Annotated in this window: 66 protein-coding genes; 13 read left to right on the top strand and 53 right to left on the bottom strand. The window is 27.6% G+C overall.

What is annotated here, in order from left to right; all coding sequences use genetic code 11:
- Positions 1–112: 112 nt before the first annotated feature.
- From cysK to ACY1IQ_RS03160, 4 genes are all read left to right on the top strand, one after another.
- Positions 113–1,024: a cysteine synthase A gene (gene cysK, locus ACY1IQ_RS03145; RefSeq protein WP_461612598.1), complete on the top strand. Its 912-nt coding sequence runs from the start codon at positions 113–115 to the stop codon at positions 1,022–1,024.
- A 29-nt stretch (positions 1,025–1,053) separates the two neighbouring features.
- Entirely contained in the window at positions 1,054–1,599 is a 546-nt protein-coding gene (gene epsC, locus ACY1IQ_RS03150) for a serine O-acetyltransferase EpsC (RefSeq protein ID WP_461612599.1), read from the top strand.
- A 185-nt stretch (positions 1,600–1,784) separates the two neighbouring features.
- Complete coding sequence (locus ACY1IQ_RS03155) at positions 1,785–3,212, top strand: DEAD/DEAH box helicase (protein WP_461612600.1); 1,428 nt, start codon at positions 1,785–1,787, stop codon at positions 3,210–3,212.
- Positions 3,213–3,510: 298 nt separating this feature from the next.
- Positions 3,511–4,221, top strand: coding sequence for a hypothetical protein (locus ACY1IQ_RS03160; RefSeq protein WP_461612601.1), 711 nt, complete (start codon positions 3,511–3,513; stop codon positions 4,219–4,221).
- A gap of 172 nt (positions 4,222–4,393) precedes the next feature.
- On the opposite strand, the gene ACY1IQ_RS03165 is transcribed toward ACY1IQ_RS03160, so the two are convergent.
- Both ACY1IQ_RS03165 and ACY1IQ_RS03170 read right to left on the bottom strand, forming a co-directional pair.
- On the bottom strand, positions 4,394–5,059 hold the full coding sequence (locus ACY1IQ_RS03165) for a Type 1 glutamine amidotransferase-like domain-containing protein (RefSeq protein WP_461612602.1): 666 nt from the start codon (positions 5,057–5,059) through the stop codon (positions 4,394–4,396).
- A gap of 683 nt (positions 5,060–5,742) precedes the next feature.
- Positions 5,743–5,919, bottom strand: coding sequence for a hypothetical protein (locus ACY1IQ_RS03170; protein WP_461612603.1), 177 nt, complete (start codon positions 5,917–5,919; stop codon positions 5,743–5,745).
- A gap of 278 nt (positions 5,920–6,197) precedes the next feature.
- On the opposite strand from ACY1IQ_RS03170, the gene ACY1IQ_RS03175 reads away from it, so the two are divergent.
- Entirely contained in the window at positions 6,198–6,647 is a 450-nt protein-coding gene (locus tag ACY1IQ_RS03175) for a GNAT family N-acetyltransferase (protein ID WP_461612604.1), read from the top strand.
- 75 nt (positions 6,648–6,722) lie between these two features.
- On the opposite strand, the gene ACY1IQ_RS03180 is transcribed toward ACY1IQ_RS03175, so the two are convergent.
- The 4 genes from ACY1IQ_RS03180 to ACY1IQ_RS03195 are packed head-to-tail and all read right to left on the bottom strand — an operon-like array spanning position 6,723 to position 11,343.
- Entirely contained in the window at positions 6,723–7,727 is a 1,005-nt protein-coding gene (locus tag ACY1IQ_RS03180) for a glycoside hydrolase family 73 protein (RefSeq protein WP_461612605.1), read from the bottom strand.
- Positions 7,728–7,739: 12 nt separating this feature from the next.
- Positions 7,740–10,154, bottom strand: coding sequence for a VirB4 family type IV secretion system protein (locus ACY1IQ_RS03185; RefSeq protein ID WP_461612606.1), 2,415 nt, complete (start codon positions 10,152–10,154; stop codon positions 7,740–7,742).
- Complete coding sequence (locus tag ACY1IQ_RS03190; protein ID WP_461612607.1) at positions 10,105–10,440, bottom strand: hypothetical protein; 336 nt, start codon at positions 10,438–10,440, stop codon at positions 10,105–10,107. The genes ACY1IQ_RS03185 and ACY1IQ_RS03190 overlap by 50 nt, the downstream gene beginning before the upstream one ends.
- A 15-nt stretch (positions 10,441–10,455) precedes the next feature.
- Positions 10,456–11,343, bottom strand: a complete 888-nt coding sequence (locus tag ACY1IQ_RS03195) for a conjugal transfer protein TrbL family protein (RefSeq protein WP_461612608.1) — start codon at positions 11,341–11,343, stop codon at positions 10,456–10,458.
- A gap of 363 nt (positions 11,344–11,706) precedes the next feature.
- On the opposite strand from ACY1IQ_RS03195, the gene ACY1IQ_RS03200 reads away from it, so the two are divergent.
- Complete coding sequence (locus tag ACY1IQ_RS03200; protein ID WP_461612609.1) at positions 11,707–11,862, top strand: hypothetical protein; 156 nt, start codon at positions 11,707–11,709, stop codon at positions 11,860–11,862.
- 223 nt (positions 11,863–12,085) lie between these two features.
- Positions 12,086–12,430, top strand: a complete 345-nt coding sequence (locus tag ACY1IQ_RS03205) for a transposase (protein ID WP_461612842.1) — start codon at positions 12,086–12,088, stop codon at positions 12,428–12,430.
- A gap of 459 nt (positions 12,431–12,889) precedes the next feature.
- On the opposite strand, the gene ACY1IQ_RS03210 is transcribed toward ACY1IQ_RS03205, so the two are convergent.
- Entirely contained in the window at positions 12,890–13,153 is a 264-nt protein-coding gene (locus ACY1IQ_RS03210) for a hypothetical protein (protein WP_039637097.1), read from the bottom strand.
- Between the two features lie 339 nt (positions 13,154–13,492).
- Between ACY1IQ_RS03210 and ACY1IQ_RS03215 the strand changes: the two genes are divergently transcribed.
- Positions 13,493–13,927, top strand: coding sequence for a hypothetical protein (locus tag ACY1IQ_RS03215; RefSeq protein WP_461612610.1), 435 nt, complete (start codon positions 13,493–13,495; stop codon positions 13,925–13,927).
- Positions 13,928–14,426: 499 nt separating this feature from the next.
- Here the strand turns inward: ACY1IQ_RS03215 and helD are convergent, their stop codons facing one another.
- From helD to ACY1IQ_RS03340, 25 genes are all read right to left on the bottom strand, one after another.
- Positions 14,427–16,676: an RNA polymerase recycling motor HelD gene (helD, locus tag ACY1IQ_RS03220; protein WP_461612611.1), complete on the bottom strand. Its 2,250-nt coding sequence runs from the start codon at positions 16,674–16,676 to the stop codon at positions 14,427–14,429.
- Between the two features lie 422 nt (positions 16,677–17,098).
- Positions 17,099–17,866 (bottom strand): N-acetylmuramoyl-L-alanine amidase, encoded by a 768-nt coding sequence (locus tag ACY1IQ_RS03225; RefSeq protein ID WP_461612612.1) that lies wholly within the window; start codon positions 17,864–17,866, stop codon positions 17,099–17,101.
- Complete coding sequence (locus ACY1IQ_RS03230) at positions 17,850–18,281, bottom strand: phage holin family protein (protein ID WP_461612613.1); 432 nt, start codon at positions 18,279–18,281, stop codon at positions 17,850–17,852. The genes ACY1IQ_RS03225 and ACY1IQ_RS03230 overlap by 17 nt, the downstream gene beginning before the upstream one ends.
- Positions 18,282–18,687: 406 nt before the next feature.
- Positions 18,688–19,620, bottom strand: a complete 933-nt coding sequence (gene bla, locus ACY1IQ_RS03235; RefSeq protein ID WP_461612614.1) for a class A beta-lactamase — start codon at positions 19,618–19,620, stop codon at positions 18,688–18,690.
- A 291-nt stretch (positions 19,621–19,911) separates the two neighbouring features.
- Positions 19,912–20,040, bottom strand: coding sequence for a hypothetical protein (locus tag ACY1IQ_RS03240; protein WP_461612615.1), 129 nt, complete (start codon positions 20,038–20,040; stop codon positions 19,912–19,914).
- A 144-nt stretch (positions 20,041–20,184) separates the two neighbouring features.
- On the bottom strand, positions 20,185–20,319 hold the full coding sequence (locus ACY1IQ_RS03245) for an XkdX family protein (protein WP_461612616.1): 135 nt from the start codon (positions 20,317–20,319) through the stop codon (positions 20,185–20,187).
- Positions 20,312–20,653, bottom strand: coding sequence for a hypothetical protein (locus ACY1IQ_RS03250; RefSeq protein ID WP_461612617.1), 342 nt, complete (start codon positions 20,651–20,653; stop codon positions 20,312–20,314). The genes ACY1IQ_RS03245 and ACY1IQ_RS03250 overlap by 8 nt, the downstream gene beginning before the upstream one ends.
- 13 nt (positions 20,654–20,666) lie before the next feature.
- Positions 20,667–22,478: a type II toxin-antitoxin system RelE/ParE family toxin gene (locus ACY1IQ_RS03255; protein WP_461612618.1), complete on the bottom strand. Its 1,812-nt coding sequence runs from the start codon at positions 22,476–22,478 to the stop codon at positions 20,667–20,669.
- Positions 22,479–22,569: 91 nt separating this feature from the next.
- Entirely contained in the window at positions 22,570–22,785 is a 216-nt protein-coding gene (locus ACY1IQ_RS03260; RefSeq protein WP_461612619.1) for a hypothetical protein, read from the bottom strand.
- Entirely contained in the window at positions 22,786–23,142 is a 357-nt protein-coding gene (locus ACY1IQ_RS03265) for a hypothetical protein (RefSeq protein WP_461612620.1), read from the bottom strand.
- 17 nt (positions 23,143–23,159) lie between these two features.
- Positions 23,160–23,915, bottom strand: coding sequence for a hypothetical protein (locus tag ACY1IQ_RS03270; protein ID WP_461612621.1), 756 nt, complete (start codon positions 23,913–23,915; stop codon positions 23,160–23,162).
- 11 nt (positions 23,916–23,926) lie between these two features.
- Positions 23,927–24,472 carry a YmfQ family protein gene (locus tag ACY1IQ_RS03275; RefSeq protein ID WP_461612622.1) on the bottom strand — a complete coding sequence of 182 codons (546 nt, stop codon included), beginning with the start codon at positions 24,470–24,472 and terminating at the stop codon, positions 23,927–23,929.
- A complete protein-coding gene (locus tag ACY1IQ_RS03280; protein WP_461612623.1) occupies positions 24,462–25,526 on the bottom strand; it encodes a baseplate J/gp47 family protein in 1,065 nt (354 codons plus the stop codon). The genes ACY1IQ_RS03275 and ACY1IQ_RS03280 overlap by 11 nt, the downstream gene beginning before the upstream one ends.
- Positions 25,519–25,959 (bottom strand): DUF2634 domain-containing protein, encoded by a 441-nt coding sequence (locus tag ACY1IQ_RS03285; RefSeq protein ID WP_461612624.1) that lies wholly within the window; start codon positions 25,957–25,959, stop codon positions 25,519–25,521. The genes ACY1IQ_RS03280 and ACY1IQ_RS03285 overlap by 8 nt, the downstream gene beginning before the upstream one ends.
- Positions 25,956–26,303, bottom strand: a complete 348-nt coding sequence (locus ACY1IQ_RS03290) for a DUF2577 domain-containing protein (protein ID WP_461612625.1) — start codon at positions 26,301–26,303, stop codon at positions 25,956–25,958. Before ACY1IQ_RS03290 ends, ACY1IQ_RS03285 begins: the two co-directional genes overlap by 4 nt.
- Position 26,304: 1 nt before the next feature.
- Positions 26,305–27,282, bottom strand: coding sequence for an XkdQ/YqbQ family protein (locus ACY1IQ_RS03295; protein ID WP_461612626.1), 978 nt, complete (start codon positions 27,280–27,282; stop codon positions 26,305–26,307).
- Complete coding sequence (locus tag ACY1IQ_RS03300) at positions 27,279–27,926, bottom strand: LysM peptidoglycan-binding domain-containing protein (protein ID WP_461612627.1); 648 nt, start codon at positions 27,924–27,926, stop codon at positions 27,279–27,281. The genes ACY1IQ_RS03295 and ACY1IQ_RS03300 overlap by 4 nt, the downstream gene beginning before the upstream one ends.
- Positions 27,927–27,936: 10 nt before the next feature.
- Positions 27,937–29,928 (bottom strand): hypothetical protein, encoded by a 1,992-nt coding sequence (locus ACY1IQ_RS03305; RefSeq protein WP_461612628.1) that lies wholly within the window; start codon positions 29,926–29,928, stop codon positions 27,937–27,939.
- A 190-nt stretch (positions 29,929–30,118) separates the two neighbouring features.
- The gene (locus ACY1IQ_RS03310; protein ID WP_454054574.1) at positions 30,119–30,289 is read right to left on the bottom strand and encodes a hypothetical protein; all 171 of its coding nucleotides are present in this window, start codon (positions 30,287–30,289) and stop codon (positions 30,119–30,121) included.
- An 11-nt stretch (positions 30,290–30,300) separates the two neighbouring features.
- On the bottom strand, positions 30,301–30,708 hold the full coding sequence (locus tag ACY1IQ_RS03315) for a phage tail assembly chaperone (RefSeq protein ID WP_039637069.1): 408 nt from the start codon (positions 30,706–30,708) through the stop codon (positions 30,301–30,303).
- Between the two features lie 12 nt (positions 30,709–30,720).
- Positions 30,721–31,143, bottom strand: a complete 423-nt coding sequence (locus ACY1IQ_RS03320; RefSeq protein WP_461612629.1) for a phage tail tube protein — start codon at positions 31,141–31,143, stop codon at positions 30,721–30,723.
- A 12-nt stretch (positions 31,144–31,155) separates the two neighbouring features.
- Entirely contained in the window at positions 31,156–32,223 is a 1,068-nt protein-coding gene (locus ACY1IQ_RS03325) for a phage tail sheath subtilisin-like domain-containing protein (RefSeq protein ID WP_461612630.1), read from the bottom strand.
- Positions 32,224–32,225: 2 nt separating this feature from the next.
- Entirely contained in the window at positions 32,226–32,738 is a 513-nt protein-coding gene (locus tag ACY1IQ_RS03330; protein ID WP_461612631.1) for a phage tail terminator family protein, read from the bottom strand.
- 130 nt (positions 32,739–32,868) lie between these two features.
- Positions 32,869–33,339: an IS200/IS605 family transposase gene (gene tnpA, locus ACY1IQ_RS03335; RefSeq protein WP_461612632.1), complete on the bottom strand. Its 471-nt coding sequence runs from the start codon at positions 33,337–33,339 to the stop codon at positions 32,869–32,871.
- A gap of 1,132 nt (positions 33,340–34,471) precedes the next feature.
- Positions 34,472–35,020 carry a sigma factor-like helix-turn-helix DNA-binding protein gene (locus tag ACY1IQ_RS03340; protein WP_461612633.1) on the bottom strand — a complete coding sequence of 183 codons (549 nt, stop codon included), beginning with the start codon at positions 35,018–35,020 and terminating at the stop codon, positions 34,472–34,474.
- A gap of 257 nt (positions 35,021–35,277) precedes the next feature.
- On the opposite strand from ACY1IQ_RS03340, the gene ACY1IQ_RS03345 reads away from it, so the two are divergent.
- Together ACY1IQ_RS03345 and ACY1IQ_RS03350 are read left to right on the top strand one after the other, a co-directional pair.
- The gene (locus ACY1IQ_RS03345) at positions 35,278–35,685 is read left to right on the top strand and encodes a helix-turn-helix domain-containing protein (protein ID WP_461612843.1); all 408 of its coding nucleotides are present in this window, start codon (positions 35,278–35,280) and stop codon (positions 35,683–35,685) included.
- A 162-nt stretch (positions 35,686–35,847) separates the two neighbouring features.
- A complete protein-coding gene (locus ACY1IQ_RS03350) occupies positions 35,848–36,294 on the top strand; it encodes an ImmA/IrrE family metallo-endopeptidase (protein WP_291559423.1) in 447 nt (148 codons plus the stop codon).
- A 148-nt stretch (positions 36,295–36,442) separates the two neighbouring features.
- On the opposite strand, the gene ACY1IQ_RS03355 is transcribed toward ACY1IQ_RS03350, so the two are convergent.
- The 3 genes from ACY1IQ_RS03355 to uppP all read right to left on the bottom strand — a co-directional run bounded on the left by ACY1IQ_RS03355 (position 36,443) and on the right by uppP (position 38,478).
- Positions 36,443–36,850: a hypothetical protein gene (locus ACY1IQ_RS03355; RefSeq protein WP_461612634.1), complete on the bottom strand. Its 408-nt coding sequence runs from the start codon at positions 36,848–36,850 to the stop codon at positions 36,443–36,445.
- Between the two features lie 241 nt (positions 36,851–37,091).
- Positions 37,092–37,475 carry a YbaN family protein gene (locus ACY1IQ_RS03360; protein ID WP_461612635.1) on the bottom strand — a complete coding sequence of 128 codons (384 nt, stop codon included), beginning with the start codon at positions 37,473–37,475 and terminating at the stop codon, positions 37,092–37,094.
- A 175-nt stretch (positions 37,476–37,650) separates the two neighbouring features.
- Positions 37,651–38,478 carry an undecaprenyl-diphosphatase UppP gene (gene uppP, locus ACY1IQ_RS03365; RefSeq protein ID WP_461612636.1) on the bottom strand — a complete coding sequence of 276 codons (828 nt, stop codon included), beginning with the start codon at positions 38,476–38,478 and terminating at the stop codon, positions 37,651–37,653.
- A 269-nt stretch (positions 38,479–38,747) separates the two neighbouring features.
- Between uppP and ACY1IQ_RS03370 the strand changes: the two genes are divergently transcribed.
- Complete coding sequence (locus ACY1IQ_RS03370) at positions 38,748–39,383, top strand: CatA-like O-acetyltransferase (protein WP_461612637.1); 636 nt, start codon at positions 38,748–38,750, stop codon at positions 39,381–39,383.
- 231 nt (positions 39,384–39,614) lie between these two features.
- Here the strand turns inward: ACY1IQ_RS03370 and ACY1IQ_RS03375 are convergent, their stop codons facing one another.
- Positions 39,615–40,316 (bottom strand): metallophosphoesterase family protein, encoded by a 702-nt coding sequence (locus tag ACY1IQ_RS03375; RefSeq protein WP_461612638.1) that lies wholly within the window; start codon positions 40,314–40,316, stop codon positions 39,615–39,617.
- A gap of 232 nt (positions 40,317–40,548) precedes the next feature.
- A complete protein-coding gene (locus ACY1IQ_RS03380; protein ID WP_461612639.1) occupies positions 40,549–41,190 on the bottom strand; it encodes an undecaprenyl diphosphate synthase family protein in 642 nt (213 codons plus the stop codon).
- Positions 41,191–41,401: 211 nt separating this feature from the next.
- On the opposite strand from ACY1IQ_RS03380, the gene ACY1IQ_RS03385 reads away from it, so the two are divergent.
- Positions 41,402–42,016, top strand: coding sequence for an MORN repeat-containing protein (locus tag ACY1IQ_RS03385; protein ID WP_461612640.1), 615 nt, complete (start codon positions 41,402–41,404; stop codon positions 42,014–42,016).
- 58 nt (positions 42,017–42,074) lie between these two features.
- Here ACY1IQ_RS03385 and ACY1IQ_RS03390 read toward each other — a convergent pair whose 3' ends face one another.
- From ACY1IQ_RS03390 to ACY1IQ_RS03460, 15 genes are all read right to left on the bottom strand, one after another.
- Complete coding sequence (locus ACY1IQ_RS03390) at positions 42,075–42,542, bottom strand: YdeI/OmpD-associated family protein (protein WP_461612641.1); 468 nt, start codon at positions 42,540–42,542, stop codon at positions 42,075–42,077.
- Positions 42,543–42,583: 41 nt separating this feature from the next.
- Entirely contained in the window at positions 42,584–42,922 is a 339-nt protein-coding gene (locus ACY1IQ_RS03395) for an arsenate reductase family protein (protein ID WP_461612642.1), read from the bottom strand.
- 334 nt (positions 42,923–43,256) lie between these two features.
- Positions 43,257–43,955 carry a transglutaminase-like domain-containing protein gene (locus tag ACY1IQ_RS03400; protein ID WP_461612643.1) on the bottom strand — a complete coding sequence of 233 codons (699 nt, stop codon included), beginning with the start codon at positions 43,953–43,955 and terminating at the stop codon, positions 43,257–43,259.
- A 39-nt stretch (positions 43,956–43,994) separates the two neighbouring features.
- On the bottom strand, positions 43,995–44,771 hold the full coding sequence (locus ACY1IQ_RS03405) for a helix-turn-helix domain-containing protein (protein WP_461612644.1): 777 nt from the start codon (positions 44,769–44,771) through the stop codon (positions 43,995–43,997).
- Positions 44,772–45,156: 385 nt separating this feature from the next.
- Positions 45,157–46,536, bottom strand: a complete 1,380-nt coding sequence (locus ACY1IQ_RS03410; protein WP_461612645.1) for an MATE family efflux transporter — start codon at positions 46,534–46,536, stop codon at positions 45,157–45,159.
- Positions 46,537–46,845: 309 nt separating this feature from the next.
- A complete protein-coding gene (locus tag ACY1IQ_RS03415) occupies positions 46,846–49,026 on the bottom strand; it encodes a sensor histidine kinase (RefSeq protein ID WP_461612646.1) in 2,181 nt (726 codons plus the stop codon).
- Entirely contained in the window at positions 49,004–49,696 is a 693-nt protein-coding gene (locus ACY1IQ_RS03420) for a response regulator transcription factor (protein ID WP_461612647.1), read from the bottom strand. The genes ACY1IQ_RS03415 and ACY1IQ_RS03420 overlap by 23 nt, the downstream gene beginning before the upstream one ends.
- A gap of 715 nt (positions 49,697–50,411) precedes the next feature.
- The gene (locus ACY1IQ_RS03425) at positions 50,412–50,762 is read right to left on the bottom strand and encodes a NifB/NifX family molybdenum-iron cluster-binding protein (RefSeq protein WP_461612648.1); all 351 of its coding nucleotides are present in this window, start codon (positions 50,760–50,762) and stop codon (positions 50,412–50,414) included.
- Between the two features lie 128 nt (positions 50,763–50,890).
- Positions 50,891–51,661, bottom strand: a complete 771-nt coding sequence (locus ACY1IQ_RS03430; protein WP_461612649.1) for an SDR family NAD(P)-dependent oxidoreductase — start codon at positions 51,659–51,661, stop codon at positions 50,891–50,893.
- Between the two features lie 167 nt (positions 51,662–51,828).
- Complete coding sequence (locus ACY1IQ_RS03435; RefSeq protein ID WP_461612650.1) at positions 51,829–52,245, bottom strand: YjdF family protein; 417 nt, start codon at positions 52,243–52,245, stop codon at positions 51,829–51,831.
- Between the two features lie 179 nt (positions 52,246–52,424).
- Positions 52,425–52,853 carry a GNAT family N-acetyltransferase gene (locus tag ACY1IQ_RS03440; protein ID WP_461612651.1) on the bottom strand — a complete coding sequence of 143 codons (429 nt, stop codon included), beginning with the start codon at positions 52,851–52,853 and terminating at the stop codon, positions 52,425–52,427.
- A 164-nt stretch (positions 52,854–53,017) separates the two neighbouring features.
- Positions 53,018–53,467 carry a DMT family transporter gene (locus ACY1IQ_RS03445; protein WP_461612652.1) on the bottom strand — a complete coding sequence of 150 codons (450 nt, stop codon included), beginning with the start codon at positions 53,465–53,467 and terminating at the stop codon, positions 53,018–53,020.
- Between the two features lie 11 nt (positions 53,468–53,478).
- A complete protein-coding gene (locus ACY1IQ_RS03450; RefSeq protein WP_461612653.1) occupies positions 53,479–53,901 on the bottom strand; it encodes a DMT family transporter in 423 nt (140 codons plus the stop codon).
- 448 nt (positions 53,902–54,349) lie between these two features.
- On the bottom strand, positions 54,350–55,033 hold the full coding sequence (locus ACY1IQ_RS03455) for a flavodoxin (protein ID WP_461612654.1): 684 nt from the start codon (positions 55,031–55,033) through the stop codon (positions 54,350–54,352).
- Positions 55,033–55,608: an NAD(P)H-dependent oxidoreductase gene (locus ACY1IQ_RS03460; RefSeq protein WP_461612655.1), complete on the bottom strand. Its 576-nt coding sequence runs from the start codon at positions 55,606–55,608 to the stop codon at positions 55,033–55,035. Before ACY1IQ_RS03460 ends, ACY1IQ_RS03455 begins: the two co-directional genes overlap by 1 nt.
- Positions 55,609–55,753: 145 nt before the next feature.
- Here ACY1IQ_RS03460 and ACY1IQ_RS03465 point away from each other — a divergent pair, with 145 nt between their 5' ends.
- Complete coding sequence (locus ACY1IQ_RS03465; protein ID WP_461612656.1) at positions 55,754–56,347, top strand: TetR/AcrR family transcriptional regulator; 594 nt, start codon at positions 55,754–55,756, stop codon at positions 56,345–56,347.
- Positions 56,348–56,490: 143 nt separating this feature from the next.
- Here the strand turns inward: ACY1IQ_RS03465 and ACY1IQ_RS03470 are convergent, their stop codons facing one another.
- The gene (locus tag ACY1IQ_RS03470; RefSeq protein ID WP_461612657.1) at positions 56,491–57,390 is read right to left on the bottom strand and encodes a metallophosphoesterase; all 900 of its coding nucleotides are present in this window, start codon (positions 57,388–57,390) and stop codon (positions 56,491–56,493) included.
- Positions 57,391–57,671: the final 281 nt, after the last annotated feature.

Raw genomic sequence — 57,671 nt, forward strand, 5'->3', positions numbered from 1 at the left:
AGCTCAAATAATTCAATGGCATAATTATATAAGTTCATAAAATTAAATTTGAAATTAGTACATCTATAAGTATCTAATATGAAAATTTAAAATATATTAAGGAGGATTTATTATGATATTCAATAATTTAATAGATATGATAGGACAAACACCAATAATAAAACTTAATAAACTAGTAAGTAAGGATATGGCAGAGGTATATGTAAAACTTGAAAGATATAACCCTGGTGGAAGTGTTAAGGATAGAGCCGCACTAGGAATGATAGAAAAAGCTGAGAAAATGGGACTTTTAAAGAGTGGTGATGTTATTGTAGAACCTACTAGTGGTAATACTGGAATAGCATTAGCTATGATTGGAAGATCCAAAGGATATAAAGTTATAATAGTTATGCCTGACACTATGAGTGTTGAAAGAAGAAATATTATAAAAGCTTATGGTGCTGAGTTAGTATTAACTGAAGGTACTAAAGGTATGAAAGGTGCAATAGAAATGGCCTTAGATCTTGCTAAAAATAATGAGAACTACTTTGTACCTCAGCAATTTGAAAATATTGCTAATGTAGAAAAACATTACGAAAGCACTGCAGAGGAAATATTAAATGACATACCTGATTTAGATGCTTTCATAGCAGGTGTAGGTACTGGAGGAACTATTTCTGGTGTAGGTAAAAAACTTAAAGAAAAAATTTCTAATATAGAAATAATAGCTGTTGAACCTTTTAACTCCCCTGTTTTATCAGGTGGTTCACCTTCTCCTCATAAAATTCAAGGAATAGGTGCAGGTTTTGTTCCTAAAATATATGCTGGCGAAATAATTGATTCAATAATGACTGTGAAAGATGAAGATGCTTTTAATACTGCAAAACTTATGGCTAGCGAAGAAGGTTTCTTAGTGGGTATATCTTCTGGGGCTAATATATATGCTGCTTTAGAAATAGCTAAAAAATTAGGACCAGATTACAAAATTTTAACTATTGCACCAGACGGCGGAGAAAAATATTTCTCAATGGGGCTGTATGATTAATTCTACTTTTATAATTTGGGTGTGATTTTATGTTTAGATATATAGTAGAAGATTTAAAGACAATTAAAAGTAAGGACCCTGCAGCTAAAAGTTTATTGGAAGGCTTTTTATATCCATCTTTTTATGCACTATTGCTTTATAGATGGGCTAATAGATTATATAAAATACGTTTTTATTTCTTAGCTAGATTTATTTCTCAGCTTGGAAGATTTTTAACAGGTATTGAAATTCATCCAGGAGCTACTATAGGAAGAAGACTTTTTATAGATCATGGTATGGGTATTGTAATTGGAGAAACTGCTGAAATTGGCAATGATGTAACTATTTATCATGGTGTTACCTTAGGTGGTACAGGACATGATCAAGGTAAAAGACATCCTACTTTAGAAGATAATGTGTTAGTTGGCGCTGGGGCAAAAGTTCTCGGTCCTATAACTCTAGGAAAAAATTCAAAAATTGGTGCCAATGCAGTAGTTTTAACTTCCATTCCTGAAAACTGTACTGCTACTGGAATACCAGCAAAAGTAGTAAAGCCGAAGATAGAGCATTTAAGGCTAATAGAATATGTTATATAAAAAATTAACATTAGTATGATAATTATTGTTATGAATTTTAACTCTACCCCTTGGGAATACTAAAGAATCTACATTATTCCCAAGGGGTACTTTAGTATTCCAATTAAAACTATTGAATTGACAACTTACAATGAAGAATTTATGATATGATAGTACTTTAAGAATTATATATAAGAGGTAAGGTAATGAACGATTTTAAAAATTTTAATATAAGCCATAATATGATAAAATCTATAACTTCAGTAGGTTATGAATCACCATCTGAAGTTCAAAAAAAAGTTATTCCTTTGGCACTTAAAGGAGAAGATTTAATTGTAAAGTCTCAAACTGGCAGTGGTAAAACTGCTTCTTTTGGTATACCACTTTGCGAAAGACTAGAGACAGAGAAAAATGCAGTTCAAGCTTTGATTTTAACTCCTACTAGGGAATTATCTATACAAGTAAAAAATGAAATTTCTAAATTAGGTCTTTATAAAAAAATTAAGGCAGTATCTCTATATGGTAAAGAGCCTTTTTCTCTTCAAAGGAAAGAATTATCCCAAAGAGTCCATGTAGTAGTAGGTACTCCTGGAAGAGTTTTGGACCATATTACTAGAAAAACTCTTAATGTTGAGAATATCAAGTATCTTATAATAGATGAAGCAGACGAAATGCTTAATATGGGTTTTATTTCTCAAGTTGAAAGTATTATAAAATCTCTTCCACATAAAAGGCAAACTATGATGTTTTCTGCTACCATTTCTGAGGAAATTAAAGCTTTAAGTAAAAAATATATGAATTCTTCTCACACTACAATTGAAGTATCTCCTGAAAAATTAACCTTAGATAATATATCTCAAGGTCTTTATATAGTAGAAGATAATAAAAAATTAAAACTACTTATGGATTTAATTAAAACAGAAAATATAACTCAAGCTATTATTTTTTGTAGAACAAAAGATAGAGTTAGTGATGTGTACCAAAAATTAGGAAAACACAATCTTCCTCTTTGTGAGATTCATGGAAACATGCTTCAAAAAGATAGGTTAAGTACCATAAAAGGTTTTAAAGAAGGTAAATATTTATTTATGATTGCCACTGATGTCGCTGCAAGAGGTATTGATATTTCTACAGTAAGCCATGTTATAAATTATGACCTCCCATTAGAGGTAGAAGCATATGTACATAGAATAGGAAGAACTGGTCGTGCTGGTGAAAGTGGTACTTCACTAACTTTTGTAACGCCTTATGAAGATAAGTTCTTAAAAGCTATTGAAGAATTTATCTCTATGAAAATCCCTGTAAAAACACCACCTTCTGAAGAAGAAGTTAAATCTTCTATCAATAAAGAGTTTAAAGTAAAAATTAAAACTCCATCTAGTAATGATAATGTTGTTAAAATATATATTAATGGTGGTAAAAAGAAAAAGATAAGACGTGGAGACATAGTAGGTGCTTTAACTAATAGTGGAAATATTCCAGCTGATTCCATAGGAATTATAGACATTTATGATACCTATAGTCATGTAGATATATTAAATGGTTATGGCAAGACTTTACTTAAATCTCAAAGTGAAATAAATATTAAAGGAAAACCTACTAAAATTAAAAAGGCAAAAAGCTTGATTAATTGAGAATTTAAATATAACTTAAAAATCGTGATTTTATCACGGTTTTCTTTTTTTCTCGCAATTTTGCATTATTAGGAATTATATATTATAATAACTTTGTTCTAAATATTGCATTTATGTTAATATTTTCATATTTATATTATTAACATAATTTTATATTAACTTTAAAGATAATAATATTTAGCTAATTATTTTAATATTTTAATGGGGTTAAATTGTTTAAGACGTCTTCAGAAAATGATCAGTTACTATACTAATCGACTTTAGGCGACTAATATAAAATTATAAGGGGGATTTGTAAATGAACAAATCAATAAAAAAAATTATTACTTTTTGTACAGTTATGGTATTATCTTTAACTGTAGTGGGATGTTCTAAAAAAGATCCATCTCAAGAAGGAAATTCATCTAAAAAAGAAACGGTGGAAAAAAAAGAGGCTATGACACCAGAACAAGTTTTAGATGAATATTTTAAAGATGTAAAAAAAGCTGAAAATTTAAAATCACCTAAGGATGTTAATACAGTTTTAGCTAAAGCTTTTAATAATGGTGATTCTAATGTAGATTTTGTTAAAGAAATGGGAAAAGAAAATACAGATAAATTTATCAAGGATTTTATGATTCCAATAGCAAATAACATAGAGTATAAAATAGTTGAAACTAATATTAATGACAACAAAGCTACAGCAAAAGTAAATATAACTGCTATAGATATTAGTGAAAAAATTGAAGATATATTTGGTGGACTTATAAGAGAAGGTATGAAATTAGCTCTTGATGGAAAAGAACCTACAGATCAAGAGATGGCTGGAATTCTTATAAATGAGTTGATAAATGCATCAAAAGGAGAAAATGTAAAGAAATCAAGTTCTAATATAGAAATGACTCTAGAGAAAAAAAATAATGAATGGATTATTAATGAAAATACTCAGCTTGAAGATATATTAGCTGGAAATCTAAATAAGATAGGAGAAAAATTCAAATCCTTTGATATGGGAACTCCAAGCAATTAATAAATTTTATTTTTTAGTATCAATTAAATATTTTAATCTATTATAAGGTACTTCTTTTAAGAGGTACCTTTATTTTATTAGCTTAAAAAAATTATGCTAATTACTTCATTTAGCATAGTTTTTTTACATTTAATTGTATAAATCTTAATGAAAACCATAAGAAAAGTACGAACTATTCTCTATTAAATATCTCCATATCTCCTAGTAGTGTAATTTCATTATTATCAACAATTATTCCACCAGTATCTTTAATTGCATATACCTTATCTTTCTTTTCAGTTAATACCTTGTTGATATAACTTTTTTGCATTTCTGTCTCCTCATAATGAACTTCAATACCAAAATCTTTTATCAAATTTAATCCTTTATTATATGAAAATTTATCATAGTCTTTATCAGGAGTAATATGATACTCTGATATCTGAATCATTGCTCCAGCACTACTGCCTATAATAACATCAGTAAAATTTTCAATGTCATTTATTAAGTCAAATTCCTTTAAACGACACATCATTTTATCAGGTAAACCTCCAGTGAAAAATATTATATCGCTATTTTTCACCTTTTCTTTTGCATTTTCCTTAGTATCTTTAAAATAATTTATCCAGTTTATATTTTCTTCTGCAACTCCATAGCTCAAAAATGGTAGAATAACACTGTTGTAATACTTTTCACTATTTTTACTGTAAGCATATTGCCATTCCATATCATTACTTATCTTTTCATTAAAAGAAAATGGTATTATCAAAACCTTATCATTACAATTTATGTATTTTTCTATTATATCTTTTGCCCATCTTTCATGGAAATTATATTCACTAAATAGTATATTAACCATTAATATCCCCCCTATTAATTCGCCATAACGTTATATTATATAATGGCTCTCTACAAATATTAATATATTAAAGAATATTTTATATCATTAAAAAAGAAACTTTTATTCATTGTTTCCTTTTTAATATAGATGATGCGATACTATATGCTGAATATCAGAAAGGAAATATACCTAGAGTAATATATTTGCCATCCTTACTTTTAAGTGCTGAAAGTGTTAATAAAATTGATATTATAAAAAGAATTACATTAATAATAACTCTAGCAAACATGAATATACCTCCAAGATTTAACTTAGAGGTATATTCACTGCAAAGCATTTAAAATCCTTTTAACTTTTAATATATTAAAATAAACGTAATTAATTGAAAACTTCTTATAATACACTAAAAGTTCCCTTTAACTCTTAATTTTTTTCTCTTAATTTTTCATTCCCACAGAAAAGTTTTTATTATAGAAATTCAACTTATTATTATAAAACATATATAAGAATTCTTAATGAAAATCTAACTTATACATAATTAAAACAAGAAAAATTCTTTTCTATGAATGAAAAATAAAGAATTATAGTTAAAACTCCACTGTCCAATCCTGCAGAGTTTTTTATAAAAAATTTTATTTTAACTTTTCACTTATATCACTATAATATTTACCCTACTTTTACCCTAACGCTGATTAAAATCTTTATAGCTCTCTCTCTTCTACTTTGCAATTACTGTTAATAACTTTTTTAGCTATACTTAAAGATACTAACACTACTAAAGCTGTAATTCCCCATTTTTTTATCTTACTATTTTTTTCTATGTTAATATCCCTTGTATCACTAACCTCATTTTCCATGCTTCTTCTAATAATATTCATAAAGTATACATCCTTTCATCATTAAATTTATAATGTAACTAAGAATAATTATTTTTCATCTTAGCTTTCTATAATCATATACTAAGTTATTTAAATTAAAAGAATAGTAATAATAGCTTAAAACAACATTAGATACAAATTAGAAATTCTAATCTTATCATTTAAATCCTACTTTTTCATAATTTTATATTCTCTACCTTTAAGTTAATGGTATAATTTGCATATAAAATTGTAATCTCGATAATTAAAAAATTAAAGAGTAATGGAGGAACTTATATATGATAAAGCAGCTTAATTTAAAGGATGAAAAAGTTCTAGAAAAAATATTAGATGTACAAATAGCATCTTATAAGATTGAAGCAGAAATTATTGGATTTGATGAAATACCACCATTAAAAGACACAATTAATACTTTAAAACAATGCAATGAAACTTTTTACGGATATTTTATTGATGATATTCTAGCTGGCATTATCTCCTATAAAATTGAAGATGATACTTTAGATATCTATAGAGTTGCAGTACATCCTTCTTTCTTTAAAAGAGGTATTGCAAAGGAGCTTATTAACTTTATAGAAAAAATTAATAATATAAAAAATATAATAGTATGTACAGGAAAAGAAAACATGCCTGCTGTAAATCTATATATGAAAAATGGCTATAAGAAAATTAAAGACATTAAAATTAAGGAAGGATTTTATTTAACATCCTTTAAAAAAACATTATAATGTAAAACTATAATAAATTAATTCATAATATTAATGAATTATATAAAAAAATAACTAGCCAGTATTCTTGTCTAGTTATTTTTTATCATATTGATGTAAATTATATTGCTCAATTAAGCTTATAAGCGTAACTGCATAGTTAGGATCTGTGGCATATCCTGCTCTTTGCAATGCAAAAGCTTGCCCAATATGATCCTTTGCATTAAAAAATCCTGCCTCAGAATAAATACTATTTTCAACTAAAAATTTTCCGTGATCTTCAAGAGAATGATCCCAGGAATCATAAGCTCTAAAAGCTGCTTTAACCTCAACCTTCACTCCTCCATACCATTCATAGGTTAGCATTTCAACATATTTTCCACTCCAGTAAAAGGCCTTTATACCAAATAAATTATTTGCTTTAGCTGTAAGTCCAGAGCTCCCCCAACCAGATTCTAATATTGCCTGTGATATACTTATTGACGGCAATACTCTATATTTTTTGTAAGTACTCACAGCTCCCGGTATTACTTTATTAATGAATTCTTCTTGTGTTAAGTTAAGAGGTACGCCTTCTCCATCTATTAGAATTCCTCCTCCAAACTGTTCATTTAACAGATTTAGCCCTATATCTCTATATAGTTTAATATCTCTCTTTTCTTCTTCTGAAAATCCCATCTCATCCATTACTTGATCTAGGTTTTTTCTTCTATAGACTGTTACCTTTTCTACTCTTTCTATTTCTTCCCCTTTACTATTTGTAGTAATAACTTTTCTTTCTTCTGTATATTTTTCTATAAAAAGTTCTCCTAAGGATAAAACATCACCAGATTTTACATCTTTAAAATTTTGTTTATATCTAACTGCATCAATTGCCATTAAATCACGCCAATCAACTTTAACATTTTCCTTGCTAGCACTTTGAGCTCCACTTATATACATTCTAATAATCTCCTCATCTGCTGCTGGCACCGTTTTAATTACTACGAATGAGGTGGCAAACATAATAGGTATCATAAGTAATGCAATAAAAAAAAGTAATATCTGCTTCCAGTATTTTTTTAATAGTGATGCACCCTTTATGACCACATATGGATTCATATAATCACCAGCCTAACCTAAGTTTAAATATCTTGATTTAACTCCATATATTTCTTCAAATTGAACAGGATCTATAACTTCTAATTCAAATTTCGATGCTCTAGTTTGTATAACTACCCTTTGAGAACCAACAATAAATATACCTTTGCCTTTGCTCCCTTTTTTCTTACCGCCTGTACCTTTTAATATTTTTATCTCACTATCACTAAATGAGTATAGTTTTTTAGCTACAGGAATATCACTTTCTCCTAGTCGCATAAATAATTTAAAATATGAATTATCTATAATCGCTTGTCCAAATCGAGGAATACTTAAAAAGTCCGGTAAGTTTTGAGTTGCAGTGATAAGTCTTATTCCAAATCCCCTCCCCTGTTTACTTAACTTAGTAGATAAAAACATAAGTGTCTGTGGATTTTGAGGATCTGCAAACTCATGACATTCATCTACATATATATCTTTTCTTGTAGGATTTATAGTTCCATCCTTCTTAGCAAATTGCCAGGTATCTTTAAGTAAAATATCATATAATGGTTTTTTAACAGCCTCAGGAATATTAGATATATCAAATACAGTAAACTTGTCAAAATTCCAATTTGTTTGACCATTAAATATTTTAGAGTAAGTACCTTTTGAATATGGTTTAATACAGGCTTTTAAATATTTTCTTCTTTCCAATTCCATCTCTGTATCAGAGTTTTTTATTTTTTCTTCCATTACTTCATCTAAAGTTGACATAGTACAAAATTCTTTAGGTAGTTCTATGCTTTGAAAATTCAGACCACATTTTTTATATGAATCTCTTATGTCTTCTTCTAACAAACTTTCATCATAGGGTGTAAGCTCCGGAATTATCCATTTAAAAAATACTATAAGATCCATTATTTTTTGAGATAAATATATTCCAATATCACTTTTCACTTCTTGTTGTTCTATAGAATTATCTGATACGGTATTTCTAATATGAAATGGATTAACTATGGTTCCTGAAGTTGCAGAAAATATATACCTTTTCCCCCAAGGGAAATTTAAATCTCCTTTAATATCGAACATGATTGTATAATCAACATAGGGTATATTTCTTATAGCATCAGTTTTTATAAAAAATGTTTTTCCTGAGCCTGAATCTGCTAATATACACATATGAGCATTGTTATATAATTTATTTCTATAGTTTGCTATTACTAGTCCTCTACTTATTTCATTTTCTCCAATAAGAGTTCCGCTTTGTTCCATGAATTCTGAAGAATCGAAGGGTATTATTGATGCTACATCCTTTGTGCTCAAATTCCAAATATAATTTTCAGTAATTTTATTATCTGCAAGAATGGGCATTATCGTATAAAAAGATTCAAAACCCTTTCTTTTAATTTCTGTGCTTTGAAGATAAGAGCTTGATATCTTAGATCTTACTATGTTTGAAAGAGTATCAAGTTCTTGAATATCCTTTGCACTTATTCCTATGGTTATATTGGTATCATAAAGATTGACGTTATCATTTCCTAACTCTTCTATCATGCTTTTAGCACTTTCTTCTTGTTTAAAGTATTTTTGTCTTGAGGCCTCATCCTTTGCTGATATTGCCCTGGCATTTAGTTCATCAACGGCTTTAGACAATTCTTTTATTATAGTAGCTTTATTTTTGGGATTTAATATTATTGCAATATTTACATCTCCTCTTATGTTTAATAGCTTTTTAAGCCATCTATATTCATCTACATTTTGAGGGTATTTTGATATAGCATAAAATCTATATAATCTATTTTCTATTTCTAAATGTCTACCATCTTTAAATCTTACAGCGTTTTGTGGATATATATTCTCTAGTAACCAGTCCTCTTTATAGGGTTCTACCTGACTTTGTTCTGGATTCATCTTTTCGTATAATAACTGCTTTATTTCTTTTTCTTTTAATTGCTCTACATACATTTCCTGTGATTCTAGTTCATTTTTCACACTTATATAAGCATCTTCTAAAACTTGTCTTGCAGTGTCACTATTTTTATCTTTAATTTCTAAAACCATGTAAAAATTTAATACGGTTCTGCTTTTATTAGCTATACTTTCTAAATACTTCTTTTGTTCTTCTAAAAGTTCTATTCTAAATTCATCAGATAATTCTTCTTTTTGTTTTTCTATATTTTTAATATTAAGTGATATATCGACCCTTTCACTTTGTATATAAATGCCTTGCCTTCCTTCAAATGAATTTAGCGCTCCTTGAATAGCATTAGATACATCTCTTAACATATCTTCTGGTGCAAGTTCTCCATTGATGGGAGTAACTTTAGCAACTAATTTATATTTATGATCATTTCCTATAATAATGTCTTTCACATCTTTTATGGGTAAGTTAAAAGTTTCTTCTTTATTTTTTATATTATTTTTCTTTGATATCTTGGATTTTGTTCCAAATAACTTTGTTAACATCTTTTAACTCACATCCCCTCTCATAAATTATGTCGCCTTCTAATTCATATCTTATGATATCCTTCAAAATATCTAATCCTGTTTCTCTATTGTTGAATTCAGCAAATAAAATAGTAGTTAGCCCTATTGATAATACCCCCAAAAATAAAGTTATAGGACTAAAATTACTTAATATTGCGAAAACTTCTATAATAAAAATGGGAAAAAATTTAATAAAATTTCTTGCAGTCATTGGTCCTATTTTAACTCTACCATCCACATGTCGTGGAATACTTCTTTTATTCATGATTACACTCCTTAATTAAACTAATGGTCCAATAGGGGACGAAGATTTTACCATACGTTTCATGGCTCTCATTTTTCCATAGCCTCTTGCAGCAGTTCCCGCTGTTTTAACTGAAATGGAACCTGCGCCAGAAGTATATAAAAAATTCCTTAAAACTTGAGGGCCTTTAAGCATTATAGAAATAGATGCTATACATAATATTGCCATCATAATTCCATCTACAGTAGTCATTATTGTAATTAATATTTGAAGCAAAAACATGTGTATTGATTGAGTGAATACAATACATATGGTCTCTTTAAACCATACCTCAGCACCTTCTCCATCGTTTACAATAGATACAGCTGCAATTGGAGCAAATAAAATACATATAAGTAATTCAATATATCTTATGCTTCCTGCAATAGCTAATATAAGAAACCCTATTCCTAGGATTAATAGTACTAAAATCATAAGCTGCCCTAAATCAGAAAGATTACCTACTAAAGTTTTTGTCTTACTAAAATGTTCTTCAGTTATTTCAAATCCTATAGCTTGAATAAACCTCATTAATGCATTATTAATCGGTAACAAAACATCTATCACTAAATAAGGTAATACATAAATAGCAGCACCTGACTGCAAAACTTTAATCATAAGTGCTGAAATTGATCCATTATTTCCTCCTAATATACCGCCGCTTTGATATTTTAAAGCTTCCCAGGCTATTCTAACTAATAGAAATGAAGCAGCAATTATTTGAATATACACTAAGTATTTATTAATATTTACATATTTATTTATGTCAGTTATATTAATAATAGTTTCCGTTATAAATTTAAATGCCTCATTTATTATGTTAGAACATAACTTAGCAAAAAAACCCCAGATTCCTTCTGTAATATTATTAATAATCCAATCCATATTGCATCTCCTTATTTACTAAGAGTGACTTCTAACTGATTATCAATAAAGAATTTTTCAAACTTATCCTATAAAGAAAAGACTCTAAATCAATTTTTCAGTTAAAAGCTAATAATAGAATTACTAACTTAAATTCTAAACTTTATTAATTTCTATCTACATACTTTTACTATATATACATACAGCTCTAAAATTAATTTACTTTTGAAGTAACATACTCATTTCTTAATAGTTAAATAATGATATGTTAATTAACTCGTTGTGCTAGTTAATCATTAGCAATATTTACAAATAGAAAAACTCTAGCATTTTTGCTAATCTATCATCAAAAGAACCAACAATCAATGATAGGAGGAAAGCAATATGCTAGAGCTTAATAAAAATTCTACCATAACAATAAACAACTTAAAAGATTTTATTACTGTCATTTATGTTATAATTGATGATATTTACCAAAAAGTAACTCCAGCATACATAAAGTATCGCCGCAACATTGATAAAAGCAATAATGTCAGATAGTGAAATTATAACTCTATCCTTAGTGGGTGTAGAACTTTTAACTATTGATTCTGAAAAAGCATGGTTTGGATTTCTCGAAAAATCTAAGAGATTTATTTCCTAAATTTTGTACTAGAACAAGATTTCATAGAACTAGAAAATCTCTTTTTAAAGTAGTTGAAGTTATTCTATGAACTAACAAGTTTCCTTAACTATCAACATGACGTTTAGAATCATAGATAGTATGCCTATACCAGTATGCGCTTTGTGCTACACTTTCACAGATCTTTTAAGCCGGAGGCTGCTCACGGTAAATGTGCTTCCAAGAAACAAACTACTATGGTTTAAATTACATGCTATCATAGCTCTAGATGGATATATATCAGATTTCATCTTAACTTCAGCTGATACAGACGATAGAGTCGCAATATGGGACTTAACAGCTACCGCTCCATTTACAACAGTTATTGGAGATAAAGGTATTGGAGAAAGCCTAGCTTTACATTTGAAATCTGAAAATCACATAAACCTATTAACTATAAAACGTACTAATTCTAAAGTTAAAGTTTCAAAACAGTCAGAAGAATGATTTTTAAAGCTCGTCGGAGAGTTGAAACTTCTTTTTCTCAGCTTTCTGGACAATTAAATATCCAAAGAGTTTTAGCAAATCTATAGGACTCAATTTCTAGAATAACAAATAAAATTTTAGCCCATAATTTGAGCTTTTTCATAAATAAAATCTTAAATATTAATTCTAATATTGCAAAAATCAAGGATTTAATATTTGGATAAAACTTTTTAAAAGAACATTTTAAATTCTTAGGATTACTATGCCAATGTACTATGGAATAATAATCCTATTAATGAAAAATTATCTTTTAGCACAACAGGTTAATTAGTAAAAATTAATTTTAATCATAATTGTGAATTCAAACACCTAAAGATGTAACTATATTGGCTTATACTGAACTTTGCAACTAGTATGTTTATACATATGAAAGCTTGTCCTACTTACTAAAAGCTTCAGCAATAATCTGAAGCTTTTAGTTTATACTTTCATCTTGTCCACTACATAAGTTGCAAACCAAATTAAAAAGAAAACACCTCCACCCATGTAAACAGTCTTTTTAATGTTTGATATAGCTTCCGCTTTCTCTGATCCATCCCCTTGGAAATATTTAAATGAGTGAATAAGAATTACTACTACTGTAACCACTGCCACTAAAGCTAAAAACCATCCCTTAATATCATTTAGTATTGCTGTTATCTTAGGTACAAATGGATTACTTGAAGCCATTATTAAAAAATTCATAATTAATATACCCCCTTCCTTTTTCTATTTAATTATACTAAATATTTACTTTAATATAAAGATTTTTACAAATATTTATTTAAAAAGTTATATTGTCCATAAATATCCTATATTTTACAATGCATATTTTAATAAATTCTACAATGATTTAGTTTCTCCTACCATAAATCTACATATTTATATTTTAAATTTATATACACACTAAACTTTTATATATTTTTTCGACATATAAAGGAAAAATAAAACTCTATTGAATTATGTTTTGTAACATACTAAATAGCTACTTTTAATATCTTGCATGTATTGATTTTTATAAGATATACTCTAGGAGGTGAAATTGTGAAAAGAATATTAGTCATTATATTTCTTGTAATCTTATCAAATATTTCATTTATAAGTTGCAGCAATGAAAACCAAATTAAAAATGAACCAAAATTTGCAATATACCTTGTAAAGGAAGAGCATAAAAGTGGCGCTTTAAGTTACGGAAGAAATGAAAAAGGCGAATATATAAAATCTGAGTTAACCCTTGAGGAATTACTTATAGATGAAATACCATTAATTACAGAGGAAGATATAAAAAAATATCATTGGAATACTCATGAAGTAGAGCTAACTAAAAATTATTTAAAAAAACATAAGATTAAAGTGAGTTATAATGCAAATTCTGATAATACAGGAAGTAATTTATTAGGAACAAAAGAATGGGATGCGGTTGTTATAACAGAGCAAAAGGTAAAAGAATCTATTGTGCAGGATTTCCCCTTAGCCTAAGAAGATCAAATTTTTTACCTGAAATTTTAATTAGAGATGTAGAAAGTAGGCTTTATTGATAAACTTGGTAATAAAAGTTCAGAAGATGTACGAAACAGTAAATATATTTATGAAGCATTAAAAGAAGTTAATATTTTAATAGAAAAATAACTGTAGAATTTAAGGTAATTTTTACTTAACTTTAAGAGGTAAAAATAAAGTATGAAATAGTTTTTTATATAATTAATATATAAAACTACAGCTTAGAAAGACTGAAGCTAGCTTTTATTCCTTTAAGCTGTAGTTTAAAATTTATATATTTGTGCTGATATCTTAATAGTATATAGATTCTCTATAAAAATAGCTTAATTCCTTAAAATTAAGGATTGATAATTAATGTACAAATTTAAGAAGAATTTCATCTTTAGTTAATTTCTAAAATAAAATTTATTCTAATAAATTACTGAGGCTATGCCGGTGAAATTTTAACTATAATTCTTTATTTTTCATTTATGAAGATTTATTTATAAAAAAATTCACTTTTTAAAAGTTCTGTTTTTTCTCCAATATGATATATTTTTAAATTGTGAAGTGGCCTTGTCATAGCTACATATAAAAGCTTCACATCTAGTTGATTTTCTGAGTAATTTTCTTTAGAGGCATTACATATAATTACCATATCAAATTCTAATCCCTTTACAAGATATGAAGGTATTAATACAACTCCTCCAGTAAAATCATTTTCTCCACCTTCAACTAAGTTAACTTTTATATTGTTCTTATCTAATTCTATCTTAAGCCTTTTACATTCTTCTAAGGTTTTACATATCAAAGCAAGAGATTTATATCCCTTATTCTTATTCTCGCTTATATCCTTTTCTAATTGCAATGCAAGACTATAATAATCTTCCACTGAATTTATAGTTATTTCTTCTCCATGTCTTATAACAGGTTTAGCTACTGGCAATTTTTCATCTTTTAATGTTTTTAATACTTCCGTTGCGCCATTCATTATTTCGATGGTTGTTCTATAGCTCTGTTCTAAGCCAAGCATTTGAGCTTCCTCCTCAAAAATATAGTTATTAACTACATCCCAATCCTTGGTTCCTCTATAACTATATATTCCTTGACATATATCTCCTAATATAGTCATTGAGCCAGAGCCTAATATTTCTTTCAATACGTGAAATTGTAGTAAGTTAAAGTCCTGGGCTTCGTCAATTACTATATGCTTTAAATTTAAGCTTTCTTCAATTCCATATACCTTCAACTTTATATACATAAGTGAAGCTAAATCTTCAATTTCTATTAGATTATTTTCTAAATTTTTTAGGGTCTCTTTTGCCAGTTCTCCTATTACACCATCTGGTTTCCATTTGATTAAAGATATGATAAATTCCTTATAATATTCTATTGTAGATAGTGGCTTAATATTTTTAAAATAATCCCTTACTAAGCTGCTTAGTTTATTCTTAACCCTTTTAAAAAGTTCATCTCTTTCATCAGCAACCTCAATAATTTTAGCCCTTCTTTCAGGTGAATCTTTGAAAGCCCATCTAATTTCATTGAGTTTATCCTCATAATCATTTTCTATTTTATCTAATATCTTTTGCTTATCACCTTTTGTTTTATTTATAAAATGCTTTCTTATTTCATTTATTCTCTTTTCAAAAGGCAAATAACTATAATTATTTTTAAACAATTCTACTATTTCCTTATATGAATAAAGGATTGTTTCATTTACTTTAAAGTCTAATTTAGGAATATAATTTACTTCTACATGTTTAAGAAATCTATCTATTAATTTTTTAAATTCTATGGAAGTTTTAAAGGAAGTGATTTTTGAGAGATTTTTATTTCCTTCAATTATATTTCTAAGTTTTATTGATGGATCAATTATTTTTAAATCTTCCCCTATAAATTCAAGGGCAAAATCCTCAAAGGTATTTTGTTTTACATTATCCACACCTAATTCCGGTAAAACATCTGATATATAGCTTAAGAAAAATCTGTTAGGAGCTATTATCATAAAATTATCTGGTGATAGAGTCTTTTCATTGTTGTATAATAGGTATGCTATTCTATGAAGCGCTATGGTAGTCTTTCCTCCACCAGCAGCTCCTTGAACTATTAGAGGTTTCCACATATTAGCCCTTATAACTCTATTTTGTTCCTCTTGAATAGTTGAAACTATATCTTTTAATCTATTATCCTTTAAAGAATTAAGACTTGCTTGAAGAAATTCATCATTAGTGGTTATGTCTATATCATAAATGTCTAAAAGCTTAGATTTTTCAATGGCATATTGCCTTTTTAAGCTTATATTACCATTTATGCCCCCATCTTCACACTCATACTGAGCAGTTCCTAATCTTCCCTCATAGTAAAGAGTAGCAATTGGAGCTCTCCAATCTACTATTAAAAGTTCATTACTTTCATCATCAACTAAAGAAGTTTTTCCTACATAAAGCTTTTGAATATTTTCTTTGCCTTCTTCTTTAAAATCAACTCTAGCAAAATAAGGCTTTTCTATGCTTTTTTCTAATCCTCTCACCTTAGATTGTAGACTCTTTTGTAATGCAGTGTTTATAACTAATTCATTAAACTGTTCCGCGTTATCTGAGTTGTAATGGGAATATCCATAATTAACAGCCTCATCAAGTTCTCTTTTTTCTTCAAAAACTTTTTTGTTATAATTAATTAAGTATTCTAAGATGGTATTTAATCTTAATACCTCTTCATCATAATCAGGATGGTTATTTTTAACCATAGAGATCACCTCACAAATTTATATTTGTGCCACATTGTTCATTGAGACAAATTCTATTCTATATTAGATGTGGTAAAATGGAAAGCTCCCCCATGGTTTATGTAATTGTCTATACTTCAATATTTATGACTTAAATATAAATTTAATAAAAATTTCTCTATTTCTCTTGACAGTTTAGAGTTTTTTGATTATAGTATAAGTATAAATTAGGAAATTAATATTAGGGTATTGCATTTATGTCTAAAATAAATCGCCAATAATTGTAAGTTCATGGAATAGTTCCATGTCTTTTATTTTTTGTATATAAAATATCGTTTACTATTGCCAATTGTTAAGCTTAATCCAATACTTATCTTAACAATTGGCATAATAAAAATTTATTTAAGAAATTAATTTAAGTTTTATTCCTTTTGAAATACTTCCTATTTTATAATAAAATCTAAAACCTTATCACAAGTGTCATATCTATCTTTACCAGCTATTACTATTGAATTAGGAATGTTTATTCCACCACCAATTACATATACTTTTTCTCCAATACCAGGTATAAAATCTTTTGCTTCTATAATGTTACAATTTAAATAATCAGCTAAATATAGTGCTGCTCTTCTATCTACTTCATTGTTAATTACAATTATATTTTTGTTTTTTTGTACATTTACCACAGTTCCATGAATGCCTTCTGCTATAGCTTTTCCTATTATATCTGCTCCAAGCTTTTTATATAATTCCACATCAGCTTTACTATCTACAAAAAAACATTCTATAATCATAGAACTATAGTATATTGAATTTAGTTCTGCTAAATTATTTTGCTCTTTAACCCCTCTATTTTTAAAACCTAAGTTTTCTAAATTTTTAAGTATTCTTTCACCAATAGCCCTTGTTTTCTTATCCCCAGGATAAATTAATACTTCTGCTCCTCTAGCTGCTTCTGTTGGTTCATAACAATTTAAATGAGTGGAGAAAAATATATCTCCTTTAACATTGTTTGCACTATTAATTCCATAGGTAAGTTCCTCATTAACTCCTGATATATTATGAGGAGTACAATCTATAAGAGAATTTTTTGCCATAGATAGATATTTTATTATAGAGCTGTGAATTTTTCTGTTTTCTACTACTTCATCTACATAATATTTACTACCAGGACATGCTTCATTATGACCTGCTCTATGTGTTATTTTCATCCCTTTCTCCCCCTTCTTTATCACCTTTAAGTTGCTTTAAAGCATCAATAATCTGCTTTGGCATAGGTACACCTAACTTTACTGCATTTTCGCAAATACTTATTCCTTCGTTTGATATCATAAAAAAACAAAACAAAGTTCTAAGGGAACCACCGGAACCAATTAGTCTATCTAATAATACTGGTACAATCAAAAGCATTAACACCAATATTTTTTTAACCACTCCCTGTAATCCTTCCTTAGAACTCAACTTTCCACCAATATAAGCACCTATCACTCCTGTAATATAATCTAAAAACATAAAAACAATAAGCACCTGAAGTATTATATCCCATCCACCAAAGAAATAAGTTATTATACTAATCAATCCTCCAATAAATCCTGTTGTTATTCCCCTTTCTTTTACAGAACCCATGCTCTTTAAAGCATTTAATAAAATTTCAATATTATATCACCACCTAAAAAAGCTGTGGAAAATCACAGCTTTTTAATTCAAAATTCACAATGCACAATTCACAATTTTGCTTACTTCGTAACTTTTTTATTAGTTTATTTTAATTTTTAGTAATAATTCAAAAAAGTATATATGAAAAAAGGCTGTTTCAAAATTCATATTTATGCATTTTGCAGCCCCTCTTTCATTAATCCAATTTAAAACTACCACTTTTCTTTCCCTTATGCTTTTTCTTAATCCTTGTATTTTTTATATTATTTTAAAATTATGTCTTAATGTGTACGACTTTTCTAAACAATTTTTTTGCTTTTCTGTAGTATGAATTTACAATACATATAGGCTAATTTATCATATAAACAAATCTACTTTAGTTGTTATTTTTAGTTGTGGTAAAAGAATCAAATACAATCTTAGCAGCTTGAGCAATTAGTTTATCATCATGCTTAGCCTCTTTTGTATCGTGAGTTGACAATATTGCAATAATTATAGGTTTTTTGTTTGGTGGCATTACTACCGCAATATCATTTCTTGTTCCGTAAGAACCAGTTCCGCTTTTGTCAGCAACTCCCCAGCCCTCTGGTGCTCCTGCGCGAATTAGTGTATCGCCTGTTGTATTTCCTGCCATCCAATCAATAAGAATTTTTTTCTTATCATCTGTTAATATATTTCCAATTGCATATGCTTGCAAATCTATTGCTAATTGTCTCGGCGTACTAGTATCTTTAATATCTCCAGGTATAGCTTCATTCAATTCTGGTTCTATGCGTACCGGCTGTGTAACGTTATCCCCTAATTGATTAAGTGCTAATTTAAAACTACTAATCCCACCTATATGATTTAATAAAAGATTTGCAGCTGTATTGTCACTAAAACGTAATGCTGCCTTGCAGATTTCTTCAATTGTCATACCTTTATCAACGTTATCTTCTGTAATTGGAGAATAAGAGACAATATCTTCTTTGCTATATTTAATTACTTGATTAAGTTGCTCTAATGAATCTTGTTTTAAAAGAGCACCAGCAACTAAAGCTTTGAAAGTAGAACAGTAAGCAAACCTATCATCAGCACGATATACAACCTCTTTACCCGTTTCTGTATCAAAAGCATATACACCAAGTTTAACACCATAATTACTTTCAAGTTGTGAAAATGCTGAATTATATTGTGCATCAGACTTCATGTTTACAGGTGACTGAGCTACTGCCTTTCCACAGCTAGTAAGAGAAAAGGCCATAAACAACATAAATATAGCAATTTTAACCTTACTTACCTTGAATTTTAAATTTACTAGTTTCCCCATATGAAATCTCCTTTGTTATTTAATCAGTCTGTTAAGCTATTTTTTCATAACTACTTAACAAAGTATAAAACACAATTTTTTAAAAGTATTGACAATTATAAATGAGTTCGGATTGATCCCCTAATATCGACATTTCTTACAATTATGATTTAAAATTGACTAATATATACATACTATTGAGTTTTAAAGAAATATTCACTTAATGCTTTAAATCTTTTATAAAAACACACCAATTAATTAGTACCCTTTCTAACCTTTGTTTCTTTTCTAATTTCATCAACTTCTTTTTCTTCATCTAATAAACTCTTTCATTTTGATTTCTATCCACCTAGAAATTGAAATACCATATTGGGATGTATGATTACAAAATTCCTCTAAGACCTCAGAATCTAATGTTATATTTAACTTCTTTTTACTCATAGAAAAATCCACCCATTGGAATTATACACCATTATTTTCCTATTGTCCATTTAATAACTGTTTGCACATATTAATACATATACTTTATATGCACTTACAAATATAAATACATATTTACAAGTTAATTTGTGTCGCCTTAATTATCTATTCTGTAATATAATCCATTTCTGTAATGCTCTTAAACTCTTCTACTGTTAAAACACCCCATTTTGTAGCTTCTTTTAAATCATCTAAGCTTAAATATTTTTCATTATAAAATAGATTATAAAAATTAAACATTCGCACTACCTCCTAATTGGGTTAATTTTATGTTTAAATTGTTTATTTGCTCTGCTAAACTAGCAATCAAAATATCCTTTTTCTTATTATCAATAGTAAGATTATTTATCATTTGTATTGTCAATTCTTCTTTTGTAGGTTCATCTTCTGCATGTTCATGGGTTACCTCTCCATGTTTGCCATAAGCTTCTTTTATATAATTAAGCCAGTATTCAAATTCATTATCTTTACATTGGTATTCGTATTGTTTTATTTCTTTTTCATATTCAATTGTGCCATCTTCGTTTTGTATCTCTTTAATTATCTCTTCTATAAAATATTTTATTTTGTACATTCATTGACCTCCTTTAAGGTATTTTAACAACTTTGATTGTACCAGTTGAATCTACATACCAGTAGAAAAACCCTGAATCGGGGTTTGATTCTATAGTTACTGTATAATTTTCTGCAATTAATGGTCCGTTCACACTCGATACATTTTTATTTTTCAACAATTTAACTATATTACCTCTGAATATGCCTCCGAAAGTGTTACCAACACAATCATTACCAAATGTATTACGGGAACTAGAAGCTCCAAAAGTATTATTGTTAAAACTGTTGCCAAAAATATTGTCTGTACAAGCTTCATTAAAACTATTATTGTGACAATAGCTTTCAAAGTTATTTCTACTAAAATATTTTTCAAGGTTATTGTTGAAGCACTTATTGCCAAAACTATTGCTCAAACAATTATTTCCAAAAATATTTTTATAACAACTGCATTCCAAAATATTACTAGAACAAGCATTTCCCATAACATTATCATAACAACTAACACCAAAACTATTTTCAGTACAAGCATTATCAAATCTATTTCTATAACAGTTGTTCACGAAGTCATTTCCATAACAACCATCACCAAAACTATTATCATGGCAACTATTTCCGAAAGTATTATGGAAACAAGTACTAACAAAACTATTGTTATAACAACCATTACCGAAACTATTATAAAAGCAATTAAATCCCAAAGAATTTCCATAACAACCATTGCCAAAGCTATTATAACGACATGATTTTGGTAAGTAATTTCCATAACAATCATTGCCAAAACTATTACTATAAGCGTTTATAAATATATTTTTAAAACATCTACCATTAAGTGTGTTACGGTATGAGTTACTATGGAATGTGTTTCCTGTACAACTAACTAAAAGCAAATTATAAGTAGAAGCTTTGGAAAATACGTTATTATGCAATACTACTTCTTCAACAGCTCCAATGTTATTACCAATACATCCACTTTCAAATGTAGGCACTTCTACTAAGTCACCACGTATTAATTCTATATCTTTGGCTATTTTTGTTTTTTCATCTATAAGCATTGGAGTGTCTAAGTCTGGATATACCTCATTAAAAACGTTGCTATCTGTAGGTGATGTTGGTACATTTGTATTCTTAGCCATCCATAGTTTATTGTCTGCTTTATAAATAAAGTTTAATTTAGCTCCACCGTTTACCCATGTTGAATATATAGTTTCTACTCCATTTTTCATATAATGAGTTTTATTAGGCTTATATCTTGCCCATAACATTGAACGCCAATCTTGTGGAGCATCATTCTTGCTTATAGGGTCATATCTTCTTAATATAAACCCGTTTCTTGGAGTTGCTTTATCTTCACATATATTGTTGTTAAAGTCATAGTATACAAGATCTTCAGGATATTTAAGGCTGCTTACTATCGGTTCAAATGTGCTTTCCGAATTAGCTGTTAATACTAATTCTTCTACCTCCATTTCTTTTAAAGCATTTGTTGTAGGTTGTATATATTTTGTTCTGTAATCTATCAGCACGTATTGTGTCCCTGCTTTTAATTGCTTATTTTCAATCATGTTTTTTAGTTCTTCATATATTTTTCTTTGTTGCGTCATTTCAGCCATTTGCGACTGAACTGTATCTCCACTTTCTGTTTTTATATCCTCAGCTTTTAAGATAACATCACCAATTTTTCCATTTACGCTAGATACTTTTCCGCCATTTTTTATGCTATCTTTTAGTTCTTTATAGGCTTCATCTATTTTTTTATTGTCATCAATAAAATCTGCTCTTTTAGGATATTCGTTACCCTTCCATTGATTTAGTTGTAGATTAGGGGTTTTATTTTCACTTGACATTATCTTCACCTCTATTCCTTATATTTAAAAAAATATCTACTATTTGCTCTAAATAAAAAAACAAAATAATAAAGTCTTTATAAATGACCTATCATTTTGCTTTTTTAAAATGTTTTATTAAGCTGTTATATACTGATTTTATGCTAGTTTTTTTATCTCCTTTATTAGCTGATATATACTTTTTAACTGCACTTTTATATTCAATATCAGTTATATCATCTAGCTTATATATTGCTTTGGTTTTAGGATTTTTACCTTTATTTAATATTCTTTCTCCTATTATTTTTGCTACACTTTCATTTACCATCTATAATAGCCCTCTTGTCTTTTCATCTTGTAATAACAATAGTTGGTTTTCTAATTCCTCTTTTTCTCTTCTAAACCTTTCTTCTTCTGTTTCTTCCTTTTGAATATATTCTGTAATAACTATTAAATCTTTTAATTCTGTTTTATTTTTATCTTTTGCTGTATCTATATAGTAATTTATAGCATCTTTAAAATTATCATCATTATAACTATAAGGAAGGTCTATATAGTCTATCTCTAATGGCCTTACTCGTTTTAGCATTTCTTCTGTTAATCCACTATCAAACCTTTCTTCTAAATAACCGTTTAAAATTAAACCTGTATTTTTATCATAAATTATTCTTTTACCCAATTTCACTTTCTTACTCCCCTTTCTTACTCTAATGCTAAATATGAATATATTGGATTGTGCCATGACCCAGTATTAATTTTAATTGAGAAACTATTTCCCGATACTGTTAAATCATTTGACCCCATCACAGAACTTTCTCCACCAGAACCTATATTTACTTTCCCGCTACTTTTTATACAAAATGGGAAAAAACCATAAAGATATGATTCAATAGAATAATAATTATACTCTGTCTCATTCATATAATATGCTAACACTATATATTTAGGAGAAAATGTTAAATTAATTGTTTGATTCTTCTCAATTCTTCCACTAGCCCATTTCTTTCCTATATTAATATTAGGTATTTTATTTATTAAATTATTTAAAGTATCACTCCCACTGCTACTTTGCCCTTTTGCCGTTAAATTACTAGCAAAAGCGCTTTTCATAGTCTGTATTTTACTTTTCATGCTATCAAAAGTATCACTACTACTTAATGGGGAGCCGATAACAGTAGCTATGTTTTTCTTACCATTATCGGCAAATTGAAAAAGTTCATTTAACTTGTTCTCAACGGTTATACCAGCTACTGTTTTAATATCCTCAGCTTTTAAGATAACATCTCCAATTTTGCTATTTACACTGGATACTTTTCCACCATCTTTTATACTGTCTTTTAGTTCTTTATAGGCTTCATCTATTTTTTTATTATCTTCAATAAAGTCTGTTCTTTTTGGATATTCATTACCATTCCATTGGTTTAACTCCAGATTGGGAGTTTTATTTTCACTAGACATTACCTTCACCTCTATTCTCTATATTTTTCAAATTCATCCCAGGTTAAGTTTATTTCTTCCCATTGATCCCAGGTTCTATTGTAGGATTCAAATTCATCCCAGGTCATATAAGTAAATTTATATTTTATAGATAAGTGAGCTGGTTTGATATCTTCTATTGCACTTTTAAGTCCTTCTAAGTTAGGCGGTATACCTCTTGTACCCACAAATTTTATTTCAAAGGTGTAGGGTTCTATATTTTCAGTAATTTCAACTTCTCCATTGGAAAAGCTTTCGCTTACATTCTTTATAAGCTCTACAGTAACTACACCTTGACCTCTTAATTTTGCTTTTATGGCGCTTCTCCTAAAGTCTTCTGGTGAGGAAAGGTTAGCTTTTATATCTAAAAAATCTTCCCATAAACTAAGTCCCCAAGTGGCTTTTTCAACAAAGCATTGATTTACTAAATCTTCAATTAAATTATTATAATCATCAATTTCACTTTGCTCAATTTCATAAATTTTAGAAAATATTTTAGAATTTCCTATAAAGGAGGGAAGATATTTTTTAAGCTTCACTTTCTATCTCCACCTTTCCCAAAACTCCAACTGCCCCTGTGGCAATTTCTATATTGGAAGTTCCATCATTGATGGTTAATTCACTATAATCAATGATAGGAGGAATATCTAATAGTAAATTTGCTATTCTTGTATATCTAATAAGCGGATCTTTGAAAGCTAAGGTGTTTAAATACTTAGTTACAGCATTTTCTATTTGAATTTTTACTTCCTCTAGGTTTGCATAGCTAGCCAATTGTAGTTTTACCTTTATATTTATAGGTATTTCCTCCACTCCAACTACATCCACTTCTGCTCCTATAGGTCTTTGAGCTTCAATATATTCTTTTACAGAATTTATTAAATCTTCATTTGGTTTTTTATTGTTGTTATCCATAACTACTACCTTAACTGTTCCTGGCCCCTTATGAAGCGGTATTATCACTACATTTCCTACTCCATTTACTTCAAGTGCCCATAATTTATAATGATGAATATTTCCACTGGTAGCTGGAAGTCTAACCTTAAGCAGCAGTCTCTTTAAAAGTTCTTCATCACTTTCAATATCTATACCACCAGCTGCCTCTTCCTCATTTATAACAGCACTTACTCCTGGAATTGAAATAGGAATAGTATTTATAATTTTAGCTGGCACATTATACTTATTTCCAACTTCTTCTGCTGTAGCTTCCACAAATGCCTTATCATTTTTTATAATACTCTCCTCTATAGCTACAAACCTAAGTCCACCTTCTGTTTGAAAAATGCTTTCTTTAGGTATTAAAGTATCTTTACTTCCTTCAATGGTCAGTTTTACTTTAGCCTTTATTCCAGCTTTTCTATAAATCCCAAATTCTTTAGCCTTTAATTCTAACTCTTCACTATACCCGTTTTCTGCAGCTTTTATTGCAAACACCTTGTTCAGTATTTCATCAAGCTGTAATTTGCTTTGCATAAGTTCTAAGGAAATAGGAGAAAGGGCATCATAAATAAATGAACCTTCAGACTTATCTATATCTGAAGGCACTTTTTTCATCATTCTATCAAGTATTAATTTTTCATTTTCACTATACACTTACCTTAACCTCCCCTAAATCTGTTTCTACTTTAAAATTCACTGTTATTTTATCCTTGTAGCTTAGAACATCAATATCACTTATACCTTTGATATGTGGATTAATTTCTAAAGCTTCTTTTAAAAATCTTTTTATTTCCGACTTAGTAAGTTCTTTAGAATAATTTTTTCCTACTAGGCTTTCTATTTCACTACCATAATCAGTAGTGTATGCTAAATATCTATATCTCTCTGTAATTAATGCCTTTCTTATCCAAATGTTAAGAGCTTCTAGCCCTTCCACTACTATAAATTTACCATCCTTTAAGATAAATTCATTTTTTTGAAAATCCCAAGCATACTCACGAGGAATCTCCTCATTAGCATTTAATTCATTTTCAACATCTTCTATAACCTTTATATCTTCATCGGTGAATGTTGGAAAAATGCTCACAGTTTCACCACCTTACATAATACTAAAAATTTAGAACTACTAATCTTTATAAGTGCTACACCATCTCCAGATCTTAAAGTTTTATCAAAGTCAACTTTTTTCTTATCTATGGTTATATTTTTAGCTGAACCTTCAACTTTAACTTCTCCATTAAAACTTACTTCTATATTATCTTTAAGTAGATGTTCACTTATATATAAATTTTCTTTGCTAAGGGTAATATCACTTGTTTTAATGGAAAGAGGACTTGTAGAAATAATCTCACCTAATTCTACTGAAGGAGGATTAAAATATTTGCCTTGATCTCTAATTAGTTTTATAAATTCTCCATAACACTCACTCAATTTAGTTTCCCTCCTTTAAATCCATTTTATTTTGTAGACTTACTGTAAGACTCATAGTGTGCTGATTTGATGCTAAGTCAAAGGTATGAGTATCAGAATCAATATATAATATACAATCAACTAAAGCACTTACATACCATATCTTAGCTTTTACTGCATAGCCAGTAATACATCTAATATCTCCTAATGCCTCTATATTTACATTACTTTCTATATCTTTTAACATTTGTTTTGTCTTATCCATATATCCATCATCATCTTTTGTAACGCTTTCTTGTAGAACTCCGTACATAGTTATATTCTTTTGATTTTCTACCTTAGTTAAAAAGTTGTTATTTTCATCAAAGATTTTTACTCTATTAATCATATTTTCCATTGAGTCACCATAATTACAACTTATAATGTTTTTATTAGGTTCAAGAACTAATCCATCAATAAGCTTACCCTTTTCAATTAAATTAAATTGGTCCTTATTCATCATTGGTATATAACATTTGTTAGTTTTATCTCTAGCTTTGGTGTAAGCTCTCATTATAATGTCATAAAAAGAAGTGTTTTGAGGAATATCACTAATTTTAACTCCAGTTTTAGCTATATTCCCTACCTTTACCTCTGCTTCACTACATATTTTTCTTGTTATATCTTCAGGCGTTATTTGATTAAAATTATAGGACCCTTTAGACTTTGTAAAGTATATTAAAAAATCATAAGCGTTAAAGGTAAGTTCTTCACTGCTATTTAACTGTCTATCAAAAACAATTCCTCTAAAAATTTCTACACCTCTATCATCTACTACCCAAACTACAGTATTAGGTCTTATTTGAGTTCTATCATGATTTCTATCAAATATAGGATAAATTATAGTCCCTGTAAGTTTTCTAGCACATTGGCTTATACTTCCAGTCAAAGATAGAGATTTAATCATTGGTGTTATTTCTGTGACAACCCATCTATCATATAGTGCATAAACTTTTATCATAATTTTATCACCGTTCCTGGTTTTAAACTAAAGTTGCCTTTAAAGCCATTTTTTTCTGCTAGCTCTCTCCAATTATCACTATTTCCAGTAAATTTTTTTGATATTAGTGGAAATGTATCCCCTACTTTAGTTGTATAGGTTTTAGGCTTTACATCTACTGGTCTTACAGTAGATGCAATATTATTAGCGCCTTTCATATTGACCTTATTATGGCTATAACCGTGTTTTCCTACTATCTTTGATGGAACTTTTATTGGATTGTACTCTTTTAAATCTAATGTAAAATAAACATCTCTTGTTCCATCTTGCTCTAAATAGCTAAAGTTTTCTATGGAAAATAAACTATTAATAGGGGTTTCAGTTATTATAAACCTTACTGGTTTCATATTTTCTTTAAAATTATTAATAAGCTCTATTGCCTCGTAAGGCTCCAATGAGTCTTTATATGAAGCAAAGCTATATTCTTGACTTGGAAAAAAACTAGATACTTTTAGAGTTTTAGGAGGAGACTTTGCTAAAAAAGTCACTTCACCTAATTGTTCTACATTTACAGTTTTATTTAAAGTACCAGAGCCTACTTCAAAGGATGGAGGAATTACTGGGAACATTAATTTATCATTGTCTTGAATTATCCAAAATTCCATAATATCACCTCTAAATATTAAACGCTGCTTGTTTTATTTCATTAACTATTTGTTTCGCTACTAAGTTTGGATCTGAAGATCCACTTATATTAAATGACATATTAAAATTATTACTGCCTCTGTTTTGAACTTGATTAACTTCCTTTTTAGTTAGAACCACTTCTCCTTCATGAAGTAATGCAGGGTAATTATTATAAGGTACTCTTGGGAGTCCCGTAGCATGACCTTTTGGTCTTTTTTCATCTGAAGCACTTATGCCAAAAAATCCAATTACTTTTTTAACCAAATCAAAAACGTGTCCTAAAACATTTCCTATTCCTCTTGCTATAGGTTCAATAACAACCCACACTTTTTCTAGAATATCTTGAACTATAGGCATAGCCCACATAACAGCATCTGCAATACCTTCAAATACAGTTATACCTAGATCTAAAGCTGGATTTATTACATCCCAAGCAATTTGTACTGCATCGGATATCATTGGCATAGAACTAATAAACAATTCCTTAAGCCAATCTATTTTCGGCCCTAACCATTCCAAAACTTCACCTAATTTTCCCATAATAGTAGCTGCAATTTCTGTTACTATTGGACCAAAATTTTGTATTGCTGCTCCAATTATCTCAAAAACACTTCCAAATATGGTCATAATAGGTTGTAAAAGTGTAGCTATTCCATTAAATACATTACCAACTATAGTTTGGATCATCGGAAGATTAGTTTTAATCCATTCAATAGCAGGAGTTAAAAACATCCCTATACTGTTTGCAATGCTTTGAACAACAGTTGCAGCACTTTGTCCGAACTGTACGAAGGCTCCTGTATTATTTCCTAATAATTGTCCTAAAGGTCCTAATATTTCATTTATCAAAGGTAAAAAAGCTATTCCAAAGTTAGTTCCCATGGTTTGAAGGCTCCCTGTTATAATACCCCATTGTCCAGTAACAGTTTTACTAAATTCTTCTGTTCCTCCAGCAAATTGTATCGTCGCTTTATCTTTAAGAAGCATATCAAAAGCTTTTGTCATTTCATCCTGTGTTAAATCTTCTTTTGACCCCTTATCTAATAATGCCTTGTACTCGTTCATTGAATACTCAAAGCCGAAATCTTTTGCTGCTGTAAAATCTCCTGTTCTCATTGAAGCCAATGCATTCATAGCGTCATCTACAGATTTTCCTGGATTAACCGCTGCCATATCCTGTGCTAATTTAACAAGCCCAACTGATTTATCAGTATCTCCATTCATCACGCTTAATGCTTTACGTCCTGAGGTTATAATATCATTTGGATCAAAGGGACTTTTTCCAGCTTCAGATTTTAAAGCTTCCATATAATTATCTGTAATAGATGAAACTTCTTCTTTACTTTTGTCCTTATTTTTAATCCCTATAAAATGTTTCATAGCTACTTTTTCTTGTTCTCCCTGCATAGCTGATCCTATAGTAGCGTTAAAAGCAGCTTTAGCATCATCACCTAATACAATATCTTTAGCAAATTTTTTGATACCAATAATATTATTTTTTATTGACCCTAAAACGGCTTTAGTTTTATCTACTGCTTTAAACACTATATTTTTAGGTTTCGGAGCAGGTGATGCAATATTATTGTTATTTCCTAATACATTTTGAGGAGAAGTAGTAGGATTTATAGAACCTCCTGATTGATTTTGTGATGCTAGTACCGGCGTAACATTTATGGTAAGGTTTTGTATCTGATTTAGCTGATTTTGTAATTCTGTCTTTAAATCATTTGGAAATTCAGGTTTAATTTTAGCCTTAATCTCTAAATTACTCATAGCTTCTATAATTCTATTTTTAGCATTAAGAATATCTTTATCTCTAAGTGAAATAGAAATAGATATTTTTTTTCTTTCTAATTTATTTAACTCTCTTCTTAATTTTGATATTTGCTTTTCAAATTTAGCAGTAGACTTAATGGCTTCTTTTAATGGTGCAGTATAGTTATCTTGTAACACTATATTAATTCTATTTGATTCTGTCAAATTATCACCACCTTCTATTAAAATAAGGGAAATATAAAAATCACCTTTAGAACTAATACAAGCTACTCTTGTTTCTAAAGGTGATTTTTAATAATAAAATTATAAATATTCTTCTAAATTTTAATTCTCAATTTTAATATTATAATTATCTCATATATCTAATGTTTAAATAAAAAGCTGTGAAAAATTCCTATACAATTTTCACAGCCATAATATTTTCATTTTTTAATATTTCCATTTTTTCCTCTAGTTCCTTTTCATAAAAAGCTGCTAAAAGAACTCTAGTACCTAAAGGTTTATTATAAAACTCATCTGGCCATATACCTTTTGTCTTCCAGTAATAATACATCATGCCTACCATATGGTCAGAGTTTATGAGTTTTTTATTTCTTCTACCTGCCCTTTACCAAAGCCACTAAGGTCATTTATAGTATTATACAAATGAGATACTTCACCAGGCAATAATAATTTATTTATCAAATCCTTTGGAGTTAAGCATCCATAATATTCTCTAAGTTCTTTAGATTTTAAATTGGGCTCTTTTACTCCTGATAAAAGAACAAATAATTGCATATCGTTATTTTTTATGTCTACTTCGCCATCAGATTTTATGGTAAGAGCATTGTTAGTTGCTTCCTCAATTTCACTGGCATTTAAAGCTTGGCATGTAAATACTACTTTCTCCCCTGCAAGCTCTGATAATCTTTTTATTTCTACTTGTTTTTCTGGTCTAAAAAGTTTATTGGTATCTACTTTTAATAATAAATCTATTGTACTCACTTAATTTCCCCCTTATATTTGGTCTAAATATTCATAGTCTGAAAAAGTAAATGGACACTCTAATTCACCTGGTTTTTCTGATTCCCAGTCAATTAATGTCAAATCGTCAAAAGACACATTTTTTATAGCTATACGCTCTGATCCAAAAGCATCTGGATCGGCTAATTTAGATATAATAGTAAATTTAATATCTCTTCCTTCTTTAATAGCTTCACCTATAAGTTTTCCCATACGACTGCTGATTTTGTTAAGTTTAACTGTACCTTTTCCTGCCCAACCTACAACTTTTGTATCTTCTCCACCATATCCGCAGCGTTTTACTACTTCTTTCTTTATCTCTATTTTTGCCTGAAGTCCAAAAGCTTCTGATACATAATCTCCTTCAAGCCACATTTCTCCAAATGATCCATTAATAACTCTCTTTGTTTCTAACATATATACTTCCCCCTATATAACGAAATTTAAATTTATATCTTCCATAGCATCAGTTATTTTAATTAATCCTTTTAGGAATACTTTATCCTTAGTATTTGCTTCCTTAATTTCTTGTTCATTCATATTATCAACATCGATACCTATAGTCTTAAGATAATTTTTTTGAGTTTCTATATCTATAGAAACCTTATTTTTTCCTAAGTCTAGTAAGTTATCGATTTCTAATGCTTCTAGATAACTTTGAATTGATGACATTAATAAAATCTTATTATCATAGTTATTAGCGTATTTTCCGATAAAATTATCCTCAGCAGTTTTCTTTATATCACTAACTATTAAATCCATCATGTCAACTAATTTTATCTTCTTAAAATCTTCACCTTTATCTGCATTTGTAGTTACTAAACTGTTTACTGCTCTTGCTATTTTTACTTTTTCTCCATCATGTAGAAGTAATAATTTACCGCTATCAATTCCTTCATCAAAGCTTTCTTTAGATAAGTGTGGAACATCTTCCACTTCTGGTAGTGGCTGATAAGTAGCACTTATATTAAGTGGACATCCTGCTAACATACCTGCTATTCTTGAACAATATTCAGAAGCTGTATATAGATTGTTTCCTACTTTAATATTGTCTGTAGCAAAGTTAATAACCCCTTCATTGTCTGCAGCACAATGTGGTAAAACTGCTTTCACTTTTACATCTTTATTACTTCTCATATCTTTTATCCAAGTTGCAATTTTAACAGCATCTTCATTAGTTATAAATGGAACAACTAAATAATCAAATTTTGTTGTTTCTAATAATGTTAATGCTTCTGTATAGCTCTCACTTTCCTCAGGAATTATAAGTGCTATAACCTTTTTAGCTGAATTGACACTTCCCATAAAAGCTAGTTCTATTTGCTTTTTATTATTTTCATTAATAGTTTTTGGTATTTCATCTACTCCGTTTAATCTTTCAACTTGTATTTTCGAAACTTTATCCTTTAATATTAATGCAACGATTCCTCTAGTTCCTCTTTTTATCACTGTTGAAGCAGTGCTTTTAAATGCAATATTAATTTGTGGTAATCCCATAACTATATTCCTCCTCTAAAATGAACTTCATTTATTTTTTGATCTTTTATATTTTCCTCTGCAATAATTTGCTCATAGCTTATATCAACTTTAAAACTAGGTATATCATCCTTTACTTCTAAAGTAAGCTTATTAACCATCACATAACTCTCTTTAACCTTAATAGTAGTGTCAAATAATGAATTAAGCCTATCTACTATTTGAACAAATTCACTATGTGAGTCTTCTTTAGAAAAATATCTTATGTTAAAGGTTGCAGATACTTCCTGTAATGATTTTCTCTTTTTTTTACAAGTTGAATTTACTAATTCTATAAAAAAAGCTAAACTCTCAAAGCCATCTTTATTTTCTACAACTTGAAAATTCTCCTTCTCTAAGGCTTCAGTGATTGCCATTCTTACATTATAAAGATTAATCATATTTAATCTCCTTCCAAGATAAACTTTCTCATTTTCATTCAAGTGCAGCCACTTACTTGTAACATATATAACTTCATAGCTATCACCTCCTTTCAAAAATCAGGACCACCCGTAAAACGGGTGGTTTGCTTTAGCCCTATAAGGGCATATTACTGGCTGTACTGCTCGCACGCCGAACGGTTTGCCAACCGCAAATTTTTACTAACTACCCCTAAAGGGGTTTATTTTATCTGCTCTTCTTTACTGGCTCACCCGTAAACGGGTCAATATATTCTTTTAAACTCAATTGCTCATATGCTATATCTTCTTGTATTTGATTTTTTATATATTCTTCAATTACTTTTTTATTACGCCCAACTGTATCAACATAATATCCCTTGCACCAAAATTGTCTATTTCCATATTTATATTTTAGATTAGCATGTCTATCAAAAATCATAAGAGAACTTTTTCCTTTTAAGTATCCCATAAACTGAGCTATGCTTAATTTAGGTGGAACACTAACTAACATGTGTATATGGTCCTTGCATGCATTTGCTTCTATTATTTCTACACCCTTATGTTCACATAACTTTCTCAATATTACTCCAATATCAACTTTTATCTTTCCATATATTATTTGTCTTCTATACTTAGGTGCAAACACTATGTGATATTTACAATTCCATTTGCTATGTGCTAAACTGTTATTGTTCATTATGAACTCCTCCTTTGTATTTCAAGTATTGGTCGGCAAACCTAATACTTATTTTACTAAAGGAGGATCTTTTTTTATACTCATAGCTAAAAGCTTTTTAGAACCACAGGTATAACCTGTGGTATTCTTTTATACAATAAAAGCTGGCTATTTATAAAATAACCAGCTTTTTAGGCATATACCTTATATATAAAAAGGCACTTAGATTTCTCTAAGCGCCTTAATATAACTTATCACACTATCATTTTACTATTTCTATACTGTACTTACAAGGACATGATTTAGACAAATTCATCAATTGAGTATGGAGAATTGACAATTGACAATTTTGGATACTTCTCCTTTACTGGAGAAGTTTTAAATTTTCTTTAAGTAACACAGTCACTTCTATATAAATATCTATTTAAAGAAACTAATTTGCTAAAATTATTTTAAACTATAATTGTTAATCATCCATTTTCAATTATCCATTGTATGACTGTTTCTTAATGAAAAAGGCACTTAGATTCCTCCAAGTGCCTTAAGATAATTTATCACAATATCATTTTACTATTTCTATACTGTACTTACAAGGACACGATTTAGACAATCTTATTTAATTCAAAATTCACAATGCACAATTATGGATATTTCTCAGTAAACTGAGAAATTTATAACTGATTTATTTTTAAGCTCCCTTATAACTTGTTGTAAATTGAAAAAGGCACTCAGATTTCTCTAAGCGCCTTTAATATAATTTATCACAATATCATTTTACTATTTCTATATGGTACTTACAAGGACATGATTTAGACAAGTTTATTTAATTCAAAATTCACAATGCACAATTCACAATTTTGTATACTTGTTCTTTAAGGAGAAGTTTTAAATTTATTTCTTAAGTGACATCGTTACTTTTATTAAAGTCTTTTAAACTTTTAGTAATGGTTATCTCCCATTTTATGGTTACATTTGTCAATGTTTGCTCAGAATTATACTATATCTCAGGGGAACCCTAAAGGTCTTCACTACTGTTCCCCTGAGGTAAAAAGCTAGCAATGTTATTGCTAGCTAAATTCTATTTAAAGAAATTAATTTGTCAAAATTAATTTTATCTATAATTCTCCATCGTCAATTATCAATTCTCCATTGCCTAAATTTCTAGTTTCAACCCATCTATTCCAAATAATAGTACACTTAATTCTTCAATTGCTCTTTTTCTATCTCTAGATATAGTCTTTTCACTGTATCCTAGTTCTTCTGCCACTTCTTCATAGGTTTTACCTTCCATGTATAAGAGTTCTATTACTTCATATCTTCTTTCAGCACTCTCATCTTTGCTCTTAAGTGCCCTATACTTATAAAAGCCCAATATAGTTTCTATGTGATTTACTATTATTTTTGTTCTAGTATGTGTTCTTTTAATGGAGTTTATATATAAATCTTCTTCAAAACTATCACACTCCATTAATATTTCTATTGGATCTTCATCTTCAATTTGTGAATTAGTATATATTGCATTATTAAAATGTTCTTTTAAATTAATATAATTTCTAAGTAATAAAGCAGTATTTCTTAATCTTCTATCCCTTTTTAATTTAGCGCTTTTTTCTTTTTCCTTTTCTAAAACTACTAATGCTTCTCTTACAGTAATTTGCACACTTTCTTTTATTAACTTTTCCATATCTAATATATCCATCATATCACCACAACCCCTTAGTTATTTATTTCTTATATTTCTAGTTTTTATTAATTGATTTCCTATATATCTTTTTATAGAAGTATTGTTCTTAATATATAATATATATCTTTTTATGGAAGTAATCAATAAGTATGTATCTTTTTATTGAAGCATTTTTCCAAAATATATTTATTTTTCTTCTATTTTCTTGACATATATCCATATTTTAATATATTGTATACTTATATATATCGAAGTATATTTTAGGAGTGAGTTCGGTGTTTAATAAAGAAAGATTAATTAAGATCATGGAAGAAAAGAATATATCTGCATATAAACTCTGGAAGTTATCTGGTGTTGCACAGTCTACTATAAGTGACATTCTTAATAAAGATGATAGAAACCCAACTGCAAAAACTCTTCAAAAGATTGCAGATGCTCTCGACGTATCTGTTGACGAATTCTTCAAATCAGATAATGATAAAAATAGTATTAATAATAAAGTACATAATTCTTCATTGGGATTCTCTACACCAGAAGAAGCTATAAAATTTATATTAGAACAACCAACAATCATGGGCTTTGGTGGCTTTGATATAAACAAAATGAGTGATACTGAAATAATGGATTTCGCCAATGAATTACTCAGGCAATTGCAACTTATAAGCTACAAATATAAAAAATAATGTTATATTTTGAGGCATCTTAGATAAAATAACTACTCAAACTTTCTTATGATATTTTTGTTCATAGAAAAATTAATATTCAACAGATAGGTATATAATAAATATATGACATACTAAATAGTTATTTTTAAGATGCTTTATTAGGGAATTGGAGGGGATACTGTGTCTTGGCTTGATGAATATGTGCTAGGAATAGTTGATCTATACGACACAAATGATATTTATGAGATTTATGATAATTTAGAAATAACAATAATAAAACTAGATAAAAATAACATATTATTAAAAGGCAATGATGCATTATATAATCGGAATCATTTTAATAAGGAAGTAGTTTTTATAAGAAATGATTTGAATATCAATTATGAAAAGTTTATTTTAGCCCATGAACTTGCTCATGCAATTATTCATGTTCATATTACTACAGCTGCCTATAATAACAACCTTATTAATATAGGAAAATTAGAGCGTCAAGCAAACTACTTTGCCTTTAAACTATTAAATATTAATCCCGATCATATTGAACATAATGGTTTCACTATTGAGCAAATTGCTAGTAGCTTAAACCTTCCACTAGATTGTTGTAAACAATTATCTGATAAACTATAATAAAAAATCGTGACTTTGTCACGATTTTTTATTATAAGCAACTTTAAATTTTTCAATTAAGATGATTTTGATATATGTAATAAACTATTTCATCTCTCGTATATAATATATGTTTCTATGACTTATATATTTAATAATATAATTTTTACTACCTTATTTCTGGCACTACTACTTCTTCTGGTTCTTCTACAATTTGATTGAACGCAAAAGCCAATCCTAAAAAAATTATAAATTCCTCTTCTGTTATTGGTAATGCTAATATGTAACTTTCGGAGGATATAGTAGGAAGATATGAGACACTTACGAAATATACTGAAGTTTTTTTGCTTTGAATTGTTGTCTGCTGATTTAACTCATTAATATTGTAATTATTTTTGTACTTTTCTATCCAATATAATAAAATTATAATAAAAAGCCTTTCAGTTATTCCATATTGAATAAATAATGTCACATTATTTATACTAGTCTCTATCTCAGTACCTATTATATACACTATAATATTCTTATCATTTTTTTTATCATTATTGTCATGTTTATTCTTATCTTCTTTTTCCATATAATCACCTTTATCTTTAAATAGTCCTTAAACGTACACTAACAGACTATAGATATTTTAATAATTATAGCTATTTTCATCTCTTTTAAGAATAAAATACGTGATTAATTGCAAATTTATATTCTTAATACTATACTAATTAGTATTTTTAATATTTCTATCTTATTGATATTCTTCTTAAAAACATTCTCATATTATTTTATTATTCAAAATGCATTTTATGATTAAGAAATACTTAACTTTAATCCCGTATGGTTCTTATTTTAAATTTAAAATAATAAGCCATAATAATGCAAAGGACTATTATAAGACTTCTAACATATGGATTATTATTTAATGCAAATGCAATTATTAACATTGTAAAAGCTGTACATAAAATTGATAGTTTATTTTTTAATGTCATAGCTCTTGTTTTTACAAAATCCTCTAAATGATTTTTATATATTTTAGTTGATATAAACCAAGTATGAAATTTATTAGACCCCTTTGCAAAACAATAAGAAGATAAAAGTAAAAATGGAGTTGTAGGCAATATAGGAAGGACAATTCCTACTATCCCAAGTCCTAAAGATAAAAAACCTAATCCAATTAATACATATTTTTTTACTATATTAACATTGATCATAAACTCTTCTCCCTAAATCATTAAAAATATTGAAATTGATTATCATTATAATATCATATTTTTCTATATTTTTATGTGATTCAAATTACATTTTTTATATAAATATAAACTAAAGGACTAATTAATTACAAAATTATAAAAAGGCACTTATAAAAATAAGTACCTTTAATTTCTATTATCCTAATATAAATGCACCAATAGCTATTGCTCCTACAGCCCAACAGTAATAAGCAAAATAGTGGAATTTTTTATTTAAAACTACTTTTTCAAGTAATTTAATTGAGAGAATACCTACAACAGCTGAAACCACTGTTCCAATACCATATTGAAGGAATAGTCCCTCCGTTGCAGCACCAGCTTCTATAATATCTTTACTTTTTAAAAGTAATGCTCCTAATACTGCTGGTATAGACATTAAAAATGAAAAACGAACAGCCATTTCTCTTTTTAATCCTAAAAATAATCCTGTAACTATTGTTGAACCTGAACGAGATATTCCTGGAGTTATTGCTAATCCTTGAACTATTCCAATAACTGTTGCATTTCTAAAGTTTGTTCTCTTCTCATCTTTCTTTCCCTCTCTAATCTTATCAGAAGCATATAGTAATGTTCCTGTTATAAGCAATGCTATACCAACTGGTAGAACTGAACTAAATAGTGATTCAAAGGTATCTTGAAATGCAAATCCTAAAATAGCTGTTGGAATACTTGCAACTATAATTAGTGCAACAAGTTTTCTATAAGGGTTGTCCAAATTAAATTCACCCTTAAATAAGTCTCTTATCATTCCAAAAAATTCAATAATCATCTCTTTTACATCTTTGTGATATACAATAAAAATAGCCACTAATGTACCTAAATGAAGTAATACTTCAAAAGTGTTATTAGGTTCATTTATACCTAATAACTTTCCAAATATAACAAGATGACCAGATGAACTTACTGGTAAGAATTCTGTAGCACCTTGTATTATACCCATAATTATAGCTTTTATAATCGACATTTTTTCACCTCGTTAATCTTTACTTTTAATAAAAACTCCATTAATTATATCATTTTAAAAATATTTTGGTAAGTTTTTTAATTAAAATGTAATCTTTTATTTAAATTATCATAATTTTACTGAATATTTTCTTTTTGGATTAATGTAAATCCTTTTAGGCTATGTATTATAATTGTTATATAATACAGTCCATAATTGTATTTTATTGTTTTTATTGTTAAAATTATAATATTAATTTAATTCATAATTTTTGTAGTAGGTGATGTATTATGAAATATATAGACATGGAAAATTGGACAAGAAAAAGTCATTATAATCATTTTAAAGCACTTGATTATCCTCACTTTAATATTTGTGGAAATATTGATATTACACAATTTTATAAATTTATTAAAGAAAATGAAAATCCATTTTTCCCATCTTTTTTATTTTTTTCTGTTAAAACAGCAAACTATATAAAAGAATTTCGTTATAGAATAAGAGACGATAGAGTTATAGAACATGATGCTGTAAATCCAGCCTTTACTATAATGACTAAGAAAGAAGTATTTAGCTTTTGCACCGTTGAATATGTTGACAATTATAATGAATTTATATTAAATGCAAAAAGAAAAATAGAAGTAGCAAAAAATATGATAAATCTAGAAGATGAACCTGGACGTGATGATTTATTATATATAACTAGTGTTCCTTGGATTTCATTTACAAGTGTAGTCCATCCAGTTCACATGAATCCAGTTGATAGCATTCCAAGAATAGCTTGGGGTAAATTCTTTGAAGAGAATGGAAAAATAAAAATTCCTCTTTCAATTCAAGCTCATCATGCTTTATTAGATGGTGATCATATAGGTAAATATTTTAACTTAATTCAAGACTTATTAAATAATCCTGATAAAATTTTATAAATCTAGTCTATAAGTTAATTAAATTCTCAATCAACAATTCACAATTAAGGAGAAAATTATTTTGATCAAAACTAATTTCTCCCTTAATTGTGAATCTTGAATTGTGCATTATTTTAAATTGTGAATTGTAATATTTAATATATACAGCAAAATAATTACTATTCTTATTCTTCTAATTAAAACTATAACTTTTATAATAAATGTCCTAGGAAATAATTTAATACTTTTATTTTATTCTATATAAAATTCCATCATGTCATCTAATCTTAAACATGCCATTCTTCCACCTTCATAGCAGTTTCCTGTGTCTATGCATATCTTATCTTTATATTTCTCATCAAACCATATCTTATAAGGAATTTCTGAAACTATATCAAAATTCTTATCAATAGATTCTCTAGGGTTATGGCCAAAAATAACTGTGTATCCATCTAATCCTTTATTCTTATAAAAATCTCCTCTAACCCATACTAGCCTATCCTTCTGATTTAGTAATCCCTCCTTTAAAGACATACTAAGCATATCCGCTATCAGTCTATTTGTTTCAAATCCTGCATGAATAAGAATATATTTATCATCTATTATCTTAAAATACTCTAAGGAATCCAAATAAGATAATATTTCTTTTTTCTCATCTCCACATAACTTATTAAATCCATTTAAAGTTGTTTCACAACCATTTTTTCTCCAACGAATTATTTCCTTTTCATCATTATCTCTTAAAGATTTTAACATCATTTCATCATGATTACCCATTATAGAAATTATATTTTTCTTTTCTTTAATAAACTTAATAACCTCTATAGGCTCTGGACCTCTATCTACCAGATCTCCTAATACATATAAAATATCTTCCTCTGAAAAGTTAATTAGCTCCAATAGTTTCTTAAATCTATCCAGTCTTCCATGGATATCACTTACAACGTACTTCATAACCTAACCCCCTATTTGTATACTATTTTGTTTTTATTAAATAATTATATCAGTAACAATTAAATTTATCTCCCTAAACTAATACTGAAATTTTATAAGTATTTTACTGAATTACTTGTAAAGTTACTTTACTCCTCAAATCTTTTAATACCTTAAAATTTAAAAAACTTCACTGCCTTTACAGTGAAGTTTAAAAAATAAATATTTTATTTTTATTTGTTATCTTTAATTGTTAACCGCCAAGAGTTATATCCTGTGTATTATACCAGCTTAAAGCTTCTGAAAAATGCTCTTCTTTAAAATCTGGCCAGTAGTCTTCTATAACGTAAAAATCTGAATAAATAGATTGAACTGGTAGAAAACCGCTTAATCTACGTCTTCCTCCCCAACGTATTATTAAATCAACCCTGGATACATCATAGGATTTGATGGAATTCATAATTTTTTTTCTAGAATTATCACCCATTTTCAAATTTTTCAAATCCCAGTCCCAACCGTAGTTAACTAGAAAGTTAACTTTTATTCCTCCTTTACCAAAGGTTTGTCTCTTGGTATAAGGAAGTAATTCTTTAGGAAACATAGGAGAATCAGTATTGCCAACAACTAACAATGAGGCATCTTCTTTTGAAAGCATCTCAACAGCATTAATACAAGCTTCTGTAAAGGCTTCTCTTTGATTTACTGGCCTTTTTGTGTTGTCAGTAGTAAATCCATAGTATGTTATCTCCTTAACTCCAGCATCTTTACATAATTTAAAAAGCATTAATCCAGGATCTAGACCTAGCGCATATCCTCGTTCTTTAGTCATTCCTTTGTCTACTGCCCATCTTCTATTACCATCTGGAATAATTCCAATATGGTTTGGTATTCTCATAATATACACCTCAAATCCATATAATTATTATTAAGTACTGCTAATCTATTTATACATCTTATTATTACCAAACTTTTCAAAGATTAATCTTATATACACAACAACATTTTAAATCTTAAGTTTATAATTAAATTCTTTTAATGCTCTATATTTTTTGATATACTATTTATATAAAATTGAAATTGATAATTATTCTCTTTAAATATTTTTTATGACTATACAAGATTCTAAAGAGAAAATCTCATCTTTAATTATTAAAATGATGATTGAAAGGATTAAAATTATTATGAAAAATATAAATATAAAAAAATTAACTGATACTAAATTAAAATTAACTAATAATAAAAAAGTTGAAGAACATGTTCATACTGGAGTTTATGAAGGAGAAAGGAAAGATGGGAAAATCCATGGCTATGGTACCTATACTTATACAAATGGAACTAAATATGTAGGCTATTGGAAAGAAAATACTATGCATGGTGAAGGTACTTTAACTTGGGCAAATGGTGAAAAATATATTGGCAGTTGGAAAGATGATGAAAAACATGGCTATGGCATATATACTTGGCCAGATGGTGAAAGTTATGTTGGAAATTGGGTAAATGACTTAAAAACAGGTCATGGTATTTATAGTTGGTCTAATGGAGATACTTATGCTGGAGATTGGTTTGAAGATAATTGTCATGGATATGGAATTGAAACTTTAAACAATGGTGATAAATATATTGGTGAATGGAAGAATAATATGAAAAATGGAAAAGGTATGCACATATCTTCTAATGGCGAAGTTTTTATTGGTGAATTTATAAACGATAAAAAATTATAAAAACAGTTTGTTATAAAAAGCTCCCTTATAAAGTTTATATAAGGGAGCTTTTATCTTCTTATTTACCTTTTTTAAAATTTTTAATTCCTTGTTCTAAGTATTTTATAGTTTTAGATATTCTCTCTTCTCTAGTTGTACTTCGCTTTGCAGTACTAATCCACTCTACATAAAGTTTTTTATTTGAATAAGATAAACTATCAAATAAGTTCTTAGCAGTTGATGATTTATCTAATTCTAATTGTAAATCTTCTGGTATCTCAATAATTCTTTCTTCTTCATCCTTCCATAAAACTACTTTAACAGTATCTCCTGGCCCCTTATTTATTTTTTCTTGTATGCTTTTTAAAATCCCTATACATGGACCACTTCCCATATTTACAAGTGATCCTCTATAAGGTTCTTCATCAAATTCACATTTTATCTTAACCTGTTTTTTAGATCCGAAACATTCCAATAAATCATAAGGAAATAGCACAAATGCTCCCCTATCTGCTTTTTGTATCTCTGCATTGAATGTATACTTCATTACTAAAGCTCCTTAATTTTATTATATTTGTACTGTATTTTTTATTCCCAATCCTTCCATATTTCTGGTTTATATCCTACTGTAGCCATCTTACCATTTCGTACTATTGGTGTCTTATATAATTTAGGATTATTTAATAATAATTCTTCCTTTACACTATCAGTTCTTATATTTTGGAGATTCAATTTGGTATACTCTTTGCTTTTTTCATTTATAAGCTCTCTCAATCCTACTGCTGCTTTAACATTTTGTAGTTCACCTTTACTTAATCCTTTTATATTTAAATCTATAAACTGATATTTTATTTTTCTTTCTTTAAAATATCTTTCTGCCTTTTTTGTATCAAAACATTTATTTATACCAAAAATTTGTATATTCATTTATTTTCCTCCTCTAAAACTTTGCATTTCTAGCTATTTAATTTATAAAAACATATACTAATTTGTATTTTAATATAAATCAATATAATAATTTATTTATATAAACTATTATTCTTCTTATGAAATTTTAAAAGTAATAATTATAATATATCATTTAAATAAAAATAAACAAATACTGTACCTATATCTTATTTATCTAAGAATCAATATTCTATTTCATTTTTACTAATTTATTACTTTTTCTTACTAAGAAATCTTAGAAAATATAATTAAAATAAAAAGCAAAACCTACCTTATTCAAGTAAAGTCTTGCTTTAATCTGTTTATACATTCATTATTTATTTTTTCTTATATCATCTAATCTTTTATTAGTTTTCCTAAATAATTTTTCCATGATGACTTCTTTAAATTTATTACTAGCATTATTATACTTTCTAAATAATTCATCTGGATTATCAAATATTCCTAAATCATCTGTAATAGAAAAACTTTGTATATATGTGCTATTTCCATTCCAACACAAATTTATTTTATCTTTATTTTCTACTGAAATACCATATCCCATATATCCACCATTATATTCACAGAGATTATTTTTTACATTATTTAAATATACCTTATCTATTATTACACCCTCTAATGCTAACCAATTTTCATTAAAATAAACCTCGGTCCACGCGTGTACAATTTTTTTAGGAGCTAACATATACATTATTCCAGTTAATGCTCCCTTTTGCATTCTTTTATCAATTAAAAATCCATGTATTCTACAAGGAATATCTACTGCACGTAATAGTGCCATCAAAAGAATACTTTTTGTATTGCATTGACCATAACCATCTTTTAGCACTTCACTTGCAGTCATTCCATCTTTTTTGTTATATCCAAATTTTATTTCATCTTTCACAAAGTTATATATTGATTTTATTTTTTCTTTTTCATTTAAACTTCTCCAGCCCCTGTTTCCAATTAAATCTTGAATTTCTACTGAATTATAGTTTAATAATCTTGTTTCTTTAAGATATCTATTCATATTCATCCCCCTTTTGCTCTTTCTTAAATTATAAGGGAATTAATAATTATTTACTTGCAAATATCTGCTGTTTTTCTTAATAGCACTTGGTATCATACCTAGCTTCTCCTTACACACATTGGTTAAATGGGATGAACTATAGAATCCCGCTTCAAGGGCTGATGTGGTAATACTTTGTCCTTCAAAAATTAGTTTAAAAGCTTTTCTAACTTTATAATTTAATATATAACTACTAATAGAAATTCCTATATTTTCTTTAAATAAGTGAGACAATCGGCTTTCAGACAAAAATACACTTTTACTTAAGCTTTCTAAGGATACTTCTGTTAAATTATTATTAGCAATATACTTTAAAACTTTATCTACTCTTTCATCTAATAGATGATTAATTGTATAATTTTCTAAAGAAAGAATTGAATAAATTTCTGAAATAAATTTATTGTATTTAGCTTTATTATCAATGGCTATATGTTTCTCTTTAACTAATTCTCTAATAGCCTCTGTTGCATCTTCAGGTATAATGTAAAAGTCTTTATTTTTCATGTACATTCTCTTTATCTTTTCACCAAATATTGATTCAGGATTAATTAAAAAATATATCTGCCAACCATCTTTACCAAATAATTCATGAGATACATTGGAGTTAATAATAATACCACTTTCATTAATTATATTGTTTTTTATTTTTACAGAAAACTTTTCTTCTATACTTACTGTAATCTGAATAGAATTATGAATATGCAAACTTGCATCTATTTTATTTGTAATAAAACTTATATGATCATCCGAATAAAAAATATAAATATTTTCTTTCATTTGAGCACCTCATAAAATTTTTAATCTATAATTATCATCATTATATCATTTTTAACCTTTTAAATTCCTTATAAACAAAAGAATATGTCCCTAAAATTTGTGACTTTGTCACTACATCTAAGGACATAGAATCTTTAAAGATTAAGGATTAATAATTAAAAATGAAGGATTTAGGAAGAAATTCACTCTTAGTGAATTTCTTAAAATAGAACTTATTCTAAAAAAACTCCAAAGGCTTTGACTGTGGAGTTTTAACTATAATTATTCATCTTTCATTCTTAATTTTTAATTCATAAATAGGAATCTTTATTATGGAAATTAAAATGGTGTAAGAGTTAAGTTTATATTTAAGTTCACTATATCACTCTATAACTAACTTACATATTTACTTTTGAATTGCTTCTTCCATTCTTATAACTTTTCTTTGCCAATGATTTTTTCTATAAATCAAAAATCCATAAACACATACTATTAAATTGCTAAAGCTCATAGAAAACCATATTCCTGAAGATCCAACATTGGTAAAATGTTTAAATATCAATATCATAGGTAATCTTACAAACCATAGACGGCCAATTTCCATTGCCATAGAGTATTTAGTGTGTCCTGATCCCTGAAATATTCCTTGAAATACACTAAAAATCCCCATAAGTGGCATTGAAGCTGAAATATAACGCAAATATACAATTCCTTGAGAAATTACTTCGACATCATCTTTTGACTGCATAAAAAAGTTTATAATTTGTTTATCCGCTAATATCATTAAAATACATCCCACTATAGAAAATGAAATGGTAAGTTTTAAAGATTTTCCAAAGGCTTCTTTCACTCTATCTATTTTATCTGCCCCTAAATTTTGTCCAACAATAGATGTTAGGGCTGCTCCAATACCCATAGCTGGCTGCATTACTAAAGAAGTAATTCTATTAACCATACCAAAGGCTGCTAGTGTTGCAGTTCCATAAGATACTATAAATCCATTAAGAACTATAAACCCTAAAGCTGAACCTGACTGCCCTATTGAGGAAGGCAATGCAACATTTATAATTTTTCTTATTATCTTCCTATCAAATTTAAAACTCTTAAAACATGGTCTAATCATTGTGGACGAATTTATTAATATATATATACTTGCCATAGCAAGTAATACTTTTGATAGTAAAGTTGCAATAGCTGCTCCAGCAATGCCCATTTTAAATGTAAATATGAAAATAGGGTCTAATATTACATTAAGTATAGCACTAATACCACTAAGTATTGTTGGAGTTAAGGTATTCCCTTGGGAATTCATAATAGAATTAAAGTTGAAAAATAAAAAAGTAAATGGCATATCTAAAAAGGTAATCCTAAGATAAATATTACTATAGTCAGCTAAATCACCAGTAGCACCCATTAACTTAATAACAACTGGACTTATAATATATCCTATAATAGCAAAAAAAATAGAACTTATTAAAGATATCACAACAAGCTGACTCGAATATTTGTTGGCTTCCTCATATCTTGATGCTCCTATTAATTGAGATAATATAGATGTACCTGCAATTGAAAGCCCCATGCCTAAAGATATAAATAAAAAGTTTACTGGCCACACAAAAGAAGTAGCAGCAAACTCAACTGAGCCAATCTTACTTACCCAAACCCCATCAGCTAAATTATAAAGTGTTTGAATCAAATTATTTATCATAATTGGTAAAGACAGTGTAATAATTACTCTATACAATTCACCGCTAAGTATAAGATTTTTTCTCTTTTCTCCCTTCATTAATCCCACCCCAATATCATTTATTCACAATTCGTAATACATAGATTATATCATCAAATAATATCAGTTTAAACTTAAACTTTTAATGCTCTATATTATATGAATATGAATCATCATGTCAAAATATTTTACTATACCTCTACTAATACATAAGCAAATGAATAGCTAGTGAAAAATAAAAAGGATATTTTATGTAATGCAGCATCTGCAAAACTAATTTATAGCATAACTATAAATCCATTCTAATGCTTTATATGACACAAAATATCCTACTATATTGATTGTTATTTATTTTTAAATAGTTAAAGTTTATTGTGGAAACTTTACAATAACTTTAAAAAGATCTCCATCAATTTCTATATCTAAAGTTCCACCTTGTATATCTACAATGCTTTTAGCAATAGCTAGTCCTAAACCAGAACCCTCTGTATTTCTAGATTTATCACCTCGTTTGAATCTTTCAAATATCTCATTTGGTTCAAAATCTAGTTCATAGTTTGAAATATTCTTTATAATAAAAACTGCCTTATTATCTTTTTCTTCTAAAGAAAGATATACCCTAGTATTATCTTCAGAATATTTCAGAGCATTATTAATTAAATTATCAAAAACTCTCCAGGTTTTCATCCCATCTAAATATGCATAAATATTTTGTTTTTCTATATTTAGCTTAAAACCGATAGAAGAATTTTTAATTTTCTCATCATATTCTCCCAATGCTTGTTTTAATAGTGCTACCAAATCTACCTTTTGCAGAGACAGTTCAATATCACCACTAGACATTTTAGATGCTTCAAATAAATCTTCAATTAAAGTCTTTAATCTTTGAGACTTTTTCTCTAGTATCTCAACATATTTTTTAATATCATCTTTAGAAAGATTTTCATTTCTTAGCAAATCTATATAGTTAACTATAGATGTAAGTGGAGTTTTAAGGTCATGAGATACATTGGTAATAAGTTCTGATTTTAATCGTTCACTTTTCATCTGGTTATCTACGGCTATTTTAGAACTAGCCTTTATATTATTTATATTATGAGCTAATTTCTCAAGACCACTTTTTCCTTTACCTTTTACTTCTATTGTATAGTCGAAATTACCAGATAAAATTTCTTCTGTTCCTTTATTAATTCTATTAAAAAGTGCCATTTTTTCTAAAACATACGGAACTATAACAAGTAAATATATAATGTCATAGATACTGCATAAAATAATCTCTTCAATACTACGATGAAATATTAATATGGTGCTCATAATGAACCCTATGGTAAGTATATTTATAAAGAAAAGCTTAAAAAGAAATCCTTTATAAATACTAAATCCTTTCATAATAACTTTGAATTTGTAAATTAAACTATTACTCCATTGATTTTTAAGTTCCTCTTTATTTCTTTTAATTGTAATTAACTCTTTTATGCTTAAATAGGCATAAAAGATATACACAGCTATAAGTGTTAACTTTCCAATATGCTCAATACCCAATGGAAGATAAAAAAATTCTGTATTAGATATGTATATTAGTATAAGCCAAGAATAAATAATAAATATAATACTTCTTATATCCAATGGTATTTTCTTGAATAAATTTCTTATTTTGATTAAGAATAAAGGAATGCTTATTCTATTTCTATATAAATAAAATGATGCAATAATAATTAATATAAATGTTATTATAAATATGCAAACTTCTATATATATCCTTTCTCCTATTGAAGAATAATACTTATAATCTTTGTATAACTGATTATTTTCACTCATAGTTTTAGAAGCTATAAAATATCCATCCCAATTAAGTTCCCTAATTTCGTTACCAATATAGGCTGTAAAATAACTTTTATAATTATCCTCTGGATACTTTACGCTATATAGAGCTTCTTCTTCTATATATTTTTCTATATCTATATCCTTTTCTATATTAGTATATATTTCATCATTATTTTTATTTTTAAAATAGTACTTAATGAAATTTTCTTTGTTTAATATTTTTTCCTTTAAAATAGGGTATTCTTTATCTTTTTCTTCTATTGCTTTTTTTCTAATTCTCTCTTCTGCTTTACTTTTATCTTCTTTATTATTTTCTATATCACTAATTTTTTTATCTCTTTCTGCTACAAGAGCATTAAGTTTTGGAAGATCTAAATTGTAATAATTTTCATCAATTTCTTCACTATATTCATCTCTAATAGCATCAACTTTTTTTTGTTTTTCTTCTTTATCTTTTTTTATTTGAAACTTCATTTCCTCCTGTGATATCTTCTCTCTATCAGTTTTTTTCTCATAATCATTAAAGTATAAATAATATTTCTTTATATCATTAAATTTATTATTTAAAGCATTTTCAAAATTATTAGAAGTAAAAAAAGCATCTTTATTTAGAAAACTCCTTTGATTTTTAATGTCCATACCTGTTAAAACTGCAAATGCAATCAAATAAATAGCTATTATGAAAGTTATTATATATATAATTTTACTTTTCGATTTTATATCCAATTCCCCACACCACCTTTAAATATTTCGGATCTTTGGGATTTATCTCAATTTTTTCCCTTATCCTCCTTATATGCACTGCTACAGTATTTTCAGAGTTATAACTACTCTCTCTCCATACCTTTTCATAAATTTCATCAATAGAAAATACTCTCCCTTTATTCTCCATAAGTAATTCTAATATTTTATATTCAAGAGGAGTCATGCGAGCTTCTTCACCATCAATAGTTATAGATTTTGTACTTTTATTCAGTATTAGCCCTCTTACTATAATCACATCATCATTTCCTTTAAAATTACCAAGGCTTGTATATCTTCTTAATTGAGATTTCACTCTTGCAACTAATTCTAAAGGATTGAAAGGTTTTGTAATATAATCATCTGCTCCAATATTAAGTCCTAATATTTTATCTGTATCCTCAGATTTTGCTGAAAGCATAATTATAGGAATATTTTTACTTTCCCTAATTTTAAAAGTTGCCTTTATTCCATCCATTCTTGGCATCATAATATCCATTAATATAAGATGAATTTCTTCTTTATCCAAAATATTTAGCGCCTCAATTCCATCCATTGCCTTAAAAACATTTATACCTTCATTTTTTAAATAAATTTCAATAGCATCTCTAATTTCTTTATCATCATCAACTGCTAAAACACTATATTTAGTCATGTATCTATCCCTCCATTTATCTTTAATTTATTATATCATCTCCATATTCATTCATCTCCTCTTTACTAATACTACAGCACTATTGTACAAAGGATTTTTTACAAAACAGTTAGCATATTTCTTAAGAATTTCTTAAGAAATATACTTTTAACTATTAAACTATTAATAATCATAAAAAACAGCTTAAATATAAAAAAGTAACAGAACTTTATCTGCTACCTCGGTATTCTAAATATTTTTTATTTGTTCTTTAAGAAATACTTCCAATTTTAAATATTGAATCTATCTATAAAACATTTTATCGTATTTCTTATAAATTATCTGCTTTATAAAATATTATAAATTTTTTCTTCTAAGATTAATAGTACAAAAGTAGCTTCTTACTCTAAAAGCAGAAAAAACTTCAACTATTTTAAAATATGTACATTTAAAATAGTTGAAATTTTCTTTGTTTTAAGGTTTTATGCATATAAACTATAGGATTTTTAATCAAAATTTAGCTTATACATCATTTTAACTTTTATAATAAGAATTCTTATTTATGAATTAAAAATTATAGTTAAAACTCCACCGTCAATGCCTTTGGAGTTTTTTAGAATAAATTTTATTTTAAGAAATTCACACTTAGTGAATTTCATCCTAAATTCTTCAATCTTAATTATTAATCCTTAATTTCTAAATATGCCTATAACATAACCTTAAGGTTTAATAAATTCTAATGATGCTCTCCATGATGATTACACATAACAGCTCTATCTTTTAATTCACCTTTTAAATAATTTGATAGGGCATCATCTATTGTTGAATTGACTCCTCTTATAACATCTAGCTTATATTCTTTTAAAGCATTATAAGCTCCAGCGCCTATTCCTCCAGTAATTACCACTGATGCACCTTCATTTAAAATTAACTTAGATAGTCCTCCATGATTATGTTGTAAATCCATAACTGAAACTTCCTTCTTTTCAGTTACTTTCCCATTTTCAACTGTAGCTATAATAAAACTTTCACTTTTTCCAAAATGTTGGTTTATCATATCCCCGTTTTTTGGTATTGCTATTTTCATATATACTACACTCCTTTCTATATGGTTCCATTATATACCTATACAGATTAAAAATCCAATTAGTTCCCTTATTGTATATCTCTTTAATATTAATACCTCTAGCTTCTATTTTATCGCATAATAAAATTTTACTTTTCTCTATTAACCCTTCTAATTATTTTACTTAATAATCTATTAGGAATTATTCTAGAGCAAATCACTAGCAATTTATTATTAATCCCAGGTACAATAACCAGCTTATTTTTCATAAATTTCTTATATCCAATGCAAGCAACTGATCTTGGATTCATTAAAGTTTTCTTTGCAAAGTCAGTCTTTTTAACCTGTGCTCTTTCTTGAAAATTAGTAGCAGTAGGTCCTGGACACAACACTGAAACCTTTATATTAGTGCTTTTTAGTTCCTCTTTTAATCCCTCCGTCAAAGAAAGTATATATGCCTTAGAAGCATAATAATTATTCATAAAAGGTCCAGGTGAGAAAGCAGCAGTAGAAGATACATTTAAAACTCCACCTGAGTTTCTTTCAATTATATCAGGTAAAAAAAGCTTAGTAAGATGAATCACTGCCTTAATATTAACATCAATTAAATTAAGCTCTCTATTTAAAGAAGTATCACTTAAAGCTCCAAAAGATCCAAGTCCTGCATTATTAATTAGAAACTCTATGTCGTAATTATTTTTTTTTATAAATTCATATATTCTCATAATATCTTCAAAGCAACTTAAATCCCCAGCTAAAATAACTACATCACCAGAATAATATTGAAATTCCGCCTTCAATTCCTCAAGTCTTTTTATATCACGACCACATAAAATCATATTATGACCATTCTCTCCAAAAACCTTACTTAGCTCATATCCTATTCCAGAAGTAGCACCTGTAATCAAAGTATATCTCAAAATAATACCTCCATTTTAAATATCTATTTATAGAAAATTATATCAGTACATTACTGCTTAAGGCATATAAAATTAAACTTTTCCCAAAATAAAAATCATAACTTTATTAAAAGCTATGATTTTTAAATAATGTAAGTATTAATTTATTACTTACATTTAAGAAGCTGCTAATGACCTCTCTTCTTTTCCTTTTTCTTTTCCTGTTTCAATTGAAATTTCATTTTTTCTTTTAATTCCTTCTTTTCTTTTTTAAAAGCTTTTCTTTGCAGTTTGTTAGTTTTTAATTCTTCTTTTAATGCTTGTTGAGCCTTGGTGCCAATTCCTTTATTTTTTACTTCTTCTTTAATTTTTCTTTGCAATCTTTTAGGATTTATTTTTTTATCAGAAAATATTTCTTCATCCTTTGTAATACTAAATTTAATATTATAGTATTTACTAAGTATAAATTCATATATTTCTGAATCCCTCGGTTCCGATCCAAAAATCACCTTTGCTACCTTATAATTTTCATCCCATTTCTCTAGTATACCTACCCAAAATGATTCTTCAAAAAGTATCGTTAGCTTTAATTTTACTGTATTCATTTTACCCTCCTAAAATTAACCTTTAAGAGAATGGACAACCCAGGAGGGCAGGTTACTGCTACTTTATCATCTTTAACTATATATAGGTTCCGACTACCAACGGAACTGTGTTTTTATCTCTTATTTTTATTATATATCTTTCTAATAATTTTTACATGTATCTATAACAATTTAAATTATTACAATATCTTCTTAAAAAAATATTGATCATAACCATTAATACATTCTTCAAGTAATCCAAATAATTCATATCCTATTTTCTTATAAAATTCAGGCGCCTGAAAACCAAAAGTATTAAGATAAATAAGTTTACACTTTTTATCTACTGCTATGCTTTCCATATGTTTTATTAGCTTTTCCCCAATTCCTTTTCCACGATGTGAATTATCCACCCATAAGAAATCTATTGTTAAACATTCATTATCTCTTGAAGCAACAATACCACCAACTACTTTTTCATCTTCATCCTTATAACAAAAACTAAACTCCTCATAATCTGTAATAAATTTAACATTATGTTCAACTAACTTATTATGAATATATTCTTTTTCCTTCTCACTGCAAGGCTTTAATATAAAATTATGATCTTTATCATTAATTGAACTCATTTAAATCTCCCCCTTAATCAAAATAATTTAACAATATATAGCCCACTGATTATGTTTACAGATATACTATCTTAAAATTAATATATAGGCAATATATATTCTATTAAATATTTTAATTTATAACTTAAAATATTTGCAATTTACAATTATTGAACTAAGCTTACTTAATTGTTATTAGATAACTGTTTTTTATCCACATTAGAATTATATAGCATCCCCAATAATATCAGTAATCCACCAATTATTTTTCCCTTTGATATAGAGCTTAGTTCTAAATAATCTATAATAATTCCTGTAAAAATCTGTCCTATAAATATAAGTAACGTAGTATACATGGTTGGTATTTTAGGAATTACAACATTGGAAGCAGATACAACTATCACTCCAATTAGCCCACCTAAAAAAGCATAAAAAGGTATGTTAGAAAAATTATCAATATTAAAATTATATGTACTTTTTGCAAATACCATTATGATTAAAATAACTAGCAATCCCACTATATAATTTATAAGTGTGCCTCTAAGTACACCTATTTCTTTTGCTAGGCCTGCATTTATAATCATTGATATTATTGTAAGTCCTCCACCTATCATTGCCAATATTATATAAATCATATTATAACCTCCTAATATATTGCCATAACAACAATTCCTATAGATATTATTATAAAACCTATAATTTTTTTATTTTGAAACTTATAAGTATTCATTCCAAGCAATCCAAAGTGATCAATAAAGCAAGATACTACTAATTGACCAAAAACTGTTAATGACAAAGTTAAGGAAGCACCAAGATGAGTAAAGCATATATTACTTAATAACACCATTAAAACCCCTATGGCACCTGCACTAAATAAGTAAGCAGGAACTTTCTTATTAAAGATAATTTTTTGCTTTTTTACTATTAAAATAAATATTAATGTAATAAGACCAACTATATGTATTATTAATATTGATAAGTAACTACCTGAGTAGCTATGTAATATGGCATTGAATGTTGCCATTATAGCAATAAAAATGCCTATAAATATGGCTCCAATTTCATACATAAAACCCCTCCTCTCTATTCTAATGTTTAGTTTATCAAATAAAATTATTTTTATATACGACATTTGTCATATATAAAAATATTCTTTAATATATAATGTGAAAATATCTATGCTATGATGTCAGTATGATATAAAATACTATCTAATTATGTATTTAATCATGGAGGGAATTATTATGGAGCAAAATAATCTATTGATAGTTTTAAATAGAGGTGTCTTAAAAAGGTTAGTAAGAGATTTATATGAATAAAATAAAAAAATCCGCAATTTTAAAAACTGCGGTTAATCTATAATATATAGTAAATCTCTATAATAGTTACTAAATAATTATTTGTTATAAAAATAAATTATGGAAATTAATTAATATTCAATTAACCTAATCATTATTATTAATAGTACATAATTACATATTAATCAATTTGATCTACACTATTCCTAATACATTTTTCTATTTGGCATAAGGTTTTGCATAAAGTTCTTTTTTAGTGATCTTATTTAATTTACCCATCTTTATCCAACCTCTATTTCCCATAAACTTGAATAAAAATTTAGGGAATTGAGGAGATTTAAATATATTATTTTTGGGCACTTCCACATTGTTTTCTATATCCTCTTTCATATCTTGAAGCGCTTTATAAATCTTCTGCTTCGGATTTCTATTTAGAGGAATATTATTTTGTGTTTCTCGCATAAACTCACCAGCTCCTATACCTATTCCAAATCTCCATATAAAATGTACTTTATCACAAAAATTTTTTATAATTTGAATAGCATATCTAGTTTGTTCACCTTCAAAGAAGCCACAATTAACTATAGCATACACCCTTGGTAGTCTTTTTCCATCCATAAAATTTTCTTTATTTTTAATAAAGTTTTCAAATTCAACTAAAAACTCTATCACTGTTGAAGGTAAAGAATCCACATATAGAGGAAAAGTAAAAATTATATTATCAGAATTAATTGCTTCTGTATATATTTTTTCTATATCTATACTTTTCCTAAAATCTATTATACTTCTTTTCTCTATCTCAATCTTTTCTTTATCTAGTAATTTACACACTTCATTGATAAAATACTTGGATGCACTATTTTTACTTCTTGGACTTCCATTGATAAGATATACTTTTTTCATTATTTATCACCACCTATATTTTCAAGGAATTTAATAAAATCATTAGTAATTTTATATATCTCTTCTATATTTCTGCATATATATGTCTTTGCCATGTTTTTTTGAAAATTTATTGCATTTGCCCTATTTAAATCTTGAAAAGTTTTTTCTTCTTGGCTTGTTATTTCCTTTCCATAACCTATCATAACTAACTGTGGGTATTTATCATAACGTGGAGCATGATGCATTTCACCATTTATCATCTTAAAAAAAGGAAGAATATTACCTATATTTCTATCTAGCACTTTTTTTATAGCTGGACTATAACAACCATATTTTACTGGAGTAAGTAATATACATATGTCACTCCATACAACACTATTATTAATTTTCCTGGCTAAGTCATCATATATACATATTCCTGGTGTATTAAGCCAACATTTAAAACAGCCTATACAATGAGTTAAGTGGGAATTTCCTATATTATAATTCTTATAATTATAATTCCTTTTCTGAAGTTCGTAAATTAATTTTTTTTGTAAATTAGAACCAATATCTTCTTTATTAGAATCATCACTTATAATCAATACTCTCATAATGTCCCCCTATCAGAATTATTATAAAACACAAAAAGTTTACACTGTAAACTTTATACCAAAATTATACATCATGTAAGTTTACATTGTCAACATACTATGATACAATTTTTATATTAAATTCAATTTGGAAGGGTGTATAGAATTGACTAAAGAAAAATACCATCATGGTACTTTAAAAGAAGATATGATAGATAAAGGACTATTACTTCTAAATAAAGAAGGCTTTGAATGTTTTTCCTTGAGAAAGGTTGCTAGTATGTGTGGAGTAAGTCATACGGCACCTTATAAGCATTTCAAGGACAAAGATGCACTTATTAATGAAATTGCTCTTAAAGTTATAGAAAGTTTTAAATCTTCACTTATGACGGCAACTATAAATTACTCCGATGATCCAAGAGCTCAAATTCTTGAAATGGGAAAGTATTATGTAAAATTTATGGTTGAAAATCCTGAGTACTTGAAATTTCTTTTTCTTACAGAGCATACCTCCCCCATTGTTGTTGAAGATAATAAATTTTTATACCATATAAATAGTCCATTTAATGTTTTTAAAGAAAGTGCTGAATTTTATCTTTCATCAATGAATTTAGATAAAGACACATATACTTTAAATATTTTAACTATGTGGAGTTTAGTTCACGGTATGGCTGTGTTAATTGCTAATAAAGCTCTTGATTATAAAGGAGATTATTTAGAATTAGTTCATAAAATGATTGATGAAAATCTAAAAATGTAAACAGACTAAACCATAAATTATATAAATCTCTAGTAGAATTTATATAATTTATGGTGAATTTTATTGAAATATAATTAATAGAGATTAGAGAGAAGATGAATATATCATTGGAATATAAATCTAATTTATATTTAAAATTTATTTTAAATATTCTTAAGAGCTGTTGGTCCACCAATTACTTGTCTTTTTACTGATAATATACCACTTTCAAGAGATATTACACTCCATTTAACTAAAGTAAGCTTACCATTTTCTAGTTCTATAGAGCTCATAGAATAAGGATGAACACAACAGCCATCATTAAAATAAATGCTTTTTTTTGTCTCTGGTAATCTTGAACGATGCGTATGTCCTGCTATAATAGGCTGATTATTATTTTTAGCCCATTGTTCCAATTTTTTATCAACTTTTGTTCTTTTAGAATTATTTTTAGCTGGGCTTGTAAGGTTCTTAAATCCAAAGACTTGTTCAAGAAATGACCAAACATATCTCACTAAAAATCCAGTTACAAAGCTTAAATTATAATTCATAAAATCTACTTGATGCCCATGTACTACAAGCACCCTCCTATTAGTTGGCCTATAAAGTAAGGCCAAGCCCTCATATATAGGTGTATTATGAAATAAATCGTATAATGTTCTTTTCTCCAAATCAAACCTTAACTTTTCAATGTCCTTCTTAAATTTTTTAGTATTTTTTACTGCATCATGATTTCCAAAAATCATATAAAATCTATTATCATTTTTAAACTTTAGTAACATCTCAAAAATATCCTGATGAATTTCATATATATTAACAATTTTAGGCACCTTCCAAAGTTCATCCCCATCACCAATTTCAATTTGAGTAAAACCATTGTTGTAATAGTAACTGAGTGCAGCCATATATATATTTCTATTGGGAAGTAAAGCATCTTTCCAAGTGCCATCCCCTCTATGACAATCGCTTATAAACACTATTTTTGATTCATCATCAATCTCTATCTCTGGAGCTTTATTTAAAATGTCTTTTAAAATGTCTTTTAAAATATCTTTTTCAAACATATCTAACCTCAAAACTATTGGTTAGTACATAATATGAAAAAGTATTTTCTCTGTTATTTAATATTTAAAATTCTTTATAAAAATAGTAGCATAAAACATAATTGGCTTCTGCTACTAAATCTTTAAAATTGAAAATTTTTAAACAATAAAATCTCTTTTAATAACTTTAAAATGTTCTGATCATATTAAATACTTCAGGATCATTCTTAAATCCATTTGAGGTGCTATGAACAATACTCTAGAGCTTTTATCAATTCTTCCATTTTCCATTAAATAGTTAT

This window comes from Clostridium sp. Marseille-QA1073, from assembly GCF_054863625.1.

What these genes read in the sequence shown, in the direction of transcription:
- ACY1IQ_RS03245 (WP_461612616.1), bottom strand. Translation starts at nt 20,319, where the DNA reads ATGTTTAATTTTTATAATCTATTTTATAATGAAAAATATTTAAGCTTA.
- ACY1IQ_RS03270 (WP_461612621.1), bottom strand. Translation starts at nt 23,915, where the DNA reads ATGTCTAGTGAAAATAAAACTCCCAATCTGGAGTTAAACCAATGGAAT.
- ACY1IQ_RS03425 (WP_461612648.1), bottom strand. Translation starts at nt 50,762, where the DNA reads ATGAAAATAGCAATACCAAAAAACGGGGATATGATAAACCAACATTTT.
- ACY1IQ_RS03440 (WP_461612651.1), bottom strand. Translation starts at nt 52,853, where the DNA reads ATGAGTTCAATTAATGATAAAGATCATAATTTTATATTAAAGCCTTGC.
- ACY1IQ_RS03300 (WP_461612627.1), bottom strand. Translation starts at nt 27,926, where the DNA reads ATGGAATTTTGGATAATTCAAGACAATGATAAATTAATGTTCCCAGTA.
- ACY1IQ_RS03295 (WP_461612626.1), bottom strand. Translation starts at nt 27,282, where the DNA reads ATGATAAAAGTTTATGCACTATATGATAGATGGGTTGTCACAGAAATA.
- ACY1IQ_RS03405 (WP_461612644.1), bottom strand. Translation starts at nt 44,771, where the DNA reads ATGAAAGAAAATATTTATATTTTTTATTCGGATGATCATATAAGTTTT.
- ACY1IQ_RS03325 (WP_461612630.1), bottom strand. Translation starts at nt 32,223, where the DNA reads ATGGGATTACCACAAATTAATATTGCATTTAAAAGCACTGCTTCAACA.
- ACY1IQ_RS03195 (WP_461612608.1), bottom strand. Translation starts at nt 11,343, where the DNA reads ATGGATTGGATTATTAATAATATTACAGAAGGAATCTGGGGTTTTTTT.
- ACY1IQ_RS03250 (WP_461612617.1), bottom strand. Translation starts at nt 20,653, where the DNA reads ATGTACAAAATAAAATATTTTATAGAAGAGATAATTAAAGAGATACAA.
- ACY1IQ_RS03320 (WP_461612629.1), bottom strand. Translation starts at nt 31,143, where the DNA reads ATGTTAGAAACAAAGAGAGTTATTAATGGATCATTTGGAGAAATGTGG.
- ACY1IQ_RS03190 (WP_461612607.1), bottom strand. Translation starts at nt 10,440, where the DNA reads ATGAATAAAAGAAGTATTCCACGACATGTGGATGGTAGAGTTAAAATA.
- ACY1IQ_RS03175 (WP_461612604.1), top strand. Translation starts at nt 6,198, where the DNA reads ATGATAAAGCAGCTTAATTTAAAGGATGAAAAAGTTCTAGAAAAAATA.
- ACY1IQ_RS03230 (WP_461612613.1), bottom strand. Translation starts at nt 18,281, where the DNA reads ATGGGTTCTGTAAAAGAAAGGGGAATAACAACAGGATTTATTGGAGGA.
- ACY1IQ_RS03385 (WP_461612640.1), top strand. Translation starts at nt 41,402, where the DNA reads ATGACTATACAAGATTCTAAAGAGAAAATCTCATCTTTAATTATTAAA.
- bla (WP_461612614.1), bottom strand. Translation starts at nt 19,620, where the DNA reads ATGGGGAAACTAGTAAATTTAAAATTCAAGGTAAGTAAGGTTAAAATT.
- ACY1IQ_RS03180 (WP_461612605.1), bottom strand. Translation starts at nt 7,727, where the DNA reads ATGAATCCATATGTGGTCATAAAGGGTGCATCACTATTAAAAAAATAC.
- ACY1IQ_RS03340 (WP_461612633.1), bottom strand. Translation starts at nt 35,020, where the DNA reads ATGATGGATATATTAGATATGGAAAAGTTAATAAAAGAAAGTGTGCAA.
- ACY1IQ_RS03370 (WP_461612637.1), top strand. Translation starts at nt 38,748, where the DNA reads ATGAAATATATAGACATGGAAAATTGGACAAGAAAAAGTCATTATAAT.
- ACY1IQ_RS03420 (WP_461612647.1), bottom strand. Translation starts at nt 49,696, where the DNA reads ATGACTAAATATAGTGTTTTAGCAGTTGATGATGATAAAGAAATTAGA.
- ACY1IQ_RS03395 (WP_461612642.1), bottom strand. Translation starts at nt 42,922, where the DNA reads ATGAATATACAAATTTTTGGTATAAATAAATGTTTTGATACAAAAAAG.
- ACY1IQ_RS03260 (WP_461612619.1), bottom strand. Translation starts at nt 22,785, where the DNA reads ATGGTAAATGAAAGTGTAGCAAAAATAATAGGAGAAAGAATATTAAAT.
- ACY1IQ_RS03375 (WP_461612638.1), bottom strand. Translation starts at nt 40,316, where the DNA reads ATGAAGTACGTTGTAAGTGATATCCATGGAAGACTGGATAGATTTAAG.
- uppP (WP_461612636.1), bottom strand. Translation starts at nt 38,478, where the DNA reads ATGTCGATTATAAAAGCTATAATTATGGGTATAATACAAGGTGCTACA.
- ACY1IQ_RS03455 (WP_461612654.1), bottom strand. Translation starts at nt 55,033, where the DNA reads ATGAAAAAAGTATATCTTATCAATGGAAGTCCAAGAAGTAAAAATAGT.
- ACY1IQ_RS03185 (WP_461612606.1), bottom strand. Translation starts at nt 10,154, where the DNA reads ATGTTAACAAAGTTATTTGGAACAAAATCCAAGATATCAAAGAAAAAT.
- ACY1IQ_RS03225 (WP_461612612.1), bottom strand. Translation starts at nt 17,866, where the DNA reads ATGAAAATAACACATAGAGCAGGTCATAATGAAGCATGTCCTGGTAGT.
- cysK (WP_461612598.1), top strand. Translation starts at nt 113, where the DNA reads ATGATATTCAATAATTTAATAGATATGATAGGACAAACACCAATAATA.
- ACY1IQ_RS03355 (WP_461612634.1), bottom strand. Translation starts at nt 36,850, where the DNA reads ATGGAAAAAGAAGATAAGAATAAACATGACAATAATGATAAAAAAAAT.
- ACY1IQ_RS03360 (WP_461612635.1), bottom strand. Translation starts at nt 37,475, where the DNA reads ATGATCAATGTTAATATAGTAAAAAAATATGTATTAATTGGATTAGGT.
- ACY1IQ_RS03170 (WP_461612603.1), bottom strand. Translation starts at nt 5,919, where the DNA reads ATGAATATTATTAGAAGAAGCATGGAAAATGAGGTTAGTGATACAAGG.
- ACY1IQ_RS03155 (WP_461612600.1), top strand. Translation starts at nt 1,785, where the DNA reads ATGAACGATTTTAAAAATTTTAATATAAGCCATAATATGATAAAATCT.
- ACY1IQ_RS03390 (WP_461612641.1), bottom strand. Translation starts at nt 42,542, where the DNA reads ATGAAGTATACATTCAATGCAGAGATACAAAAAGCAGATAGGGGAGCA.
- ACY1IQ_RS03435 (WP_461612650.1), bottom strand. Translation starts at nt 52,245, where the DNA reads ATGAATACAGTAAAATTAAAGCTAACGATACTTTTTGAAGAATCATTT.
- ACY1IQ_RS03240 (WP_461612615.1), bottom strand. Translation starts at nt 20,040, where the DNA reads ATGAGTAAAAAGAAGTTAAATATAACATTAGATTCTGAGGTCTTAGAG.
- ACY1IQ_RS03210 (WP_039637097.1), bottom strand. Translation starts at nt 13,153, where the DNA reads ATGAATTTTTTAATAATGGCTTCAAGTAATCCATTTGTACCTAAGATA.
- ACY1IQ_RS03205 (WP_461612842.1), top strand. Translation starts at nt 12,086, where the DNA reads ATGCCTATACCAGTATGCGCTTTGTGCTACACTTTCACAGATCTTTTA.
- tnpA (WP_461612632.1), bottom strand. Translation starts at nt 33,339, where the DNA reads ATGAACAATAACAGTTTAGCACATAGCAAATGGAATTGTAAATATCAC.
- ACY1IQ_RS03460 (WP_461612655.1), bottom strand. Translation starts at nt 55,608, where the DNA reads ATGAGAGTATTGATTATAAGTGATGATTCTAATAAAGAAGATATTGGT.
- ACY1IQ_RS03310 (WP_454054574.1), bottom strand. Translation starts at nt 30,289, where the DNA reads ATGGTAGGCATGATGTATTATTACTGGAAGACAAAAGGTATATGGCCA.
- ACY1IQ_RS03445 (WP_461612652.1), bottom strand. Translation starts at nt 53,467, where the DNA reads ATGATTTATATAATATTGGCAATGATAGGTGGAGGACTTACAATAATA.
- ACY1IQ_RS03160 (WP_461612601.1), top strand. Translation starts at nt 3,511, where the DNA reads ATGAACAAATCAATAAAAAAAATTATTACTTTTTGTACAGTTATGGTA.
- ACY1IQ_RS03380 (WP_461612639.1), bottom strand. Translation starts at nt 41,190, where the DNA reads ATGAGAATACCAAACCATATTGGAATTATTCCAGATGGTAATAGAAGA.
- helD (WP_461612611.1), bottom strand. Translation starts at nt 16,676, where the DNA reads ATGGTTAAAAATAACCATCCTGATTATGATGAAGAGGTATTAAGATTA.
- ACY1IQ_RS03450 (WP_461612653.1), bottom strand. Translation starts at nt 53,901, where the DNA reads ATGTATGAAATTGGAGCCATATTTATAGGCATTTTTATTGCTATAATG.
- ACY1IQ_RS03165 (WP_461612602.1), bottom strand. Translation starts at nt 5,059, where the DNA reads ATGGTTAATATACTATTTAGTGAATATAATTTCCATGAAAGATGGGCA.
- ACY1IQ_RS03255 (WP_461612618.1), bottom strand. Translation starts at nt 22,478, where the DNA reads ATGTCAAGTGAAAATAAAACCCCTAATCTACAACTAAATCAATGGAAG.
- epsC (WP_461612599.1), top strand. Translation starts at nt 1,054, where the DNA reads ATGTTTAGATATATAGTAGAAGATTTAAAGACAATTAAAAGTAAGGAC.
- ACY1IQ_RS03400 (WP_461612643.1), bottom strand. Translation starts at nt 43,955, where the DNA reads ATGAATAGATATCTTAAAGAAACAAGATTATTAAACTATAATTCAGTA.
- ACY1IQ_RS03470 (WP_461612657.1), bottom strand. Translation starts at nt 57,390, where the DNA reads ATGTTTGAAAAAGATATTTTAAAAGACATTTTAAAAGACATTTTAAAT.
- ACY1IQ_RS03200 (WP_461612609.1), top strand. Translation starts at nt 11,707, where the DNA reads ATGCTAGAGCTTAATAAAAATTCTACCATAACAATAAACAACTTAAAA.
- ACY1IQ_RS03410 (WP_461612645.1), bottom strand. Translation starts at nt 46,536, where the DNA reads ATGAAGGGAGAAAAGAGAAAAAATCTTATACTTAGCGGTGAATTGTAT.